We start from the raw sequence: 54,070 nt of genomic DNA, 5'->3' as shown, positions 1-54,070 counted from the left end.
GTTCAACATGCCAATACAGGCCCTAACTGCTTGTTTTTGCCTCGATCTGACGCGAAAGCCACTCCCGACTGTAGGCCAAAACACGGCTAGCCATGGTGGTCGGAAAATGGATAAAGCCATGGGCGGACGAGGGCAGTAGATGTACTTCAACCGGTGCTGATCGTTGCCAGCGCTCAGCCAATTCCAGCGTGTCATCGCGCAGCGGATCCAGTTCACCGGTGAACATCAACGCCGGTGGCAATCCGCTCAAGTCGCCGTACAGCGGAGACAGTGGCGCCTGCCGGCGTTCATCATCGCTCAATCCTGGAGTCAACAAACGTAGCGCCTCGACCATGCCCGGCCCGTCGAGCACCAGCGTTTCAGCGGGTGCTGCGTGCACGCTTGGGGTGCCGGCGAGATCGTAGACGCCGTAATAGAGCAGGGCGCCGCTGACCCGCCGTAGCAAATCAGCTGATGGCTTGAGCGCCAACAGGGTGGCGACGGCCAGATGCGCGCCTGCCGATTCGCCGACAACGATTACCGGCAGGCCGACGAACTCCGTGCAATCATCGCTCAACAGCCAACGTGCGGCGCACAGACAATCCTGCATGAGATCCTCAACTGGCGTATTGACTGCCAACCGATAGTCGACCGATACCACCGCCACGTTGCATGCCTTGACCATGGCGATATTGAGGTCGTCGTTCATCTGCGCATTGCCGATCACCCAGCCGCCACCGTGGTAATCCAGCACCACACCTTGAGCCTTTCCCCGCGGGCGGATGATCCGGACAGGCACTGACGCACCTTGCGAATACACCACAGTGTTTTGCGCATGCAGGTCATGTTTGAGCGGTTTGTCCGCGCTGACAATCTGACTGGCACGCAGCAATGCCTGGATCAAACGCGGCGTCAGCCGATTGCGGATGCGAAAACGCGGCAGCCAGGCGAGCTTGCGATTGAAGCGTTGCATCTGCGCCAGATCACTATCGCTGAACTCAAGCACATTCTTAGCCAAATCCTTCCTCCCTAGGTTGCAGCGCCGGCTCAATATTCCCCACCCGCGACAATGTCTCCGGCACCGCCAGCCACATCAGCACGAACGCGACCCCGGCAATCACCGCCAAGGTCAGAAACGCCGCGTTGTAACCGGCCTCTTGCAATACAATCCCCGCGACACTGCTGCTCAATGCCGCGCCCAGGCCGAACACGGTCGAGAGGGCGCCAAGGCTGATGTTGAAGTGTCCGGTGCCCAGCGTCAGGTCTTTCACTACCACCGGGAACAGCGCACCGAAGATCCCCGCGCCGACGCCGTCGAGCATCTGCACCGCTACCAGCCAGTAAGGATCAGCGGACAAGGTATAGAGCACGCCACGCAACGGCAGAATCAGGAAGCCTGCGAGCAGCAGCGGCTTGCGTCCCCATACATCGGCCTTGGCTCCGACCAGCAACGCGATCGGCACCATGACCAGTTGCGCGGCGACAATGCAGGCCGAGGTCAGTGGCGTCGCCATCTGCAGATTGACCTGCGCCAGTTTCTGGCTCACCAATGGCAGCATCGCCGCGTTGGCGAGGTGGAAGAGGGCGCAGCAGATGGCGAACATCAGCAGCGCCTTGTTGGTCAGCAGCACCGCGAATCCCGAAGGTGCCTTGGTGTGAGTGGCGTCGCTGGGGTCAAGTCCCCGCGCCAGATCATGGTTGATCGCGTTGGCATCGACGAAGCTCACGGCGATTACACTGCACAGCGCCATGACCGCCATCAGATAGAACACCGCCACCGGCCCGAACAGGTAAGCGAATCCACCGGCCAGCAGCGCCGCGCAGGCGTTGCCGGCATGGTTGAAGGTTTCGTTGCGTCCGGTGCGCCGGGTGAAGGCTCGCGGGCCGGTAATGCCGAGGGTGATCGCGGAAATGGCCGGGGCGAACACCGACGCTGCTGCGGCGCTCAGCGCTTGGGTGATCGCCACCAGACTGAAGGACGTGACGAAGGGCAATACCACGCAACTGCCGGTCACCAGTAACGCGGCAATAGCGATCACCGCGCGTTTACTGCGGGTGTTGTCGACCAGGGCTCCGGCGGGTGTCTGCGTGACAAGGGCGGCGATGCCGGCAAGGGTCATCACCAGTCCGATGCTGGCCGGCTCCCAGTGATGAACGGCCAGCAGGTAAATGGCCAGATACGGCCCGAGACCATCGCGCACATCGGCGAGGAAGAAATTGAGGCTGTCCAGCGAGAGATTGTTGCGACGATCGGAGAGAGTGTCCACGCTGGCACCTTCGGTATCGAGGTTGCGCAAAATGGCGCAACCTCGTTCAATTCAGTGAGTGGTCGTCTGCGGATTTAGTTGCACACGGCGCGTAGCTGGCCACTCGACTCCGTTTCGAGTGGCCACGCTGCATGCGACTTAATTGATCCGCGGATGCTGCTGCACCAACTCCTTACGCTTGGCTTCCAGCTCGGCGATTTCGGCGTCGATGTCTTCGATTTTCTGCTCGATGTTGTCGTGGTGTTCCTTGAGCAGTTCCTTGGCTTCCTCAAGGTCCGACGCCGCCGGTGCAGCACCGCGCAGCGGTTTGTTGGCGGTCTCTTTCATGGTCACGCCGGTGATCAGGCCGACCACGGCAATCACCATCAGGTAGTAAGCGGGCATGTACAGGTTGTTGGTGCTTTCTACCAGCCAGGCCACGGCAGTTGGGGTCAGGCCGGCAATCAGCACCGAGACGTTGAACGCGGCGGCCAGTGCGCTGTAGCGGATGTGTGTGGGGAACATCGCCGGCAGCGTCGAAGCCATGACGCCGATGAAGAAGTTGAGCAATACCGCGAGGATCAGCAAACCGGAAAAGATCAGGCCGATCTTGCCGCTGTTGATCAGCATGAACGCCGGAATCGCCAGCAGGAACAGGCCGATACTGCCGACCACAATGAAAGGCTTGCGGCCGATCTTGTCGCTGATAAAACCAATCGCCGGTTGCACGAACAGCATGCCGACCATGATCGCGATGATGATCAGCACGCCACGGTTTTCGCTGTAGTGCAGGTTGTGCGACAGGTAGCTCGGCATGTAGGTCAGCAGCATGTAGTAGGTGACGTTGGTCACCGCTACCACGCCAATGCAGGTCATCAGGCTGCGCCAGTGTTTGGTCGCGACTTCCTTGAACGAGACCTTCGGCCCGCCCGCCAATCCTTCACGGTCACCTTCTTCGAGTTTCTCGACATGTTGTTGAAACGCCGGCGTCTCTTCCAGCGCATGCCGCAGATAAAGGCCGATCATGCCCAGTGGCAGGGCGAGGAAGAACGGCAGACGCCAGCCCCATTCGAGGAATTTCTCTTCGCCGATGATCGTCGAGATCAGCACCACCACACCGGCGCCGAGGACGAAACCGGCAATCGAGCCGAAGTCCAGCCAACTGCCAAGGAAACCGCGCTTGCGGTCGGGCGCGTATTCGGCGACGAAAATCGAGGCGCCGGTGTACTCACCGCCGACCGAGAAACCCTGGGCCATTTTCGCCAACAACAGCAGGATCGGCGCCCAGATGCCGATCGACTCATACGACGGTATCAGGCCGATGGCGAAGGTACTCAGCGACATGATCACGATGGTCGCGGCCAGCACTTTCTGTCGCCCGTACTTGTCACCCAGCGCACCGAAGAACAGTCCGCCCAACGGACGGATCAGGAACGGCACCGAAAAGGTCGCCAGTGCAGCAATCATCTGCACGCCAGGATCGGCGCCGGGGAAGAAGATCTTGCCCAGTGCATAGGCGACGAAGCCATAGACCCCGAAGTCGAACCATTCCATGGCGTTGCCCAGTGCGGCGGCGGTGATCGCCTTGCGCATCTTGGCGTCGTCGACAATCGTGATGTCTTTCAATCCGATGGGATTGACCTTGTTTTTCCTTGATTTCATGCGGGTCACTCATAGCTGAACGGATTCGATGCCATTGTTTTGGTGGCATGGGTTCTTTCCGTCAGATACAAGAAGACACGAAAAAATTCACTGCTCAGGGCATTTTTGTCGTTTGCCTGTGCTGATTCACCACGCAAGCAGCGGCTCCCACCCAGCGGCGATTACGCAAAAGCACAAGACGTCAGGCTGAAAACCCGGATAATGGCCGCCAATTCGTTTCTGCTCTCTGGTAAACCCGCATGGAAATCAAGGTCAACTTTCTCGACAACCTTCGACTTGAAGCCAAGTTCGACGACTTCACGGTGATCGCCGATCAGCCCATTCGCTACAAGGGCGATGGCTCGGCACCGGGGCCGTTCGACTACTTCCTGGCGTCGTCGGCCTTGTGCGCGGCTTACTTCGTGAAGCTGTACTGCGCAACCCGCAATATCCCGACCGAGAATATTCGCCTGTCGCAGAACAACATCGTCGATCCCGAAAACCGCTACAACCAGATCTTCAAGATCCAGGTCGAATTGCCAGCGGACATTTCCGAGAAGGATCGTCTGGGCATCCTGCGCTCGATCGATCGCTGCACGGTGAAGAAGGTTGTGCAGACCGGTCCCGAGTTTGTGATCGAGGAAGTCGAGAACCTCGACGCCGATGCGCAAGCGCTGCTGATGCCGCATTCGACCTCTGAAGCGGGAACCTACATCGCGGGTAAAGATCTGCCGCTGGAGCAGACCATCGCCAACATGTCGGGGATTCTCGCCGATCTGGGGATGAAGATCGAAATCGCCTCGTGGCGCAACATCGTGCCTAACGTCTGGTCGCTGCACATCCGTGATGCGCATTCGCCCATGTGTTTCACCAACGGCAAGGGCGCGACCAAAGAGGGCGCACTGGCCTCGGCGCTGGGTGAGTTCATCGAGCGCCTGAACTGCAACTTCTTCTACAACGACCAGTTCTGGGGCGAGGACATCGCCGCCGCCGAGTTCGTGCATTACCCGAACGAGCGCTGGTTCAAACCGGGCCCGAAAGACGAGCTGCCGGCAGAGATTCTCGACCAATACTGCCTGGACATTTACAACCGCGACGGCGAGCTCAAAGGCTCGCACCTGTACGACACCAACTCCGGCAACACCCAGCGCGGCATCTGCTCGCTGCCGTTCGTGCGCCAGTCGGATGGCGAGGTGGTGTACTTCCCGTCCAACCTGATCGAAAACCTGTTCCTGAGCAACGGCATGAGCGCCGGCAACACTTTGGCTGAAGCCCAGGTGCAGTGTCTGTCGGAGATCTTCGAGCGCGCGGTCAAACGCGAAATCCTCGAAGGCGAAATGGCCTTGCCCGACGTGCCGCAAGAAGTGCTGGAGAAGTACCCGAGCATTCTCGCCGGGATCAAGGGCCTGGAAGAGCAGGGCTTCCCGGTGCTGGTCAAGGACGCGTCGCTGGGCGGTGAATTCCCGGTGATGTGCGTAACCCTGATGAACCCGCGCACTGGCGGCGTGTTCGCCTCGTTCGGCGCGCACCCAAGCCTGGAAGTGGCGCTGGAACGCAGCCTGACCGAGCTGCTGCAAGGCCGCAGTTTCGAAGGCTTGAATGACTTGCCGCAACCGACTTTCTCCGGGCAGGCAGTGACCGAGCCGAACAACTTCGTCGAGCACTTCATCGACTCCAGCGGTGTGGTGTCGTGGCGCTTTTTCAGTGCCAAGTCTGATTTCGAATTCGTCGAGTGGGACTTCTCCGGGCAGGGCGAAAACTCCAACGCCGAAGAAGCCGCAACCCTGTTCGGCATCCTCGAAGCCATGGGCAAAGAAGCTTACATGGCGGTCTACGACGACCTCGGCGCCAACGCTTGCCGGATCCTGGTGCCGGATTACTCGGAAATCTACCCGGTGGATGACCTGATCTGGGACAACACCAACAAGGCCCTGCAATTCCGCGCCGACATCCTCAACCTGCACAGCCTGAGCAAGGTCGGTCTGCGCAATCTTGCCCAAGGCCTGGAAAACAGCGAGCTGGATGATTACACCGACATCACCACGCTGATCGGCATCGAGTTCGACGACAACACGCCGTGGGGCAAGCTGACCATTCTGGAACTGCGCCTGCTGATCTACCTCGCCCTGCAGAAATTCGAACAGGCCAAGGATCTGGTCGAAGCCTTCCTGCAATACAACGACAACACCGTCGAACGCGGCTTGTTCTACCAAGCGGTGAACGTGTGCCTGGAAATGGAACTGGACGAGGATCTGGAACTGGCCGATTACGAGGCCAACTTCCGCCGCATGTTCGGTGACGAACGCATGGACGCGGCGATTGGTTCGGTCAATGGCAGCGTGCGCTTCTACGGTCTGACGCCGACCAGCATGAAGCTCGAAGGGCTGGATCGTCACCTGCGTCTGATCGACAGTTATAAAAAGCTGCACACCGCGCGGGCTAATGCGGCGGCGTTGAAGCGCTAATAGCAGACGGTCACTTCTGCTGAGTAAACCTGTCGTGAGGGGATTTATCCCCGATGGCGCGCAAAGCGGGCCTGCTACGCAGTCCATCGGGGATAAATCACCTCACCACAAATAAGTATCGTGGGGACATGGAGATTCAAGGATGGAAGAGAAGGTCGTAAAGTCGAAGCTGGTCAACTTTCTGGTGGCGGACGTCGAGGTGGATTACGAAGGTGTCGGCGATTTCTACGATGTTGCCGGCAGTGGCAACGTCGGTGCATTGGCCGGCGTGCTGGAAGGTTTCAAGGAGGTTTACGGCGGGCTGTGGGTCGGCGGCAAAATGACCCTCACGAATACTGCTGTGTACCTGAATGCCAACGCCATGAATCGCATGGTTCAAGACGGCACACTGGACATCAGGGTGCCGCTCGGAATGATCCGCAAGGTCACGCTTGAAGGTGGCTTCATCACGAAAATCGTCTGTCTGGATACGGATGCTGGCAGCATTCTGTTCCGTTGTTATGGGGCGAAGGACATCGTCGCACTGATCGAAAAGTCGATCCAGCCACGGGTTTCGACGGCGGTGCTCAAGCGCGGAGCCTGATTCGATCGTCAGGCCGTTCGCCAATCTCACCTGCAGCGAAAAAACTGTGCGAGCCAGCCGCCAATCCTGAGTCCACCCAATAACCCTGTGGGAACTGGCTTGTCAGCGACTGGGCCGTGTCAGCCAACATCACTTTCGGCGCTCTCAGCGCTTGCACTGCGCCTGCACCACCTGGCAGGTGTTCGGCGTGCCTCCGGAGCGGCTCGCATAACGCATGCAGTTATTCATCGATTTCTTGCGCGCCATGCTCAAGGTGTCGCCCCAGGCCAGACCGCCTTCGCCGGAAGTGGGCACGGCTTTGGCGTAGCAGTTCGAGCCGTTGGTGGCGTAGCGCTTGCTCGAACAGCCGGCCGTCAGCGTCATGGCAGTGGCGAGCAGGGTAAGTAGCACCCAGAACGAGCAGTGGCGTGCGGTGATTGTGATCATCTGGGTTCCTCGTTGGGTCATGCGCCTCAATTGCCTCGCTGACAGGCGTTGGGCATTATCCAGCAATCGACATAAGGAAGCGTCCCCAATGCGTGCACCCACACTTCACCTGATGTGCGGCAAGATCGCCTCGGGCAAATCGACACTGGCCAAATCACTGGCTGAGGAACACCGCGCGCTGGTGCTCAGTGAGGATCAGTGGCTGTCGCGGCTGTATCCGACGCAGATCAAGTCCGTGGCGGATTACGTTCGATGTGCACGGCAGATTCGCGGTGTGCTGGGGCCGTTGGTGATCGATGTGCTGGCGGCCGGGGTGAGTGTGGTGCTGGATTTTCCAGCCAATACCGTGGCGGATCGGCAGTGGCTGCGAGGGCTGGCGGATAGCGCGCGAGTGCCGCACTGCCTGCATCACCTCGATGTGGATGACGACACCTGCCGCGTCCGGCTGCATGCACGCAACGCGCTGGCGGAGCATGAGTTTGCCGCTTCTGATGCAGAGTTTGATTTGATCACCCGCTACTTTCAGGTGCCGGAGGTGGGCGAGGGGCTGGAGATCGTCATGCAGCGCAATCGCCAGCAGGGCTGGTTCCCACAATGATCTCCGGCAGCTACTAATCCTGAGTTCACCACATGACCCCCTGTAGGAGTTGCCGCAGGCTGCGATCTTTTGATCTTCAAAGGCAAAAGATCGCAGCCTGCGGCAGCTCCTACAGGGGTTTTTGTTAACCCACGGACAAAAAACGCAGTCCACGGCCCAATCGCGCAGCCATTTCCTTGCGCAGTCGTTCTGTCATATTCGGTATCAGTTGATTGCAGATAGTAGCCAGCCCAACGCTAATTCCAATGAGGCTGCACTGTGTTTCAACGTCTAGTGTGTTCGCTGTCCGTTCTGAGCCTGTCCATCGCCGCAGCCCACGCCGCCGAGCCTGTGGTGCTCGACACGCCGCGTCTGCAAAGTATCGACAACTTCCGTGATGTCGCCGGCCTGACCTCTGCGTATTCCACCGCCCACGACGGCACCATGCGTGGCGGCGTGTTCTACCGCTCCAACGCGATCACGCCGTCGGCAGCTGATCTGGCCACTCTCAACAGCCTCGGCATCAAAGCCGTCTACGACCTGCGCACGCCGAGCGAAATCGCCGGCACGCCGGATACGATGCTGACCGGTGCGACCTACCAGAACATCGATATCATCGGCAGCACCACCTCGGGCGCGAACATCACCACCGTGTCGTTCAAAAGCGCCGCCGACGCCATTGCCATGATGGAGCAGACCAACCGTGCTTTCGTCAGCGACGCGGGTATGCGCGGTCAGTTCGGCAAGCTGTTCAACGAACTGGCTACCACCGACGGCGCACAATTGTTCCATTGCACCGCCGGCAAGGACCGCACCGGCTGGACCGCCGCTGTGCTGCAGAGCATCGCCGGGGTCGATAACGCGACTATCATGGCCAACTATCTGGCGACCAACGACTACACCGCCGCCCGCGTCGCCGCCACTCTTAAAGCAATGCCGCCAAGCATGGCCTCGGTCTACGCGCCGTTGCTCGGCGTGCAGGCCAGCTACTTGCAGGCCGGTCTGGATGAGGTCACCGCCGAATACGGCAGCATGGACAACTACCTCAAACAAGGCCTCGGCCTGTCGCAGGAAACCATCTACGTGTTGCGCGGCAAACTGGTCGAGTACAACAGCCTGCCGGGTCAGGCCGGGTTGATCGGCAACGCCGCCGCCGGTGCCGAATTGCTCCGTGAGCTGCAGAACACTCGTCTGTCCGGCACCTACAGCGCCTACAACTACTACCTGCAATCGGCGATCGACGCCGGCACCCTCGGCGGTGTCGAATCCCAGGTTGGCGGCCAGGTCCACGCCGACGCGGCCAGCTACCTGCTGCGCCAGAATGCGCTGATCGAACAAGCCGCCGCGCCTTACGCCAGCGGCACCGACCTGAAAGTCGGCCAATACCGCGTGTGGACCACCGCGCTCGCCGGCTACCTCGGCACCGACGGCTCGTCCCACGCCGAGAGCAGCAACGAGCACAGCCAAGGCCTGATGGTCGGCATCACCCAGCGCTTCTCCGAACAGCTCAGCACGCGCGGCGGTTTCGGCTACAGCAAAGGCACCGTCGGCGGCGCGGGCGGTGAGGCCGATACCGACTTTACCTTCTTCAACTTTGGCGCCCGCTACGGCTTCACCAGCCTGGAACGCGGCCTGTTCGTCGACGCCAACGCCAGCGCCGGCTACGTCGATTACGACAGCAAACGCGAACTCGGTGGCGGCCTCGGCACGGCCAAGGGCGACACCCACGGCAACCTCACTGGCGCCACCCTGGCGTTGGGTTACCGCGCCCCGGTCAACGGCATGATCCTCGAACCGAGCCTCGGCGTGCGCATCAGCCACCTCGACCTAAAAGGCTTCAAAGAGAAGGGCAGCGAACTGGCACTCGACGTCGACGACAACACCGCCACCCGCCGCAGTGCCGTCGCCAACCTCAACGTGGCGTTCGCCCCGATAGCGATGGGCGCCTGGCAACTGGTGCCGGGTGTGCAAGTCGGCTACGAACGCACGTTGGGCAACAACGACGTCAACAGCCAGGGCCACCTTCTGGGCCTCGACATCGAACAACGCGCCGCCTTCGACAACCGCGACCAGTTCAGCGGCGGCGTCAACCTGATGGCCAGTCTCGGCGCGGTCAGCGTCGGCGCAGAAGTCGGTGCCAGCGGTGGTGGAGACAGCCACGGTTTCAGTGGCAGCCTGAAGGCCAGTTACGCGTTCTGAAGCAGGGACAACCGCGCAAGGTCAAGGACGACCATCATTCACAAAGCACCAGCAAAAACTGGTGGAAGCAGAGGATTGGCAACCCTGATCCACCGCCTGACCCTGTGGGAGCGAGCCTGCTCGCGAAGGCGTCATGTCAGCCAACATCACCATCAACTGACCCACCAGCATCCCCGCCGATCAACCAATCAACCCTGCCCCCTCAGATGCGCCGGACTCACCCCATACGCCTGCTGAAAATACTGACAAAACCGCCCGACATTACTGAAGCCAAAGCGCAACGCCACCTCCGTCACCGACGCCGAATGCCGTTGCCTCAGCGCCTCGAAAGCCCGCTCCAGCCGCACCTGACGCTGATACGCCACAATCGACATACCGACAAACCGCCGAAACCCATCCTGCAATGCGCGCTGACTGACATTGCTCAACCGCGCCAACTCCACGCCACTCACCAGTTGCTCCGGATGCGCCTGAATAAACTCCATCGCCAACTTCACATGCCGCGGCGCCACCCTCGGCGCCGGCTGGCGCAACGCCTCGGTAAAATTGTGCGGCCACGCCTCCAGCACCGCATCAATCAACATCTCGCGCAACCGCGACGGCATCAGCGTGCCGCTATTGAGCAACAGATCAAACTCCGTCCCCGTCGCCAGATCAATCAACGCCTTGATCCCCTGAAACGCCACCGTGTGCAGATCCACCACCGGCTCAAACACAATCTTCTGCACAATCGGCCGCCCCAACAACGCCGCCAACCGCTCCGTGAGCTGCCCACGATTCACCGAAATCCCGTGCTGCGCGTGATTGTCGAGAAACCGCATCGAACGAATATCCGCCTTATCAATCGCCAACCCCACCTGCGCCACACCGACGGACTCGGTACGGTGGTTGAACACAATCTTGCCCGCCGTGGGAATCACGAAAGTGATCTCGTCCTGCGGGTCGGGAAAGGTGACGGTGAAATCGCCGTGGTAATGCATGCGACGGAAACTGACGCCGTCGTGCCGCCCGTAGACGCCGTCGATGATGATGTTGGAGGGGATTGGCGGGGTGTCGGCGTAGCGATTGCCGAAGAGCCGGGAGAAAAGGGCGCCGAAGTCATCGGAGTGGAGGTTTTCGGAGCGGAGGATGATTTTTTGGTGGGGTGGGGCGACGGAATACACCTTGGGGCACCTTTTGTTGGGGCTCTTGGGTAAGTGGGGGGAGGAGGCGCAGGGGAGGTTAGCAGGTTGGGGGTGACAGGTTTGTGACGGAAGATTGAGCCACTGGAGGCAGGTTTCCTTTCGACCAATAATCCCCAGGTATATCCAGCATCAGGCAGATACTTCAGGTTGTTCTTGCTTAGGTTTTATCTAAGGGTTTTTAAATATCTGTTCTGTCATTTTTGTGGTTGGAATGATCAATGATTTTGTGTAATAGGTTTTATATCCATACGCGGTAATGCGTACCTTGCAGGGTATGAAAGCCTTATTGGCTAGTAGCGGTCGGACGGCTTCGTAATCATTCAGATCGAGTTGCGTCCCATCGGGTCTTGTATTGTAAAAAACAAGTTCTGAAGTGAAGGTGTAATATGGTCTGGTTTGGCTGCTCGCGTTCACCAGGCCTTCAGCCTTTATATTGATTGAATGCTCGGACGAAAAATCCATATCTCCGTCCAACGAGCAGGTCAGCGTCGGTGTAAGCTGATTAGCGTTTTCGAAATCATTGAATGCGCTATACAAATCCACTGTTGAAGTAAATTTCACAGTGAAAAGATTATTCGGCCCTAATTCGAAAGACGACAAATTAAGGTCGGCGGGCGGGATGTTGGCTGTTTTTACACAGCCAGCGCAGAGAAGTAATGTCAGGTAGACGAAGCAGCGATACAGATTCATTGACCGAAAATACCATTGATGGAATCAAAAATCAGATCGAGCGCTGATTTTGTTTCCTGAACCGGCTGAATGAACATCCAATCTGCAGAGGCGTGGTGGATATCGATGGTTTTGTTCATGGTCGGACCGGATTTTATATTCCAGCGCTCGCCGAAATCAGCGACGCTGTCAGAAGAGTCGGGTTTGCTTGAGTTGGCTCGAATGTTAATCCAGGTCTCTGCGACAGGTTGCGGCTCTGACACGTAGATATCCGAGCCCAGCCATACCCAAAAACCTTCGCCGACAGGGTCAAGTGTCACCAGAAATTTAATGCTGTAACCCGCTTCAGATAAAATTTTAGAAAGATGTGCTCCGTTCCATCCCCCCAAGCTGTGACCCACGATATACACCGGGCTTGATTTGCTGGGTATTTTGTCGATGAAGTTGGTTTTGATGTCTCCGGAACCTTTGGCGTCGTTGTAACCTCTGGCCCAACTGGTGTATTTGGTTTTCAGTTTTGCGTTTGGGCTTATTCTGTTATCAAGCAGATTTTTTGCGGCATCGATGTTGTGATAGGCACCTTGGAAATAATACTTTTCCTGGTCTGCGGCGCCACCGATAAAGAAGACAATGGCTTTCTTTTCCGGAACTGGTACTGCTTTGACGGTTGAGTCATTTGCAGCGGTCAATGTTTTCGTTGCCGCAAGGCTTGCGGTGTTGCCGTTTGGAAGAACAATTTGCTCTGCGGCCATTACTTAGTCTTCCAGAAAGATTTTGATGGTTTCTGCCAAGTGCGAACTCACCATATGGGTGAAGCCCATCGAGTCGCTAACGCCATGTTCCAGGCTTCCATCCTCACGTTGGATGGCGTAACCGTGGTTAGGCATTGGCTCGCCAGTCGTGCCGTCGACCAGTTTAATCTTGTCGCTGAAGTGCACCGGCATTGGCAGTAAACCGCTGAAGGGCGCTGATACAAAGGTGTCGCCGATGATGACGGTGCCGGAGCCGCCAATGACAATGTTGCCGTGCCCCCCGGTGCTGTCTTTTGTCGCGGCGTTCAGGCCGTTGATGAATACGGTCGAACTGATACCCCCGGTGATCGGGCTGCCACAGGCGGATTTATCAGTCATGCGAGCAGCAGCGAGACCGTCGAAGAATACGTCCGGCGAGCCGCTTGCAATAGGATTGGTACCGTGTCCTGGAAGTGGGCAACTGGTGGGATCTGAGACGCGAGCAGCTGGTTTTCCACTCATGGGAAGTTCCGTTTCGAAATGTCAGTAGGCGAGCTCGTGATTCTCGAGCGAGCATGGGGACGCAATTTGGTTAGACGATTGGTGTTTTTACAAGCAACAGCTCGACGTAGCTGTCGCTCAAGCAGGGATGGCTTTCAGTTCTGAAATGCGGGGGCGTATCTGAGGAGTGGAGGCGCGGGGGCGCTTCCGTACGCGGGGCAGGCATAAAAGTGAATCGTCCTTGAAAAATCGTGATGAAGGATGCCCGAGGTGACGGTCTCGTTCAACGAGATTTTCAAGCGCTCTCGTACTTTTTGATGTCGCCCCCGAAACTTCTTTGCAAAACGCATAGTCCGCAGACATCACTGAATTCAAGCCGAGAGAAACTTCAGGCTGTCGAGGTCGATTTCGGCATAGATCCCGAGTTCGCCCTTGTAAAGGGATACTCTGGATATTCCCAGCTCACATTGTAGAAAACTAACGAGCACCCTGAGACTTGAGTGTTTGGACATGCTTTTTGGATACACCAACGTAGCCTTGCCGGGCTCATCGTCGTAGGTTCGGATCCTGTAAGTGTCTTCGCCGTTCTGGATGACGTAGTCGAAACCACGATATTCATATCCAGCGTCATGGTCGACATCATCGAAACGGATAGCGGTTTCTATTTTCAAAGTAGATTCCGTTCGGTTTGATTAGCGGTGGGCAGTTTTTGGAACCGTTCGTGTTGGTGTTCCTTAAGCAACATCCTCCGTGGCACCAGGCTAGCTAGCGGCCACAGAGGCCTTACGAGTTATTGCGTCGGCACAACATTATCCAACGCCTGATTCACCGCCAATTCCCCGAGCATCACCACCTGCGCAATGCCCAGCAGCGTCTTGCGAATCGGCCCCTCAACCAGCGCCGCGACATCCCCCAACATCACCGTCGCCGAACCCAGTGATTCACTGGCGTTCGCCAGCAATTCCTCGGTGGCGATTTTTGGGTTGGCTAGAAACATGGCGTTGGGTGTGTAGGGCGTGGCCATGATTGGGCTGGCGGGGTTGAGGTAGTGGTCGAGGGCGCGTTCGGCGGCTTCGCTGAGTTTTCGGGAATCCGGGGATTCGTAGGGGGAGACCGTTTCGGTTTCGGGCGGATTGGGCGTTACTTTGAACATAGGTGAAGCTCCAGGATGAATAAAGTGGAGCCATCACCTTCGCTACCAAACGAAGGGTGGTGGCCAAACGCAGGTTGGTAGACCGGTCACCTGGATACCCGGCGCATCCGAAGATGCCCTACGCATGGCCACCATAAAAACAGCGGACGAAACCGTCCCTGCAAATAGGATTGCTATGCGACAGGTAAGCCGGGCTACCAAACCCGATCGCTGCTTTTCAGCGACCGACCCACGATAGAACCCGCACCCTAGGCGCACAAGCCGGCGGATTCTGGCGTAGTCGTAGGCAAAGGCGCAAGGCGTTGTAGTTTGGGATGACGTAACGGCGAGTGTTTTTAAACGAATGCGGGGAAATGGTTAAACGCGAAGATTTTTTGAGCTGTTCTTTTTTGAACGGATGGTTTGGCGACGGGTGGAAGCAGAGCCGATTTGCAGTTCATCGGTGCGGTGCGACGTTTCGCTAAATCCTTTTACCACTGGAGTGGTTTTTGTCTGGGGACTGTCGACGCGGGCGGTGGGGTTGGTGGCTGCGCTAGGCCGAGTCTCTTCCTGACTGGGCTGACGCCATCGCGAGCAGGCTCACTCCTACAGTGGGTTTTGCGGTGTTTGCGAATTTTGCGGTGTTTGCGAATGTTGTGGCGGGCACTAAACCTGTAGGAGTGAGCCTGCTCGCGAATCGGATATCCACGGTACTCAGGTCTTATTCATCACCCTTCTGGACACAGTGTTTGTCCAACCGACCGATTTTTGCCCTGCGCTGCAACCCCTAACATCGTCTGCAACCCGTGACCCAACACGGTTCCCCACAAGACGGTGAACATCATGAAACTTGCAAAAATCGCTCTTCTTCTGGTCCTTGGCGGTATCGGCGCGCAGGCGTTTGCGGCGGATGAATCCGCGCAGGTCGAGGCCTACAACGCTGCCGTTCAACCGGACATCGCGCACGTGGTGTCGATCTCCGACGCGGCCAACCAGTGCGGCGCGGTGCCGGTGCAGATGACTTATGACGACTCGACCGGTGCACGGCATGTCGTGCAATATCAGGTGATGGGCAGCGGCTGCTCCAACGGTTGATGGTTGATGCCGGCGCTGGAGGGTCGACACTCCAGGTCTGCGGCACTAAGCGTTGGCGAGTGGTCTGGCGCCGGCCATGTCTTCATCGGACGCCAGCAATTGCGGGATGGCGGTTTTCAGGAACTCCACCCAGGTCTTGATTTTGGCGTCGACGAATTTGCGCGATGGGTAGATCGCGAACAGGTTGTATTCCTCCAGGCGGTACTCCGGCAGGACCCGCACCAGTGTGCCTCCGACCAATCCTTCGACGGCGGATGCCAGCGGCTGAATGCCGATGCCCATACCATTTCTGATCGCCGTGGCCATACCGTCGGCGGTGTTGATGTGGAAGGGTGAGTCGGGGATATTCTGCGTTTCCATGCCTTGGGGACCTTCGAACACCCAGTTTTCTGCAGGCATTACCGTGTTGACGATGCGCAGGCAGTCATGCGCGGCGAGGTCGGCGGGTGTGGCGGGGTGGCCGCGTTTGGCCAGGTACGCCGGTGAGGCGCAGAGGATGCTGTAAGTAGTGCCCAGGCGTTGCGCGACGAAGCCGGAATCCGGCAGGTCGCGGGCGAGGACGATCGACATGTCGTAGCTTTCTTCGAGCAGATCGGGCAGGCGATTGCTCAGGGTCAGATCGAACATCACCGTGGGGTGAATCTCGCGGTAACGGGCGATTGCATTGATCACGTAGTGGTTGCCGATGGCGGCCATGGCGTGGATCTTCAGACGCCCGACCGGCAAGGTCTGGGCGGTGCCGGCTTCTTCATCGGCTTCGCGCAGGTCATCGAGGATTTTTTCGGCGCGCTGCAAATAACGCACGCCGGCTTCGGTCAGGGCGAGGCGGCGAGTGGTGCGGTTGATCAGGCGCGTGTGCAACCGGGCTTCGAGGCTGGAGACGGCTTTGGAGACGTTGGTCGTGGTGGTGTCGAGCACGTCGGCCGCAGCGGTGAAGCTGCCGCTCTGGGCCACGGCGACGAAGCAGCGCAGGGTCTGAATAACGTCCATCGTTGTGCTTGGCTCTTTGGATGGGGTTGCCATTCTAGGGTTTGCCGTGGGTGGTGTTGCAAATGTTTGCGAATGAGGGGCGGGCGCATGGCGGGTGAATGGCTTGAGGACATTCTGGCGCCGGGGCTTTCGGTGGTGTTCTGCGGGATCAATCCGGGGCTGCTCGCGGCGGCGCAGGGGCATCATTTTGCCGGGCGCGGCAATCGCTTCTGGCGCACCCTGCACCTCGCCGGGTTCACGCCGTATGAAGTGCGGGCGGAGGATGATCGAAGCATCCTGCAATTCGGCTGCGGACTGACGGCGGTGGTCGAGCGGCCGACGGCGCGGGCGGATCAGTTGGCGGCTGAGGAGTTCGCCACTGCGGCCCTGGGCTTTGAACAGAAGATCACCCGCTGTGCGCCGCGTTATGTGGCGTTTCTGGGCAAGGCTGCGTATGCGGCGTTGTCGGGGCAGAAAGTCGTGGCGTGGGGGTTGCAGGCAAAGACCTTTGGTGGCGCGCACGTGTGGGTGTTACCCAATCCCAGTGGGCGCAATCGGGCGTCCTCCCTTGAGCAATTGGTCGCGGCATATCGGGAATTGCATGAGGCATTGATCGCTAGCGGGTAAAGCAGGCATCCAGCGTTTTTCGGTTGGCCAGCTACGATTGATGCAGTCAAACCGCCGAGGAGGACGCCCGCCATGAAACCCGAAAAAACCGACACAGACGCCTCGGCACTCATCGACGCAAAAATCGCTGAACTGGCCGATTGGCGCGGAGCGATCCTCGGCGAGATTCGCAAGGTCATGCACCAGGCCGATCCCGAGGTGGTGGAGGAGTGGAAGTGGCGCGGCGTTCCGGTGTGGTCGCGGGGCGGGATCATTTGTACCGGGGAGACCTACAAGGCGGCAGTCAAAATGACCTTCGCCAAGGGCGCGGCGTTGGCCGATCCGGCGCGGTTGTTCAACGCCAGCCTTGAGGGCAACACCCGCCGGGCGATAGATTTTCATGAGGGCGATCCGGTCGATGAGCAGGCCTTGAAAGGGCTGATTCGCGAGGCGATTGCGCTGAATTTGTCGAAGTGAATCGTTGCGCTTGCCTTGGGTCAGAAATAACTGGCTGTTTTAAAACAAATTTTTTTGCACTCAGGGCTTCCCAGATCAAAAAAAGGTTGGTAAATTGCGGCCCATTCTCGCAGAGCTTGTTACAGAGCTTGAGATACAGGGGCGTCGCCAAGCGGTAAGGCAGCAGGTTTTGATCCTGCCATGCGTTGGTTCGAATCCAGCCGCCCCTGCCATATTCAGAAAAAACGCCAGTCCGAAAGGGCTGGCGTTTTTTTATGCGCGCGATTTGTGGCTGGGGGCTGACAGTTGCCTGAGCCGGAGCGGGGGACTGATGTAAACTGCCCGCGCGAAAGTCCCGGTGCGTTGTTGGCCGGCGACCCTCAATCTCTCCAGACAAGAGACTTTCATGGCTAATCAAGACCTCAGCTTCACCCCTGATCCGGATGCAGATTCGATTTCCTCCGACGTCGTCGGTTTCAACGGCATTCTGGTTTCGACCCAGATCCCGACCCGCGCCGACGGCAGCCTGGAGCTGGGCGACATCACCCTGCAAAGCGAATGCACCCTGCAGGCGTTGAAAGTGGCGCTGGAACGGGCGGGCAGTTCGATGGATCGCGTCATGCACCTGACCATCTACCTCACCGACATGGCTGATCGTGCGGCGTTCAACGAAGTCTACCAGCGCTTCTTCGCCAAGCCGTGGCCGGTGCGCGCCGCTGTGGGCGTGGCGTCGCTGGCGGTGGAAGGCATGCGCGTGGAAGTCACCGCGATGGCTGCCAAGGCCTGATGCAATGCCATATCCAACTGTAGGAGCTGACGAGTGCAACGAGGCTGCGATCTTTTGCTCTTGAAAATCCAAGTCAAAAGATCGCAGCGTGCCGCAGCTCCTACAGAGTCGTGTAAGTTGCCACTTGGCAGCACAGGCGTGCCGCTCGGGCGTTTCGCGGCTACAATGCGCGCCTTAACCGTGACAGCCTGACTAAAAAAACTATGTCCTTGCCCAAGCATCATCTGGAACTGCTCAGCCCCGCCCGTGACGTGGCGATTGCCCGCGAGGCGATCCTGCACGGCGCCGACGCCGTGTACATCGGTGGCCCGAGCTTCGGCGCGCGCCACAACGCCTGCAACGAGGTGAGCGAAATCGCCGAGCTGGTGGAGTTTGCCCGCCGTTATCACGCGCGCATTTTCACCACCATCAACACCATCCTGCACGACAACGAACTGGAGCCGGCGCGCAAGCTGATCCACCAGTTGTACGACGCCGGTGTCGACGCGCTGATCGTCCAGGATCTGGGCGTGATGGAACTGGACATTCCGCCGATCGAGCTGCATGCCAGTACCCAGACTGACATCCGCACGCTGGAGCGGGCGAAATTCCTCGATCAGGCCGGTTTCTCGCAACTGGTGCTCGCCCGCGAGCTGAACCTGAAAGAAATTCGTGCCATCGCCGACGAAACCGATGCCGCCATCGAATTCTTCATCCACGGCGCGCTGTGCGTGGCGTTCTCCGGGCAGTGCAACATTTCCCACGCGCAGACCGGGCGCAGCGCCAACCGTGGCGACTGCTCGCAGGCCTGCCGTTTGCCGTACACCCTCAAAGACGAAAAGGGTGGGGTGATCGCCTACGAAAAACACTTGCTGTCGATGAAGGACAACAACCAGAGCGCCAACATCCGCGCGCTGGTCGAGGCCGGTGTGCGCTCGTTCAAGATCGAAGGTCGCTACAAGGACATGGGCTATGTGAAGAACATCACCGCCTATTACCGCCAGCGCCTCGACGACGTGCTCGAAGACCGCCCGGACCTGGCCCGCGCTTCCAGCGGCCGCACCGCGCACTTCTTCCTGCCTGACCCGGAAAAGACCTTCCACCGTGGCAGCACCGACTACTTTGTCACCGATCGCAAGATCGACATCGGCGCGTTCGACTCGCCGACCTTCACCGGCCTGCCAGTGGGCACCGTCGAGAAAGTCGGCAAGCGTGACATGCAGGTGGTGACGCAGGAGCCGCTGTCCAACGGCGACGGCCTCAACGTGCTGGTCAAGCGTGAAGTCGTGGGTTTCCGCGCCAACATCGCCGAGCCAAAGGGCGAGTTCGAAGAAGACGGCGAGAAGCGCTATCGCTACCGCGTCGAGCCGAACGAAATGCCCGAAGGCCTGTACAAGCTGCGGCCGAACCATCCGCTCAATCGCAACCTCGACCACAACTGGCAACAGGCGCTGCAGAAGACCTCTGCCGAGCGTCGTGTCGCATTGAGCTGGGTCGCACGCCTGCGTGAAGAACAGCTGGAAGTGACCGCGACCAGTGAAGAGGGCATCAGCGCCAGCGTGACTCTGAACGGCCCGTTCGGTGTGGCCAACAAGCCGGAGCAGGCGCTGGAGCAATTGCAGGATCTGCTCGGCCAGCTCGGTACCACCCAGTACCACGCCACCGACATCAAGCTCGACGCGCCGCAGGCGTTCTTCATTCCGAACTCGCAGCTCAAGGCCCTGCGCCGCGAAGTGATCGAAGCCCTGACCGCCGCCCGTGTCGCAGCGCACCCGCGTGGCAGCCGCAAGGCCGAAACCACGCCGCCGCCGGTGTACCCGGAGTCTCACCTGTCGTTCCTGGCCAACGTCTACAACCAGAAGGCCCGCGACTTCTATCACCGTCACGGCGTGAAACTGATCGATGCGGCCTACGAGGCCCACGAAGAGGCCGGTGAAGTGCCGGTGATGATCACCAAGCACTGCCTGCGCTTCTCGTTCAACCTGTGCCCGAAACAGGCCAAAGGCGTGACCGGCGTGCGCACCAAGGTCGCGCCGATGCAGCTGATTCACGGCGACGAAGTGCTGACCCTGAAGTTCGACTGCAAGCCGTGCGAGATGCACATCATCGGCAAGATGAAAGGCCACATCCTCAACATGCCGCAACCGGGCAGTGTGGTCGGCCACATCAGCCCGGAAGACCTGCTGAAAACCATCCCGCGCGCGCCACACTGAGTGACGGGCGGGCGTGGCGCTACGGTGTCACGCCTGCTCGGGCTCGCGCTCCGCGAGGTCTTCGAGCAAGTCGGCTGACGGCACAAAGAACAACCCCCCGGTGACCGCGGTGCTGAAGTCCAGCAAACGGTCGTAGTTGCCGACGGGTTTGCCGACAAACATGTTCTCCAGCATCTGCTCGATCGGTTCCGGCGAGCGCGCGTAGCCGATGAAATAGGTGCCGAACTCGCCAGCCCCCGGACGACCGAACGGCATGTTGTCGCGCAGGATCTTCTGCTCCTGGCCGTCCTTGGTGATGGTGGTCAGGGCGCTGTGGGAATTGCTCGGCTTGACCTCTTCACCGAGTTCGATGTCGGCCAGCTTGGTACGGCCGATCACCTTCTCCTGAGCCTCGACGCTCAATGCATTCCACGCCTCCATCTTGTGCAGGTACTTCTGCACCAGCACATAACTGCCGGATTCGAACGCCGGGTCTTCGTTGCCGATCAGGGTGAAGTGGTCTGCCTTGCGGCCCACCGGGTTCTCGGTGCCATCGACGAAACCGATGATGCTGCGCATGTCGAAGTAGCGGAAACCCTGTACCTCATCCACCACGGTGATCGCGCCATTGAGAGCGCTGCATAGCTGGGTCGCCAGTTCGAAACACAGGTCCATCTGATCGGCGCGGATGTGCAGCAGGATGTCGGCCGGGGTCGCCACCGCACGGCGGCCCTCGACGCCGAATTCGCGGAACGGATGCAGCGAGGCCGGGCGCGGGCTGCCGAACAGCGCGTCCCAGGCGTTGGCGCTGAAACCGCAGACACACGACAGATTGCCGTCGGGCACCCGTTTGCCGACCGAACGGGTGAGGGCGGCGATGTCGCCGCACCAGCCGCGCACCTGGCTGGCGGCGTCACTGCCGGGCAGCAGCGTGGCGACGATGAAGATCGCGCTGCTGGTGATCGGGTTGCAGATCGCTTGCGGCTCGGGGGTATCCATTGATGAGGTCATAGTCGGTTCCATATGCGCGGGGCCAAGGTCGGCGCTCAGTATGAAACCAAAAACGTTTCATCGGTATCTCAGAAGCGACCCAGTCGATAGGCATCCATCGTCGGCACGCCGGCATTGGTCGAGGGAGACGCCAACTGAGCAATCATCTCGGCAGTCACCGCCGCCTGCGTCAGCCCCAAATGCTGATGCCCGAACGCGAGCAGCACCTTGCCTTCACAAACCTGGTCGATGACCGGCAGCGAGTCCGGCAGCGACGGACGAAAGCCCATCCACGGTGTCGCGTCTTCAGCGTTCAAATCATGGCGGAACAAACCTTTGCTCAAACGGTGCAGTTGCCAGGCGCGCTCCATGAACGGCGGGCGCTGCAGGCCGGCGAACTCCACCGTACCGGCCAAGCGCAGGCCGCCGGCCATTGGCGTCATGATGAACTTGCGCTCCAGCGACGTGACGGCGAACGGCAGGCGCCCTTGCTCATGCGGCAACATCAGGTGATAGCCGCGTTCGGTGTCCAGCGGCACGCGTTTACCGGTCAGTGCAGTGGTGAGCTTCGCCGAATGCGCGCCACAGGCGATCAGCACCTGCCGCGCGGTGAAACGTCCCTGATCGGTGAGCAACGACACGCCATGCGCCTGCAACTGGCCGCCCTGAACTTCCTGCCGGAAAAACTGCACGCCGGCCGATTTGGCGGCACTCACCAGTTCACACACCACCTGATACGGGTCGAGAAAATGCCCGGTGCGCGGGTAGAACAATCCGCCTTGAATCTGTTCGCTGAGCTGCGGCGCGCTTTCTCGCACGGCGCTGGCCGACCAGAAATCCACCGGCACCTGTTGCTGACGCATGCGCGCCTGCAAGGCTTCGACGGCTTGTCGCGATTCGGCGCGCTCGAACACCAGCAGCGAGCCGTCCTCCTTGAGCAGGTCAGGGCGGGCGATGCTGTGCAGCAGGCGCTGCCACGCGTCGAGGCTGCTTTCGTTAAGCGCGCGCAAACCGGCCACGGTGCGCTGAAACGGCGCCGGGCGCAGGTTCAGCAGCAGGCGGCTGAACCACGGCACGGCGCGTGGCAGGTACTTCCAGTCCAGGCGCAGCGGCCCCATCGGGTCCATCAGCATCGCCGGCAGGCGCTTGAGGATCGACGCGTCGGCAATCGGAAACACCTGCTCGGTGGCCAGGTGCCCGGCGTTGCCGAACGAGGCGCCATGACCGGGCGGTTGCTTGTCGATGACCACCACCCGTTTACCCTGACGTGCCAGTTGCAGGGCGCAGGTGACACCGATGATGCCGGCGCCGATCACCGCGATATCGGCGTTGTCCGCTGTGAGGTTGTCGGGCATGTTCAGGCTTCCCTCTGGCCGTCGAGCAAGCGTCGTAGCTGCAGCGGATTTGCCTGTTTCAGCGGCGGCGGCAGCAGGCTGTCGGGGAAATCCTGATAACACACCGGCCGCAGGAAACGCAGGATCGCCGCCGTGCCGACCGAGGTGCTGCGCGAGTCCGACGTGGCCGGGAACGGCCCGCCATGCACCATCGCATCGCACACTTCGACCCCGGTCGGCCAGCCGTTGACCAGCAGACGTCCAGCCTTGCGTTCCAGTGTCGGCAACAAGGCCCGGGCGCGATCCAGATCGGCGTCATCCAGCAGCAGGGTGGCGGTCAACTGGCCTTCGAGGTGTTCGCAGACCTGACGGATTTCATCGTCGTTGGCGCACTGTACGATCAGCGACGCGGCGCCGAAGATTTCACCTTGCAGGCGTGCGTCAGCGAGGAAGTCCTGCGCCTGAGTGACGAACAATTGCGCCTGGCACTGGTTCGGGCCTTCAGTCGCGAGACCGATGGCCACGCGTTGCGCTTGCGGATGTTCGGCCAGCGCGGCGACGGCGCTTGCATAGGCGCGGAAAATCCCCGGCGTGAGCATGGTCTGCGCCGGGCTACGCTGGACCCCTTCGGCGGCGGTGGCGATGAAACTGTCCAGCGCCGTCCCCTGGCGAGCGATGACCAGCCCGGGATTGGTGCAGAACTGCCCGGCGCCCTGAGTCAGCGAGGCGACAAAACCCTGCGCCAACGCCTCACCGCGAGCGGCAAGCGCTGCGGGAAACAGCAGCACCGGATTGATCGAACTCATTTCCGCATACACCGGGATCGGCTCCGGCCGTGCCTGCGCCGCTTGGCTCAGGGCGAGGCCGCCGCTGCGCGAGCCGGTGAAGCCCACGGCCTTGATGCGCCAATCGCTGACCAACGCAATGCCCACTTCATTGCCGGAGCCGAACAGCAGCGAAAACACGCCTTCAGGCAAACCGCATTTTTTCACTGCGCGAGTCAGCGCCTGGCCGACCAGTTCACCGGTGCCGGGATGCGCGCTGTGCGCCTTGACGATCACCGGGCAACCGGCGGCCAGTGCAGACGCGGTGTCGCCGCCCGACACGGAGAACGCCAGCGGAAAGTTGCTGGCGCCGAACACCGCCACTGGCCCCAGCGCGATCTGCCGCTGGCGCAGATCCGCACGCGCAGCGGGTTGGCGCTCAGGCTGAGCGTGATCGATGCGCACATCCAGCCATTCGCCGGCCCTCACGGTGCGGGCGAAGGTGCGCAATTGCCCGCAGGTGCGCCCGCGTTCGCCTTGAATCCGTGCGCGTGGCAGGCCGCTTTCGGCCACCGCACGATCAATCAGTGCATCGCCAAGGGCTTCGATCTCATTGGCGATGGTTTCGAGAAAATCGGCGCGAGCCTCTAGGGACGTCTCGCGATAACGATCAAACGCTTGCCACGCCAGTGCGCAGGCCTGTTCGACATGCTCGCTGCTGCCCCCGGCGTAGGCCGGTTGCAGCACCGCGTCGGTGGCGGGATTGATCGCATGGATCGCTTCACGGCTGCCGGCAATGGCTTGGCCGCCGATCAGCATGTGGCCTGTCAGAGTCATGACGCTTCCTTTATAAAAGAGGTGAAGCCCCGGTATCACACCGGGGCAGGGGCTGCGGTCAGACGAGGTTCTGTTCGGCGGACCAGTTTTTGTACCACTGGCGGAACAGCGCGTACTGGGTCTCGGCGTAACGACGCTGGGCATCGCTGAGGGCGTCGGTTTCGTTGAAGTGCAGGGCGTATTCGCGGTCGCCGTTGAGCACCATCAGATGCTTGTAATACAGCACCAGGTCGCAGCCTTCGTCGAACGACGACAGCACCGCCAGCGCCGCTTCCAGTTCGCGAGCAAGACGTCGGGCCTTGGCGTCGCCCTTGGCCGCTTGCTTGCTCAGCGCCACCAGTTGCAGCACTTCGCGGGGCAGGGCGTTGCCGATACCGGTGATCGCGCCGGTGGCGTTGCAGTTGACGAAACCGTGCACCACTTGGGTATCGACACCGACCATCAGGGTCACGGCATCGTCCTGCGAGGTGATGTTTTCGGCGGCGTAGCGCAAGTCGGCGCCACCGCCGAACTCCTTGAAGCCGATCAGGTTCGGGTGTTCACGGCGCAGTTCGAAGAACAGGTCGGCGCGGGTGGCGAAGCCGTAGTAGGGACTGTTGTAGATCACCGCCGGCAGGTTCGGCGCGGCGTTGAGGATCGCGGCGAAGTGGGCTTTTTGCGCGGTGGCCGAAGCACCACGGGACAAGACACGCGGAATCACCATCAGGCCATGGGCGCCGACTTTCGCGGCATGTGCAGCGTGGGACACCGCTTCACGGCTGTTGACCGCGCCAGTGCCGACGATGATCGGTACGCCGGCGGCCACCAGACGCGCTACGCCTTCCTGACGCTCGGCCTCGGTCAGCAGCGGCCAGTCGCCCATCGAGCCGCAGTAAACCACCGCGCTCATGCCGATATCGATCAGCTCGCGACCCTTGGCCACCAGTGCGTCGAAGTCAGGTTTGCGCGCGGCGGTGCACGGAGTCATCAGCGCGGGAATGCAGCCAGTGAAGATGTTATCGCTCATTGTTGTAGCTCCTCGGGACACTCATTCAGATCGGTAGAAAGCGGGGCACTCAGATGCCCCAGGCGAAAGGATCCTGCTCGTCGATCAGCAGGGTGGCGTCGGCGCTCATGTAGGCGCGGCCGGTAATGAATGGGCGCACGCGCTCGCCGTGCCATTCGAAGCGGCCTTCGAACTGGCTGCCGGTGATGCTCGCTTGCGTCCAGACCTGGCCTTCGGCGAGTTTGCCGTCAGCGGCCAGGCAGGCGAGTTTGGCGCTGGTGCCGGTGCCGCAGGGCGAGCGGTCGTAGGCTTTTCCGGGGCACATGACGAAGTTGCGGCTGTCGGCGTGGGCGTCGTCGGCAAACAGTTCGACGTGGTCGATCAGCGCGCCGTCCTCGCCGTGGATGCCATGGGCTTCGAGGGCCTTGAGCATCGCCCAGGTGTAATCGGTGAGGGCTTCGACGTTGCTCATCTGCAGGTTCTGGCCGTGTTCGGAAACCAGGAAAAACCAGTTGCCGCCCCAGGCGATATCGCCGAACACGCAACCGTAGCCGGGCACGTCCACCGGCACCTGTTTGCGGTAGCGCCAGGCGGGGACGTTGCCCAGGGTCACCGCGCCGTCCTCGTGCAGGGTGGCGCTGACCGGGCCGACCGGGGTATCGATCTTGTGCACGCCCGGTTCGATCTGTCCCAGGTAATGCAGCGAGTTGACCAGGCCGATGGTGCCGTGGCCGCACATGCCGAGGTAGCCGGCGTTGTTGAAGAAGATCACCCCGCAAGTGGCATCCGGCGAGACCGGCGCGCAGTACAGCGCGCCGACCAGCACGTCGTTGCCACGCGGTTCGAGCAGGCAGGCGCGGCGCCATTGATCGTGGCCTTCGCGCAAGGCATCGCGCTTCTCGGCGATGCTGTTGCCGGGCAGCTCGGGGAAGCCTTTCATCACCAGACGTGTGGGTTCGCCGCCGGTATGGGAATCGATGATGTGCAGTCGTTTCATGGGTTCGTCCCTTGAGTGAAAGTCAGGCGTGAGCCGGGCGTTGGCCCGTTGCCGAATGGGTGGAGGACTCAGCGGCTTCGCTTTCGTCGTCCTCGTTTTCCAGACGAATCAGGCGTGCCGGCACGCCGGTGGCGGCTCCCCAGTAGTAGATGCCCAGCGCGCAGACCGCGACGATCACCGTGTCGAACGGATGACTGAGCACGCCGATACCACCGAAACTGCCGAGCTTGGAGAGGACGATGGTCACGGCGTAGAAGCCGATCAGCCACGCCGACGAGCGCACTTGCTGGCCGAGGTTGAGGTGCGCGGTCGGCACCATGCGCCCGCACAGCAGGTAGATGACAAACATCAGGATTTGCAGGCCGAGCAACCACGACACGGTGCCCCAGCCCGACCAGTAGACGATCAGCGCGGCGATGATGAACGACAGCGGCCCGAGGACGCTCATGCCCTTGACCCGGAACGGACGCGGCATGTCCGGCGCGTTGCGGCGCAGTGCGGCCACCGTCACCGGAGCCACCGCATAGCTCAATACCAGCGCGGCAGAGACAACGTTGATCAGCGCTTCCCAAGACGGGAACGGCAGGGTCCAGAACACCGACAGGCCAAAGGTCAGCCACAGCGCCGGGCGCGGGATGCCGGATTTTTCGTCGATGCGGGTGAAAATCTTGAAGAAGGTCCCGGTCTGCGCCCAGCCATAGATCACCCGTGGCGTGGCGTTCATGTAGATGTTGCCGCAGCCGCTGGGCGAGATCACCGCATCGGCCACCACCAGATACGCCAGCCAGCCGACACCCAGTGCCAGAGCGATGTCGCGGTACGGCAGGGCCAGTTCCTTGGCGACGCCGGCCCAGCCATTGGCGAGCATTTCGGTCGGGATGCCGCCGAGGAAAGCGGTTTGCAGCAACACGTAAATCGCGGTGGACAGCAGCACCGACAGGATCAGCGCAATCGGGATCGTGCGTTGCGGGTTCTTCACTTCACTGGCCACGGAAATGATCGGCGTCAGGCCCAGATAAGCGAAGATCACCCCGCCGGCCGACACGGCCATTTCGATGCCGGACAGACCGAACGGCGCAAAGCCATGCACTGCGAAATTCGCTGGTTTGAAGAAGGTGAACAGCACGCCGATCACCAGCAGCGGCACGATGAACTTGAACACGCTGACCAGATTGTTGGCCATGGCGAAGGTCTTCACGCTGCGGTAATTGAGCAGGAAAAACAGGCACAACAACCCGAACTGCACGAACCAGCCGAGCACGGTCGGGTCGCTGGAACCGGCCTTGGTCAATTCGGGAAACCACGCCGCCGCATATTGCCGCGAGGCGACTACTTCGATCGCCACCAGGCTGGAAAACGCGATCAGCGTGATGAAGCCCATCAGGTAACCGAGCAGTGGCCCGTGGGAGTAAACCGGATAACGCACCACACCGCCGGCACGGGGCAGCGCGGCGCCCAATTCGCAGTAGACGATGCCCAGCAGCAATACGGCGAAACCACCGAGCAGCCAGGAAAAGATCCCCGCCGGACCGGCGATGGCGGACACGTGACTGGCCGCGAACAACCAGCCCGAACCGAAGATCGCCCCCAGTCCGATGAACGTGAGGTCTATCAATGAAAGTTGTTTCTTGAACTTGCCTTGGCCTGTCATAGCGTCGCCTTCTTGTTGGTTGTTGGAGGGGCGTGCAGTGGCGCTACAGTGAACTCATCGGGCGATGGGCGATTGATGTTTTTTGCCGGTGACGATGACGAAATCAGCACAGTGGCCAAAGGCAAAGGCCCGGCTCGACAGGCTGTCAGCCATGGGGCAATCTGCGTGCAAGTGATAAAACCGAGTGGGGAGTGAGAGGCATGCCGCAGAACGCATTTGCGATCCTGAACCAGCACAACGAAGCGAGCCGACCGCAAAGCCTCGACGATCTGCTCGCCAGCATGGCGCTGCTGTTGCCGATGCTCGACGTGATTCCCAACGCGGCGATCTTCATCAAGGATCTGCAGGCGCGCTATGTCATGGCCAACCAGACGCTGGTGCAGCGCTGCGGTTTGAAAGACCTGCGACCGTTACTGGGCAAGACCAGCGCCGAGGTGTTTCCGGCGCAATTGGGCCCGGGCTACACCGAGCAGGATCGGCGCGTACTGGAAGAGGGATTTGTGCTAGAGGATCAGCTGGAGTTGCATCTGTACGGCAGCCGCGAACCGGGCTGGTGCCTGACCCACAAGCGTCCGCTGTACAACCGGGATAATCGGATCATTGGCCTGGCGGGAATTTCCGTCGACCTGCAAACCGCCAGCGAAACCCATCCGGCGTATCAGCGACTGGCGGCGGTGGACGAGTACATCCGGGCGAACTTCAATCAGCGCGTCAGCCTGAGCGAACTGACGCGCATCGCCGGGATTTCAGTGGCGCAACTGGAGCGTTACTGCAAGCGCGTGTTCCACCTGACGCCGCGGCAGATGATCCAGAAAGTCCGTCTTGAGCATGCGCATCGCTTGTTGCACGGCGACTTGCCGATCACCGAAGTGGCGCTGCAGTGCGGTTATACCGACCACAGCGCGTTCACCCGGCAGTTCAAGGCTTCCACCGGATTCACCCCGCGCCAGTATCGCTTGGCGACAGCGCCCTGAGGCTTGCCCGTCAGGCCTTGACCCAACGCTGCCGGCTCCAGGCACTCAGCGAATCCACGCCCAGCACCAGAATCAGCATCGCCAGAATCACCGTGCTCGCCTGCGCTTCCTGAAACAGGCTGAGGCTGACATACAACATCTGCCCCAAACCGCCGGCACCGACAAAGCCCAGCACGCTGGCCATGCGAATGTTGTTTTCCCAGCGATACAGGCAATACGCGAGCAATTGCGGGGCAAGGTTGGGCAGGGTGCCGTAGCAGAACGCGAGCACCGGGTTGCCACCCTGCAAGCGGATCGCTTCGGCCGGTTCCGGCGGGGTATTTTCCAGCGCTTCGGCGAACAACCGGCCGAGCACGCCGGTGGTGTGCAGGGCCAGCGCCAGGGTGCCGGCATTCGGGCCGAGGCCGGCGGCGAGCACCATCAGCGCCGCCCACACCAGTTCCGGAATCGCTCGCAGACCGTTAAGCAGCAGGCGCGAAGCACTTTGCAGTGGCCAGCCGAAACGTCCGGCGGCGGGCAGCGCGAGGAGGATGCCGAACACCGCTGCGAGCAGGGTGCCAAGGGCCGACATGGCCAGGGTTTCCAGCGCGCCCTTGAGGATCGCCTGCAAATGCGTGGCGCTCAGGTCCGGGCTGAGAAAGCGCTGCGCGTAGGCACCCATCTGCTTGAGGCTGGTGGCGCTGCCGAGTTCACCGAGGTCGAGTTCGAGGTAACCGAACGAGGCGATAACCGCGACGCCAATCGCGACGATCAGCAACAGATTGATCAGGCGATTCATGTCAGCCTCCAGCGCAGCAGGCGGCTGAGTTGGTCGGCGCCGAGCACCAGAATCAAGAAAGTCAGCAACATGCTCGCCACTTCACCGCTGGCGAACATGCGCAGCGACAGATCGATCTGCTGGCCGAGGCCACCGGCGCCGACAAACCCCATCACCACCGAGGCACGAATCGCGCACTCCCAGCGATACACCGTGTACGACAGCAGCTCCGCCGCGACATTCGGCAGAATCCCATAGGCGAAACCGGCGAGCCGTCCGCTGCCGGCCTGCATCAAGGCATGCGCCGGGCGTTGGTCGGTGGATTCGAAAATTTCCGCGTAGACCTTCCCGAGCATGCCGCTGTAGGTGATCGCGATCGCCAGCACACCGGCCGCCGGGCCGAGGCCCACAGCGCGCACAAACAGCAGCGCCCAGACGATCTCTGGCACGCTGCGCAAGAAGATCAGCAGCCCGCGTACCGGCCAGCGCAGCAAGCGCCCGAGCCGACTGGGAATGCCGCTCCGGGATGCCGCCGACAACGACAGCGCGCGGCTGGCAATCAGGCTGGCCGGCACCGCCAGCAGCAACGCCAACGCCATGCCGGCGGTGGCGATGGCCAGGGTTTGCAGGGTCGCCTTGAGCAGCAACTGGAGAAAGTCGTGGTCATGCGCCGGTGGCCAGAACCCGGAGATGAAACGGCCCATTTCAGTCTGGCTGTCGCTGTGCAGCAGCACGCCAAGGTCCAGTTCGCTGAGCTGGATGCCCGGCCACAGCAGGGCAAGTGCCAGCAGGGTCAGCAGCAGTCGCGGCGCGGCGGCCGGGTCGCGTGAATCGGCCCTCAGCATCGCGGGATCTGCACAATCAGCGGCGCAGTGGGCGTCGTCGGGCTTTGCAATTGCTCGTTGGCGTACAGCGTATCGAGCATCTCGCGGCTGACCTGTCCGGCAGGGCTGTCGAACAGGATCTGGCCGTCGCGTAAACCGATGATGCGCGGAAAGTGCGCCAGCGCCAGTTCCACTGCATGCAGGCTCGCCACCAGCGTGACGTTATGCGCCCGCGCGTGCTGCGAGAGGATCGACAGGGTGTGCCCGGCCAGCACCGGGTCCATCGCCGACACCGGTTCGTCCGCCAGCAGAATCTCCGGTGCCTGATACAGCACCCGGGCAATGCCCACGCGCTGCAATTGGCCGCCGGACAATTGCTGGCAGTAAGCGAAGAGTTTGTCGCCCAGATCCAGGCGGGCGAGGGCCGCACGGGCGCCGGGGATGTCCGTGGGATGCAGCAGATTCAGCAGGCTCTTGCCCAAACTCCACTGGCCGAGTTTACCGGCCAGCACCGCCGTTACCACGCGCTGGCGCGGTGGCAGCGGTGGGGCCTGATGCACCAGGCCGATGCGCGCACGCAGGCGTTGCCGTTGATGGGCGGATAGGTGCCAGGGACGCTCGCCCAGCACCTCGATTTCGCCGCTGCTGGGGCGCAACGCGGTGGCCAGCAAGTTCAGCAGACTGGATTTTCCGGCGCCGGACGGGCCGATGATCGCCACCTGTTCGCCCGCGCCAATCTGCAGGTCGACGCCGCGTAGCGCATCGACCCCGTTGGCGTGGTGCAGGCGGGCGTGTTTGAGGCTCAGGGTCATTTCAACAGATCGGCAGCGCGAGCGGCTTCCTCGATACCCTTGTAGTTTTCGGGCTTGGTGTCGATGAAGCGGCTGGCCGCCTGCAGATCAAGAATCTTCTTTTGCTCGGGGTTGGCCGGGTCGAGGTCAAGGAAAGCTTTCTTGATCTTCGCCGCCAGCGCCGGGTCGAGGGTGCCACGCACGGTCCAGTTGTAATCGAAGTAGGCCGGGGTGGTGGCGAACACGTGGACCTTGCTGGTGTCGACCTTGCCGGCGTCTACCAGTTTCTGCCAGACGCTGGCGTTCAGCACACCGGCATCGACCTTGCCCGTCTGAACCCAAGCCACGGTGGCGTCGTGCGCGCCAGAGTAGGCAACGCGGCTGAAATAGGCTTCCGGTTTGATGTTGTCGTTCTTCAGCATGAAGTAACGCGGCATCAGGCTGCCGGACGTCGACGATACGGAGCCGAAAGCAAAGGTCTTGCCCTTGAGGTCGGCCAGGCTCTTCACGTTCGGGTCGGCGCTGATGAATTTGCTGGTGAACTGCGCATCCTGCTCGCGCTGCACCAGCGGGATCACCGGGGTGGTGGCGTCGGTCTTCAGGCGTGCCTGAACAAAGGTGAAACCGCCCAGCCAGGCCATGTCGAGACGGTCGGTCGCCAGCGCTTCAACCACCGCCGGATAGTCCGCCACGGGTACGAACTGCACCTTCATGCCCAACTGCTGCTCCAGGTACGCACCCAGCGGCTCGAACTTGCGCAGCAATTCGGTCGGGGCTTCGTCGGGGATCGCGCTGACCCGCAACACATCGGCGGCATGCGCCACCAGAGCAGAAAAAGACAGGGCCAGACCAGCAGTCAGTGCCAGGGTTCGTTTGAGCATGGAAATCTCCGTTTCATGAGCGTCGCATTCTAAGCGCCGCCGGGCGCGGTGTCGCGCGCGGGCGCTCAATCAGGTTAGACGAAACGGCGAGGTTATACGCAGCCGGTAGGTTACTCCACGTTTCATTCCAGTGGCTTGCGCGGATCAGTAGTCTCTGCCGTTGTGATCACGAAAAACCCTGTAGGAGCTGTCGAGTGAAACGAGGCTGCGATCTTTGCGTTTCGATTGAAGATCAAAAGATCGCAGCGTGCCGCAGCTCCTACAGGCTGGCGACACAGGACCGCTCACTGCCGCTGTGACCCCGCAAAACCCTGTAGGAGCTGTCGAGTGAAACGAGGCTGCGATCTTTGCGTTTCGATTGACGATCAAAAGATCGCAGCATGCCGCAGCACCTACACGGGGATTTTGGCAATCACCTTGATCTCGAACTGAAATCCGGCCAGCCAGGTCACGCCGACCGCAGTAATCGTCGGATACGGTGCGCTGCCCCAGAACTCCGGCACCACTTCCCAGATGGTTTCGAAGGTCGATTGCGGATCGATCATGAACACCGTGACGTCCACCGCGTCGGCGAAGCTGCAACCGGCGGCATCTAGAATTGCATTGAGGTTGTTGAAGGCCAGGCGCACCTGGTCCTGCAGATCCGGCTCGGGCGAACCATCTTCACGGCTGCCGACTTGCCCCGAGACGAACAGAAAACCGTTGGAACGAATCGCCGGCGAATAACGATGGCGCTCGTAAAGCGCATGGCGGGCTGGCGGGAAAACGACGTCGCGCTGGGTCATGGATGTCTCCATCATTGTTTGGTGGTTGTTGATGGAGTGACTGTAGGGACTTGCGCAGTGGTGATAAACGCGCAACCTTGGCGTTCACTGTTTGCAGATTCCAAACAATCCGAGGGCGCAAAGTGGACCGTTTCGATGCAATGCAGGCGTTCGCCCGGGTGGTTGAGGCGGGCAGTTTCACCAAGGCTGCCGAGACCTTGCACATGAGCAAGACTACGGTGACCCAACTCATCCAGCAGATGGAAGCACGGCTGCGGGTCAGGTTGCTCAATCGCACCACACGCAAGGTCAACGTCACTGCCGATGGCGCGATCTATTACGAGCGGGTCATCAAGCTGTTGGCCGATATGGACGACGCCGAAACCAGTCTGTCCGGCGCGTCGGCATTGCCCAGAGGACGCTTGCGCGTAGATGTGCCGAGCCCGCTGGCGAGGCTGATCCTGATGCCGGCATTGCCTGAGTTTCATGCGCGTTATCCGGATATTCAGATCGACATGGGTGTCAGCGACCGCATCGTCGACATCATCGATGAGAACGTTGACTGCGTGGTGCGCGGCGGCGAATTGCTTGATCAGTCACTGATGGCGCGGCGGGTGGCCGACCTTCAGCTCGGGGTCTTCGCCGCGCCGAGTTACCTGGCCCGCGCCGGTACGCCGCAGCATCCACGCGAGCTGGAGGACTCGCATCATCGGGTGGTCGGTTTTCTCTGGGCCCGCACCGGCAAACCCGTGCCTTACGCCTTGCACAATGGCAGCGAACACCTGCAGATCAAGGGCCGCCACGTGCTCGCCGTCGATGACGGCAACGCCTACCTTGCGGCAGGTCTGGCCGGCATGGGCGTGCTGTGGTTGCCCAGGTACATGTCGCACGCGCATCAGGCTCGGGGCGAGTTGGTGCCGCTGTTCGAGGACTGGCAACTCGAGCCGATGCCGCTCTATGTGGCGTACCCGCCGAACCGGCATGTGAGCCTGAAACTGCGGGTGTTCATTGACTGGATCGTGGAGCTGATGGCTCAGCATGCGCCGGTCATTGAGCAGCGAGGTTATTGATCAGCCACTCGCAGAAACTGCGCGCCATCGGATCATTCTCGCTGTCGCGATGGGTCAACAACGCCCAGTTCGGCCCACGAATGGTTTGCTCCACCAAGGGCTGCAACAGCCCGCTTTCCTGCGCATGACGGCTGAGCAACTGGCTGACCAGCGCAATGCCAAGCCCTCCCGCAGCGGCATCGAGCAACAGGCCCGGATCGGAAAAATTCAGCCCCTGATCCTGCTGTCCGACATCGACGCCGGCCTCCACCGCCCAGTGGCTCCAGTCCATTTCCCGTTCGCCGTGCAGGGTCGTGCGTTGCGCGGCAGGTTGCGCCAACACGCTGGGATGACACGCCGGAAACAGGCGGTCGGCATGCAGCACCTTGAAGTTGCATTCAGCCTGGGAGCTGATGTCGTCGCGCACCGCCAGATCGATGGTTTGCGTGGCCATGTCCGGTACTTCATCGGTGCTGAAAATCCACAAATCGACTTGCGGATGCTGGCGCCGAAAATCCGCCAGACGCGGCAGCAACCAGTGCCGGGCGAACGCCGGCGTGGTGTTGAGCACCAGTTGATTGGGTTTCTGATATTGGCCCAGCCGGCGGATGCCGACCGCCAGTTGCTGGAGCATCGCCTGCGTGGTGCTGAGCAGATCGTGGCCGGCATCGGTCAGCGACACGCTGCGACCGCTGCGAAAGAACAGCGGTTGTTCGAGATACGCCTCAAGGCTGCGGATCTGCTGGCTGATCGCCGATTGGGTGAGGCTCAGCTCATCGGCGGCCTTGTGAAAACTGCCGAGGCGCGCAGCCGCTTCGAAGCCGCGCAGGGAGCTGAGCGGCGGCCAGTGCTTGAGCATATCGATAAGTTCCTCTAATCAGTTGTGCGCTAAATCCATCGTTTGTTGCTGCGATTTCAGCGCCGTAGCATTCACCTCACGCCGAATCACGGCAATTTCCATTGAACACAATGGCTTAATCGAGAGGTGCTTGTCATGCCGCGCAACGAGAATAACAACAACGCTTGGATAATGCCTGCCGAATGGGTGACGCACGCGGCGACGTGGATGGTCTGGCCGCATAACCAGGCGCTGTGGGAGTCGGGCTGGCGCGTGACATTGCCACAGGTGCAAGAGGACTTCGCTCGGGTCGCCAACGCCATCGCGCGATTCGAGCCGGTGAAAATGGTCGTTGATCCCTCGGCGGTAGCGAGCGCCAAAGCCCTGTGCGGGCCGAACATCGAGCTGATCCCGCTGGCGGTCAACGACAGCTGGTGCCGCGACTCTGGCCCGAGCTTTGTCTGCCACCCGCAACAAGGGCTGGCCGGTGTCAGCTGGCGCTTCAATGCCTGGGGCGGCAAGTCGGCGCATGAGCTGGACGAAAGCCTCGCGCGGCGCGCACTCAATCATCTGGGGCTGGAATGCTTCGGCACGCCGTTGAGCAACGAGGGCGGGGCGATTCATGTCGACGGCGAGGGCACGCTGATCACCACCGAGTCGGTGCTGCTCAACCCCAATCGCAACCCGGGCATTGGCAAGGCCGAAATGGAGGAGATTTTCAGCCGTTTGCTCGGCGTGAAGAAAACCATCTGGCTGCCGGGCGACCCGGACTACGTCACCGGCGACATGACTGACGGTCACGTTGATGGCGTATGCGCCTTCGCCCGTCCCGGCGTGTTGCTGGTGGATGCGACCCACGACCAAAGCTCGGTGTACGCCGAAGTGGTCCGCGAAAACCGTCGTGCGCTGGAGTTGGCGACCGACGCCCAAGGCCGCCGGTTCGAGTTGATCGAACTGTTCGAAGCCAGCGAAGCGGTGGACAGCGACGCCGAAGTGTTCTGCGCCTCGTACACCAATTTCTACATCGCCAACGGCGCGATCATCATGCCGGCCTACGGCATCGAGGCCGACGAGGTGGCGGCCAAAGTGCTGGCGCAGGCGTTCCCCGGACGCGAAGTGGTGCCGGTGCGCATCAATCATCTGGCCCATGGCGGCGGAGGGGTGCATTGCATCACCCAGCAGCAACCCGCCTGGCCAGTGGAGGGTTGAGCGATGAGCCATCTGACCATCGCCACCACCCAGATGTCGTGCACCTGGGATCTGCCGCGCAACCTCGATCAGGCCGAGCAACTGGTCCGCGACGCGGCCGCGAAGGGCGCGCAGGTGATCCTGTTGCAGGAGCTGTTCGCCACGCCATATTTCTGCATCGAACAGAGCCACAAACATCTGGCGCTGGCCGAGGAGTATCGCGACAGCCGTGTGCTGCAGCGTTTCGCCGCGCTGGCCAAAGAGCTGGGCGTGGTGCTGCCGCTGAGCTGGTTCGAGAGGGCCGGCAATGCCTACTTCAATTCGTTGAGCGTGGCCGATGCCGACGGGCGCCTGTCGGGGGTGTACCGCAAAACCCACATTCCCAACGCCATCGGCTATCAGGAGAAGGAATATTTCAGCCCCGGCGATAGCGGTTTCCGCGTCTGGGACACCGCGTTCGGTCGCCTCGGGGGGGGTATCTGTTGGGATCAGTGGTTTCCCGAAACCGCGCGTTGCCTGGCGTTGATGGGCGCTGAAGTGTTGCTGTTCCCCACGGCCATTGGCTCCGAGCCGGGATGCACGGCGCTGGATTCCCGCGATCACTGGCAGATGACCATGCGCGGTCATGCTGCCGCCAATCTGCTGCCAGTGGTGGCGGCGAACCGGGTCGGGCGAGAGGTAGCGACCACTGATCCATCGCTGCAAATGCGCTTCTACGGCTCGTCGTTCATCAGCGATCACAAGGGCCAGTTGCTCGCCGAAGCCGACCGCGACAGCAGCGGCGTATGGGTGCACAGCCTCGATCTCGACACGATGCGCGAAGAGCGCTTGAGTTGGGGCATCTACCGCGACCGGCGGCCGGACATGTACGGCGCGCTGCTCAGTCAGGACGGCCGCAATCTTCATGCACGCTGGAACGCTCAAGGGGTTTGATATGGCTAAGCATCACAAACGACTGCTCGGCGTTCTGGGCCTGGCGCTGACCTGCGTGATTCCGTCGCTGCATGCCGAGGACAAGACCCTGCGGCTATACAACTGGGCCGATTACTTTGCCGAAGACACGCTGAGCCGCTTCACCGCCGAAACCGGGATCAAGGTGATTTACGACGTCATGGACGGCAGTGAAACCCTCGAAGCGAAGATGCTCTCTGGCGGCAGCGGCTATGACCTGATCTTCCCCGGCGACACTGTGGCCGAGCGCCTGATGCGCGCCGGCAGCCTGTTGCCGCTGGATCAATCGAAGCTGACGGCGCTGGCCGACATCGAACCCGGTTTGCAGAAATTGCGCAGCCATTACGAACACTCCAGCCAGGCCACCGTGCCCTACACCTGGGGCACCATCGGCCTGACGTACAACGCGGCGCAGATCCAGCAGCGCATGGCCGACGCACCGGTCAACAGCCTGGACATGCTGTTCAAACCGGAGCTGGCGGCGAAGTTTGCCGACTGTGGCATTTCGCTGATCGACTCGCCGGATGAAGTGCTGGCGGTGGTGCTCAATTATCTGGGCCGCGATCCGCGCAGCGCGAAACCGGCGGATCTGGCGGCGGCCAGTGAGGTGCTGATGAAGTTGCGGCCTTATGTGCGCAAGTTCCAGTCGCAACCGGTGACCGATCTGGTCAACGGCAACCTGTGCCTGTCGCTGGGTTACAGCGGCGACATGACCCAGGCCCAGCGCACCTCGGACAGCGCTGGCAAGACCACGAAATTTGAGTACCGCATCCCCCGCGAAGGCACCACGGTATGGATGGACACCATGGCGATTCCGGTCGATGCGAAACACCCGGAGTACGCCTACGCGTTCATCAATTTCGTGATGCGCCCGCAGAACATGGCCGCAATCAGTAACTTCACCGGTTACCCGACTTCCAACGCCAAGGCGCGGGCCGGCGTCGATGCCGCGATGCGCAATAACCCGGACATCTACCTCGACGAGGCGACCTATGCTCGATTGATCCCGGGCAAGGACATCCCCCAGGCCGACATGCGCGCACGGATGCGCACCTGGACCAAATTCAAAACCGCCACCCACCCATGATTCAACGGCCGGCGCCCGGTCGCCGGCCCTTTTCAGGAAAACCAGAGATGTCGACGCGTCGTGAATTCATCAAACAGGTATCGGTCGCTGCAGGTGTCGGTGCTGCGTTCGTGGGGCTGGGCCTGGCACCCGGCAGACTTCTGGCGGCCAGTGCGGGGGATTGGTTCATGCCCGACGAGGGTGACAGGCACGAACGCGCCTTCATTGCTTTCGGCGCACAGGATGCGATCTGGGAAGATTTCACCGCCGATGTGCAGGCAGCACTGGGTCGCATCGCCCGCACCATCGCCCGTTATGAACCGCTCACGGTGTTCTGTCGCAGCGGCGAACGCAGCCTCGCCGAAGAGTATTGCGGCACCCGCAACGTCACCTACGTGACCGCCGCGCTCGACGACATCTGGATGCGCGATATCGGCGCCAATTTTGTCATCGATGACAAAGGCGGGCTTGGCGCGGTGGACTTCAATTTCAACGGTTGGGGCAACAAGCAGCGGCACAGCAAGGATGCGAAAATCGCTGCGCGAGTGGCCGCCGATGCACAGGCGACGTACCTGCGCAGTGAACTGGTGGGCGAGGGGGGTGGCATCGAAGTCGACGGCCACGGTACCGGGATCATGACCGAAAGCAGCTGGATCAACAGCAACCGCAATCCCGGCTGGAGCAAGGCCGATGTCGAGGCCGAACTGAAGGAGCGTCTGGGCCTGCGCAAAATCATCTGGCTGCCGGGGATCAAGGGCAAGGACATCACCGACGCCCACGTTGATTTCTATGCACGGTTCATCAAGCCCGGTGTGGTGATCGCCAACCTCGACAGCGACCCTGAATCCTACGATCACCAGGTCACGCTGGCGCACCTGGAGATTCTCAGGAAAGCCACCGACGCTGATGGTCGCAAACTGCAGATTCACACGATTTCGCCGCCGCTCAAGCCCCGCAAGAGCAAGTTCAACCAGAACAACCCGGATTTCGCCGCCGGTTACATCAACTACTTCGTGATCAACGGCGCGATCATCGCCCCGGAATTCGGCGACAAGGCAGCCGACCAGAAGGCTTACGACCTGCTGTCGAAGCTGTATCCGGAGCGCAAAGTCGAGTTGCTGAACATCGATGCGATCGCTGCCGGTGGCGGCGGGATTCACTGCGTGACCAGTCATCAGCCGCAAGCGTGATTGACTCTTTGGCCCATCGAGCCAACTATCGGCGCATAACAACATGACCGATGGGCCAGACCTTGATCGAACGACGTCAATTCAGCGGAGGCATGAAGGGTAAAAACCTCCGCTATCTGAATGAGCAAGCCGCCGAGACCCGCATCACCCGCACCGGTTTCCTGTTGCTGGAGCACTTTTCACTGCCGGCCTTCACTCAGGCTCTGGACACGATTATCACCGCCAACTTGTTGCGCGCCGGACTGTTCAGCTCGCGCACGTTCGGGCTGGGCGAGGGTGAGGTGATCAGCGATTTGGGGCTGGTGATTCGCCCGGACGCGCGGATTGATATGGCCAGTCTTGCGCAGTTGGATCTGCTAGTGGTGTGCGGCGGCTACCGCACTGAGCTGAAGGCCAGCGAGGAGTTGATCAGCCTGCTGCGCTCGGCGGCGGAGCGCGGTGTCAGTCTGGCCGGTTTGTGGAACGGTGCGTGGTTTCTCGGCCGCGCCGGACTGCTCGATGGTTATCGTTGCGCGATCCACCCGGAACACCGTCCCGCACTCACGGAAATTGCCAAGGCCACCCAGGTCAGCAGTGAACCTTATGTGATCGATCGCGACCGGCTCACGGCATCGAGCCCGTCCGGGGCTTTCCATATGGCGCTGGACTGGATCAAGAGCCTGCACGGCAAGGCGCTGGTCGAAGGCATCGAGGACATTCTGGCGTTCGAGGAGTCGCGGTACCGGCGGATCAAACCGGATGAAAACCTCTGCGTCAGCGCACCGTTGCGCGAGGTGGTCAAACTGATGGATGCCAACCTCGAAGAGCCGTTGGAGATGGAACAACTGGCAGTGTATGCCGGTCGCTCGCGGCGGCAGCTGGAGCGTTTGTTCAAGGAGCAATTGGGCACCACGCCGCAGCGCTATTACCTGGAATTGCGCATCACCGAAGCCCGGCGCCTGTTGCAGCACACCGAGCTGTCGCAGATGGAAGTGCTGGTGGCCTGCGGTTTCGTTTCACCGAGCCATTTCAGCAAATGCTACAGCGCGTTTTTCGGCTATCGACCGTCCAGGGAAAAACGCCTGGTCAAGTAGACCGAGGCGTTTCTGCCTTCGACCTCAGAGGTGATCGGCGTCGATCACTGCCTGAGCAAACGCCTGCGGATCTTCCTGCGGCAGGTTGTGGCCGATGCCGCCGTTGATCAGGCGGAACTGGTACTTGCCGGTGAAATGCTTGGCGTAATCCTCGGGCGCCGGGTGCGGCGCGCCGTTGGCATCGCCCTCGAGGGTGATGGTCGGCACGCTGATGGATGGGGCGCTGGCGAGTTTCTGTTCCAGCGCCGCGTATTGCGGTTCGCCCTGCACCAGGCCCAGACGCCAGCGGTAGTTGAACACGGTGATCGCGACGTGATCGGGGTTCTCCAGAGCCTTGGCGCTGCGGTCGAACGTGGCGTCATCGAAGGCCCATTTCGGTGAGGCGAGCTGCCAGATCAGCTTGGCGAAGTCGTGGGTGTTTTTACGGTAACCGTCCCGGCCACGGTCGGTGGCGAAGTAGAACTGATACCACCACTGCAATTCGGCCTTGGGCGGCAACGGATTTTGCCCGGCAGCCTGATTGCCGATCAGGTAGCCGCTGACCGAGACCAATGCCTTGACCCGTTCCGGCCACAGCGCCGAGACGATGTCTGCCGAGCGCGCGCCCCAGTCGTAACCACCGAGCACCGCTTGCTTGATGTTCAGGGCATCCATGAAGTCGATCACGTCGCTGGCCAGCGCCGCAGGCTGGCCGTTGCGCAGTGTCTGGTCCGAGAGGAAATGCGTGTCGCCATACCCCCGCGCATACGGCATCAGCACCCGATACCCCTTGGCGGCGAGCACCGGCGCGACCTCGTCATAGCTGTGAATGTCGTACGGCCAGCCGTGCAGCAGAATCACTACCGGCCCCTGCGCCGGACCGGTTTCGGCGTAGGCCACATCCAGCAAGCCGGCCTTCACATGCTTGAGCGGGCCGAACGGCGAGGGCGCGGAATAGCTGATGTTGTGGTCGCCGGGTGCCGGCTGCGCGGCGGCGGCCGTTGGCATTTGCGTCGCCGCCAGCGCGCCGAACAGCGCCACGGCGAGGATGTTCGTGCGGTTGAATGCAGCGTTTTTCATGCTGAAGTCTCCTTGGCAAGCCTGTTGGGGGCAGGTGCGGGGTGATCCCTGCAAACCTTGCAGGCATTTGAACGCCGGGACGTATCTGGTCCATGTCGAAAAAGCGCGGTGATTCAAGTTCATGTATCGCCGGGGCATCTGTACACACTGTGATACACAGCCGGTGTGCTTTGTATGGCCGTGTATCCAGCATTGCGCGCGATACACGGCGAGACCAAACCCGGGTTTTTCCACACATCGCCGCTACACCCGGCAGTCACAGTGCAGGCCTTCACACCATGACTGTCGAGAGGGCAATTGCATGCAACGCACACAGATTATGGCCACTGTGGCCGCACTGGTTTCATTCACCGGCCTGGCGCAGGCGGCAGACGCTCAGGCCATGAGCTGGCAGCAGGGCTTGAGCCGTACCGACCTGATTCGTCAGGACCTGGGCGCCGCGGATCGCGAGGTCATACAGGCACGTATCGATTTCGAACCGGGTGTCACCGCGCCGCGGCATGCACATCCGGGCGTCGAAGTGGCGCACGTGCTCAGCGGCACGCTGGAGTATCAACTGGAGGGGCGGCCGGCGGTCACGCTAAAGGCCGGTGACTCGCTGTTCATCCCGGCAGGCGTGGCCCATGTGGCGAAGAACGTCGGCCAGGACCAAGGCGTTGAACTGGCGACCTATGTGGTGAAAAAGGGTCAGCCGCTGTTGGAGCTGAAGCCGTGATCGGGCTTATCTGGCGCGCAGCAACTTGCGGTAATCCACCGGCGAAATCCCGCGGGCCTGACGGAAGGAATGGCTGAAAGAACTGGCCTGCGAGTAACCCAGCATCAGGGCAATGTTCATGATGCTGGTCTCGGTGCGGCGCAGGTAATGGTCGGCCAGTTCCATGCGCATGGTTTCCAGCACCTGATTGAAGTTTTCCCCTTCGGCCGCCAGTTTGCGCTGCAAGGTGCGCGGCGAAATCGCCAGCTGCCGGGCCAGGCTTTTCAAGCTGAAATCGCCGGTCGGCAATTGTTCGGTGAGCAGCGCGCGCAAGCGGTCAGTCACGGAAAATGCCGGGTACGTCAGACACAGCTGCCAGTCGGCTTCCAGCAGCATGTTGCGATGCATGCGCGGGTCGGCGCCCTGGATTCGTGTAGAGAGTGTCGACTCGGCAAACACCAGCGCATTGCAACCGGCCTCGAACTGCACCGGACAGCCAAAGAAGTGTTCATACAGCGCCGGTTCGCCCACCGCCGGATGCATCATCCGCACTTCCAGCATTGGCTGATTGCTCGCGATCAACCAGCGGCCGAACGCGGCCCAGCCAACCATCAGCGCTTCCTGATGCAGGGCGCAGTAAGGCTCCAGCTCACTGATGCGTTGATCTTCGAGGGTCACGCGGCCGTCGCCGATGACGATCCGGGTCTGGCTGGAAGGGCTGTCGTAAACGATCTTGCCGAATCGCAGGATCATGTTCAGCGACTCGCCGAGTGTCGCGCTGGTCATCAGCACATAACCCAGCACGCCATAGGTGCCCGGGCGCACGGCGGCGCCGACCAACAGGCCGAAATGCGGCAGGTTGCTGCTGAGCGCCGCCAGTTCCAGCAAGGCACGCAGTTGGCGCATGGGAATGCGCACGATCGAGTCGGACAACTGCTCGCGTGAGAGTCCGGTCTGCTGCAACAGCCAATCGCCATCGCAGCCATATTGTTCGGCGACATCAAGGACGTGGTTAACGAAGGCAGCGCTGGAAGTGGCGGGTCGCATGGGGGGAGGGGAAGTCCGGTAATCCGGTGATCTTGCTTTTCCGAAAGGTGAAGAAAGCGACGTCGCCAAGGCGCGCGGCGTCAATAGACCCTACATGCGCCCGATTACCGGAATGCCGGTACCGGTGACCGCCGACGCTTGCTCCGAAATCAGAAACATAATGACCGCCGCCAGCTGCGCCGGTGTCACCCAGCGCTGATGCTCGGCGTCGGGCATGGCCTCACGGTTTTGCGGGGTGTCGAGAATGCTCGGCAGCACGGCATTGACCGTGATGCTCATGTCCTTGAGTTCTTCGGCGAGGCTTTCGGTCAGGCGCAGTACGCTGGATTTCGACGCAGCGTAAGCGCCCATCCCCATGCCGGCCTTGGCCGCCATGCTCGCGCCGATATTGACGATGCGCCCGGCCGAGGATTGCAGCAGTAATGGCAGCAGGGCTTTGCTGGCGTTCAATGCGGTTCGAAGGTTCAGCGAATAGAGCCGATCCCAGGCCTCTAGCGCACCGCCCAACAACGGTTCCCACGCATAGCCGCCGGCGCCGTTGACCAGCGCATCGAGGCGACCGAAATAGCGGTTGATCTGGTGGGCGACTGCCTGGCAATCGGCAAGGGAGGTCAGATCGATGCCGGACAGGACCAGCCGATTGTGGGAGCTGGGCAGCGTAATCATCGCCCGATCGATCAGCACCAGATCCGCGCCCTGGGCTGCGGCCATGTCCGCCAGGGTCTCGCCGAGATTCCCCAGGGCGCCGGTAATCGCCACAACGCGCCGTGAGAGTGACTGAGTCATCAAGAGTCCTTTCCTTTTTAAGGGCGCATACTCTAATGATATCGGTGACCCGTGGCATGCTTTTGGATGTCAACTTGTTGCGCAAAAGTGCCAAAATTTTATGCCTGGCAAAACATAGGGAAGGGGTCGTGAAACAGGCGTCAGAAAGTTGGCTTCAGGCGTGTGGCGCCAAGCGGATACTGAAAGCCTGGCGATGGTTTGGTCTGGCATTCTTGTCGTTGTTTCGCCAAGCGCAAATTCTTTCCTGAAGTCTGCAGCACGCTTTTTCGGGACAAGCGGCGCAAATCGGAAGTACGTTTTTTTACGCGACATAATCTGTTGCTGCAGCAAGCCAGTGCTACTTGTATCCTTGCGCGCGACAAGGACACGCGGCTGCAGTCATCGAGTCGGTCGACCCGCCGCAGGAACGGAAACCGGACTTTCCCAAAGGTAGTAATGTGAAGCGTGATACCCGCCTGGTTGTGCTTTTGTTGTTGGTGATCGGTTGTTCCCTCGGGTCACTGACGGTGTGGAAAGTATTGGCCTCTCGAGAGCGCGCACTGGAGGAAGTCAACGTTCATGGCTTGAACCTGACCCAGGCGCTGGCGACTTATTCCGAAGGGATCGTTCGCCAGAGTTCGTTGCTCTTGCTCGGGATCGTCGAACGTTTGGAAACCGAAGGCAGTGGCCCCGCGCAGATCCAGCGTCTGAGCGCACTGGTCAATCGTCAGGAACCGCTGATGCCGCAGCTCAGCGGCATCACCATCTACGACAACCAGGGCCGTTGGCTGATGTCGTCCAACCGACCGATCCCGGCCGGGGCCAACAGCAGTGATCGCGTCTACTTCACCCATCATCGTGACGACCCGAGCCGCGAGACCTTTATCGGTCCGCCGATCCAGAGCCGCTCCAATCAGGAGTGGGTGATCACCGTCAGTCGCCGTTTCAATGATGCGCACGGCGAGTTTGCCGGTGTGGTGGCGGTGACCCTGGGAATCGAAAACTTCCTGCGTCTGTTCGGCAAGATCGATGTGGGCCAGGAGGGCGCTATCGGCTTGTCCTATACCGACGGTACGTTGCTGGTGCGCTATCCGTTCCGCGAGCAGGACATGGGCCGCAATTTTTCCAAGTCGCCCATCTATGCGAAGTATCTGGTCGATCGATCGGTCGGTACCGCGTCGTTTACCTCCAGCCTCGATGGCGTCGAGCGGCTCTACGCCTTCCGCAAGAGTGACCGGCTGCCGCTGATCACCACCGTCGCGCTCGGCAAGCGCGAAGCCCTTGCTGCGTGGCGCATGGAAGCCTGGCTGTCGGCAGTGGTGGTCGCGGGGTTGCTGGGGCTCACCGGGCTCATCGGCTGGCTCCTGATTCTCGATATTCGCAGGCGTACCAGGGCTGAAGATCAATTGCGCGGGACGCAGCAGCAGTTGCTCTCATCCAATCGGCAGCTTGAGTTACTGGCGATGAAGGACGCCCTGACCGGCCTGGCCAACCGGCGCTGCTTCGATGAGAGCCTCGCCATGGAAGCCCGGCGCGCACAACGTGACGGCACGACACTGGCGTTGCTGATGATCGATATCGACTACTTCAAGCTGTTCAACGACTCATTCGGGCATGTCGCCGGCGATGCCTGCCTGCAGAAGGTCGGCACAATCCTCGAAGATTGTGTACGGCGCCCCTCGGATCTGGTGGCGCGTTACGGCGGCGAGGAGCTGAGCGTGATCATGCCGGCCACCGACAGTGACGGTGCTGCGGTGGTCGCGCAACTGATCCTCGAACGTTTGGAGCAAGCGAACATCGCACACCCGTCCAGCCCATTCGGCCGGCTGAGTGTGAGTATCGGCATCGCTACGGCCTCGGGGGCGCAACTGCAATCCTTGCAAGGGTTGATCGAGGTCGCCGATCAGGCGCTGTATAACGCCAAGACGCTGGGGCGTAACCGGTTTGTGAAGTGATCGGTAGGCCTTAATCCGATAGATCGCCGTCAGGCTGACTTTCATGCCGGGCGGGAACCCGCTGGGTGTCTTTTGATGGCGGACACCCAAACTGGCGACTGAATTGCGACGGGCTTTCGTAGCCCACTCGATAGCAGGCACTCGCCCCATCCAGCCCTTCGCCGAGTACGCAGCCCGCGCTATCTCGGATGATTTGCGCCAGAAAACGGACAAGATCCGCGTCACGGTAGTGTGCCCGGGCGTCGTCGAGTCCGACTGACTGCTTCATTTATCGAGGCCGCAACGAAAACCATCCGTCGCGCCATCAGTCGCCGCCGCTGAACACTCCAGAACCGCAGCCCTCTACCGGCTTACAAGTCACCCGGGGTAATGACCATGAGCGACGTTCGGAAAGAGCAGGCGTTGGCCGCCTGGCGAAAATTGCTGGAAGAGCCGGAGATCCGTATGGACGCCGAGGATCAATACGACGAGTTGCTGAAAATGGCCGATAGCATGGAACAGCAAAGGCTGATTACAGCAACTGAATGGCGCCAGTTGGTGCGCAAGGCCGGGGCGAGGTTCGTCCAGGCCACCGAGGGGCTTTCGGGCGGAACATAAACATTCGCGGGGCAGGGTGCAGAGCGACGGTGTCTCCCTTACCAGGGATAACGCCGTTAATGGGAATCTGTATTAATTGCGAATAATTTTGTATAGCATGCGCGGGAGTTTTTTGGCGGATTCACCCCCTGCATTGGCCTATTCGTAAAGGTTTCCCTCTCCATGCGTCGAACCCTGCTTTCCATTTGTGTGCTGCAAGCATTGTCGCCTGCCTCATGGGCTGATCAAACGGGGGCATCACCCTCAACGCTGGAGCTGGACGCAACCGATGTCATCGGTACTGCGAATTACGAAAGGGCGGACGGCCCGGTGCAGGGTTATCGCGCGACGCGCTCGGCCAGCGCCACGCGCACCGACACCTCGATCCACGAAACTGCGCAATCGATCAGCGTGGTCTCGAAGGATGCGGTCGAAGATCTGGGCGCCACCCGATTGCAGGACGCGCTGGACTACGCCGGCGGCGTGGGGCGGGCGAACAATTTTGGTGGTCAGGGCCTGACCACGTTTACCGTGCGTGGCTTCACCACCGGCGAGTTCTATCGCAACGGTTTTCCGATCAATCGCGGCTATCCGAACATGCCGGATGCCAACACAATCGAACGCCTCGAAGTGCTGCGCGGCCCGGCCACCATGCTCTACGGTCGGGGTGATCCTGGCGGCACCTTCAACGTGGTGTCCAAGCAGCCGTTGCCTGAAAGCAGCGTCACCCTGGGCAGCCAACTCAACGATCAGGGCATGAAACGCGGCACGCTGGACGCTTCCGGCCCGCTCGACGAAGAAGGGCGTCTGGCCTATCGCTTGAACGTTGTGGGCGAGGGCGGCGACACCTTTCGCGATCATGTCGAAACCGAGCGCTACGGCATCGCACCGGTGCTCACCTGGCAGGCAACCGACGCGACCAAGCTGATTTTCGAAGGCGATTTCATGCGCAACAACGCGCCTCTGGATCGCGGCCTTACCCGTTACGCAAAACAGACGGGAACCGCTTCGCGCGACAGTTTTTTCGGCGAAAAAGACGCTGGCAAACTGCATAACGACAACAACATGGCGCAAATGCGTTTCGAGCACATGCTCAATGAAGACTGGACCCTCGGCGGCGGTTTCCAGTGGCTCGACGGTTCGCTCAAGGGCAACGCAATCGAGGCCAATGGCATTGCCGATGACGGCCGCACCCTCGGGCGCAATTTCAACTATCGCAAGCTGGAGTGGACCGACAAGGATACCCAGCTCAACCTGACCGGGCATTTCGATACTGCGGGTTTGCAGCACACGTTGTTCACCGGTATCGAGTACGAGGATTACGACTACAAGTCGATCATCCAGCGCTCCAGCGGCGCTGTCGGTGCGTACCCGATCGACATCTTCGATCCGGTCTACGGGCAGCCGCGCCCGGCACTCACCCGCACGCCGACGCACGACAAGGAAAACCTCAAGACGTATGCCGCGTTCGTGCAGGACCAGGTGGCATTGACCGATAAGCTGAAGGTGCTGGCCGGGGCGCGTTTCGAGCGCTTCGAACATGACTACGAAACATACGTGCCCGGTGGCAAGAGCTGGCAGGCCAGTGACAACGCGGTGACTCCGCGCATCGGCGTGACCTATGACCTGACCGAGACATTGGCGATCTATGCCGACACGGCGCGCTCCTTCAAGCCGAACACCGGCGCCAGTCGCCAGGGCGGAGGGTTCGAGCCAGAGAAGGGCAAGTCCTATGAAATGGGACTCAAGTGGGAAGCGCTGGATCAGCAGTTGAGCGTCGACGCGGCGATCTATCAGATCGAAAAACGTAACGTGCTGACCACCGACCCGGTTGACTCGACCTTCAGCGTTGCGGCCGGCGAAGTGCGTAGCCGCGGTTTCGACGTCAACGTTGCCGGCAACCTGACTCCCGAATGGCGGGTGATTGGCGGCTACGCCTATGTCGATGCCGAAGTGACCAAGGACAATGTGCTGCGCTCTGGCACGCGGCTGATGAACATCCCGAAGAACAGCTTCAGCCTGCTGAACATGTATGAATTCCAGGACGGCACCTTCAAGGGACTGGGCCTGGGCACTGGCCTCAAGTACGTCGACGAGCGCGCTGGTCAAACTGCCAACACCGCGTTTTCGATGGGCAGCTATACCGTTGTCGACTTGCTCAGCTTCTACAAGATCAATGACAAGGTGCGGCTTAATCTCGACGTGAAAAACCTCTTTGACCGAGATTATGAAGAGGGCGCATTCGGCAACGTCTATGCCTACCCGGGGGCGCCGCGAACCGTGCAGGTCGGCGTTTCCTACACCTTGTAGCAGGGTGGAGCAAAATTCTCACAGGCCACAAATGAAACAGCCCTGAATATTCAGGGCTGTTTCTTGATTATCCGATAACGCTTGAAACGTTTTTGCTGTAGCCGCTGCCGGCCTCCGTCAGATTCGCGTAAAAGATACAGCCGATCAGTCTCGCGAACAGGCCTAACGTGTCTGCCAGATCCGGGTCATCGAAAATCACCGCCCTGGAGTCCAACGCACACAGCGCGCCCCAAAGTTGTCCGTCAGGAAGGAAAATGGGCGCGCCTGCGTAGCTTTCAATCAAATATTGCTTAACCACGGGACGTGTGGAAAACCTGCCGTCGCGACTTATCTGCGGCACGAAAAGCACCTGAGGGTCTCTGCGAAACTCACTGCACAGCGTGGTTTCCAATTCCAGCGTGTCGCCGGAGTTGATCCCAAGCTCGATCGGATCGTAGGCGGAACAGACGATCCAGTCAGTCTCGGTGAATTTCGCGATCGCCGCGAACCGCGTCCCGGTCATGCGTGTAACAAGCTGCAGAATATTGGTTGTAGCTTCAATTTCAGCGATAGAGGAACGTTCCTCTGCGCTTAGCAACGCTCTGTCAATGGTGTCACTGAGGGGCATGCATTGTTCTCCGGTCATGATTTTTTAAGTTGGCGACTGCTAAACGCTTTTGAAACTGCCCATTTTGATACTAAACAAAATGGATTCGTTCACATGAAAGGTTCCTGATGGCTGCAATAGCGAAGCGTCATTGGCGTGCGGCTTGAGGCGCCGTTATCGGCGGCGTAGCCTTGATCTCATAAATGTTGGATATCGCATTGAATGAAAGGTGAGGAAAGTGGAAGGCGTAGTGTTGAGCGAAAAGATGCAACGTGAAGCTGATCGGCTCCTGGCGCAGATTGTCCGGGCAGACTCGATGATCATCGCCGTGAAGGCGGGGGCTCGTGCGGATGGCTTCGTGCTTGGGCTGGAAACCAGCGAGGTTCTGCGTGCCGGCGATGCTGAAAAGCTGTACGTCATTTTTGAAGCGGCTTTGGTCGAGCGGCTGAAAACGCTTTCTCGCAGTTGAGCAGCAGAACATTTATCCGCTTGAACTAACGATTGACCGGTAAGTCAGGGTAGTTGTCTGCCACTCTGATTTTGAGGTTATCAATGCGCAACTACACCATCGAGTATCTGTTCAACGGCGAGTCCCGTACGCATCAACTCGCGTTGCAGCAGTCGAAGCTCTCCATTCACGACGCTGCCATGCATCTGCTGGAACTGCATTTTGGGGATGCTGAGAACAGTCTGATCATGCCAACAGCTGACTCGACTGCTGAAGAGATACTGGAGCAGGCCAGCCTGGTGGGTATTACGCAAATCGACGTGAAGGATGCAGGCGCTGACTGATTTCTTCTTCGCTCGCCCCCGACCCCTGCGCGATGCCCAACCCTGCATTGACGATACTCACGTATCGCCTCAGGCGAGTTGACACGCAGTCGTTCGGAAATCGGGACATCAGCATCCTTGAATCGCCAGTTGGTTCCAGTGGACAGGAGGGTATAACTGAGGCAGGCGGCGAAGGCGTCCCAGGCCATGGCCGCGCTGTTGAAGGAGATCGCTATTGGTTTGATTGCTACAAAAAAGCGAGTTTGCTTGTGAGTGGCGGCTAGTGGCCGATCTGTGGGGTTCGTGGAGGGCAGAAAACGGCCAAGAGCTGCCCATCAGTTGCGTCGACTGCTACTCTCTGCGGTCTCTGGACTCAGTGCTGCTTATAACGTGAGACTTTATGAATAACCAACTCGCCATTTTGATCAGCGACTACCAAGCAAGTGTTGGCACCGCTGTGGACATGATGCATCGGTCTGGTATTCCGCGGCCCTTGACCAATATGGATTGGGTGGGCACTGACATTCCTCAGCGCGGAGAGTTAGAAGGCGGAGTTCGTTACTTCAAGCACGGCTATGGCTGCGCGGTTAGTCTCCCCACAGGTACAGTAGACTTTGACTTTGGGGCTCATGGTGAGATCGGTGGCTTCGACGCGTGGCGACTTGCTAGTTTCGCAGGTGACAAGTTGTCGGAATACGGTTTTGCTGATGAGGATGCACTCACAGAGTGCTTCAAAGCGGAAGTTGCTGCCGGTTCTCTAGTGTATTCCGGGTACATTCTCTACTACGTAGCGGACGACACCTCACAATTTCTGTCGAAATAGTCCGTTCTATCCGTGCATTAAGTTCTCACTACAGGGCGCCTGCCTGGATCGGCCATTTTCGGCCACCTACCACCGCCAGGTTTGGCCGATTAATCCCGTTCCGACAGGCAAAAATCGACCCAAAGCGGACAATACGGAGAACCTATGTACACAGTGACCGTCGTTAGCGAACGGCCCGACTTCAGATGTTTTCTGGATTTGCTCTATGGCCCTGGGCGAAACGTAGACACGGATGGTGATTCATACCCTGTGAACAGCCGCTCTTGGACATACCTGTATGTGAAGGACAGAGAGAGCGATGACCCTTACATCGAAATCCATGCGAGCGAGGTAGATGTCTCAAGGTTTACCGTGCAGTCCGACTCGTCGAGGCTGGACGCCCTGGCTGCGTTGTACTTGTACCTGACCTGTGGTGGGTCAATCTCCTCTTCAGATCAGGCACTTGATAAAGCCGCCATCGAAATGTTGTGCGACAGATATTCCGTTGAGCTCTGCCGAGCCCATGGATCTATTTGGCATCAGTCGGCAGATAACGCGCCTTACTCACAGTGGTGAACGACGACTTTCGACCCAAAGCTGACGGTGGCGACAGACAAAAATCGGCCAGAAGCGGACATCGGCAAGCGACCGCTGTTGGCCAATAGCGGACATACTGACGTTCCTAGGGAAAAACGACAGCGAGAAAGGGTCATGGACTTCATCATCGATTTGATAGCTCATCGTATTGGAGTTTTTGTACTGGGCTTGCTGAGTGGCGGCCGTTTCAAGGGAGATAGTGGTTTTGCTTGGGGATGGGCCGTTGTCGTCGGAGGGCTGATTTTGCTCTCGCCATTCGCAGTGTTCATAGCCTGGTTTATCCAGACCAGTGGTTCATGATTTTATGTCTGCCGTGGGTTGTATTCTGCCCCTCGCGAGAGGCAGGAAACGGCCAAAAACAGTCATTGCGACGATGCCGTACGATACACGCCTGCCGTTAGATCATTAGGGCTTACCCATGCAATTTCATGGTTTCGAATTCGGGCATATTGAGGTTGAGATTCAAAACCGTGCGTATGACCTTCATAACTTCTACCACGCCAGCACCATTAATTACGACATCATGGATAGGTCGGCTGTACTCATCTTTACTCGACGGACTGAAGCCTGGGTGCCGACCGAAGAAGCACACAAGATTACTATCAGCTTCCATGAGGTCGATTACTTTTCATCAAGTGGGCGGAATGATTACCCAATCGATGGCGACGATAGTGTTATTCATTCGATCGGAGCCGTGGAGTCCAACGCAGAGACACAGGCCTTTTACCTGACAGATCACATCCAACCAGATCATCATCTTGTCATGTGCTTCGAGTCTGGTCTTACATTACGAATACAGGCCGCTGAAGCACGATGCAAAATCGATTTTTAAACGGCAAAAATTTAGAAAAGGGGACAGAAAAGGGGACGGATTTATTTTCCAGAATGGGAAGTTCAGCTCGATCACCCGCTCTTGGGTCACGCTCTACCCATTTCCTCATACGAAGCATCGACGAACATGATGTGTTCATCGCAAGCCGCTTCAGTTACATCCCGGATTATTTCAGCAAGAGTATCAACATCCAACCCCTGAGCTTCGATGCAGGCCAGGCGTCCGGGTGACCAATCTATGACAGAGGACTGTGGATACTTCCCTAGCAGTGCGGACAGGGCCTTCTGAGGCGGCTCTTTGCAGGTGTACATGAAATCAAAGTACGGGGCGCTGGTGTCCTGAAGCGAGTACACCAGAGCCCAAGCATTTGATGGACCGGAAAAGTACATCGTGACGTAACGATGTGCCCATTCTGGCCCGCCATGTTTGATGAGGCGAAGTACTTCGACGATTGAATGACAATCGGGGATTCGGATCATGCGATCAGGGTCAAACGTTCGGCCAGGCACAGGTTGGGCTGCTACTTTACTGAGCAGAAATGCAGTCATTCTTGCTTTCTTATTCATCGTATTGTCTCGAGTTCGAATGTCCGCTTTTGGCCGGTAGCGGTCGCCTACCAACGTCCGCTTTTGACAAAAAGCGGCCGTCCGTCAGCGGCAGCTTTCGGCCAGAAGCGGACGCTCATGAGTGACCGCTTCCGACCCATTGCAGCCGTTCGCTAAAGACTGAAAATGGTGGATTTCTGCCTGTTATGATTGACCGACATCGACTCCTTCGGGCCAGTCGTTACAGTTAGTAATCGGCCCATACCCAACACCCCAGCCATGAGAGTGCGAACTATATGGCACCTCAATCTTTGGAGAAAATCGCCATGCGAGTAAGGAAGGAGCAAAGCATTTGTGAATGGCAGGGAGTTACCCCAGATCGACCACAATCGGGGTCAAAAATCGGAATAGCGTTGGGGACCCTGGGGCTTCAGCCCATAAATGGGTTAAGGGTTAATCCGGAAAACGGTACGAATGGTTGGTACCTGTGGTGCGGTATGGAGTGGTCTGAGGCTGACGATTTTTTTTCACCCCTTCATGTAGCGCACATCACGGACTATCTACCGGAAGTTGTCGGATATCTCGATTTGCCGCCAGGCTATCGTTTTTACATCGACGGCAATAATTTTGAAGACGTTTGGTTTGACGCAGAGTTGATACGCACCTGACTCGCTTGATGAATTGCCCTGAGTTTTCATAGATACATCGAATGACTACTTCTGGCCGGTTGCTGCCTGTCGCGACCGGCCGAAAACGACCCTCCATAGACGTTGTCAGTGCACTGAGCATCTAGTAAAAAGGTCATCTCCAGTTCCAGGGACTGAAACGAATTTATGATTACTGGCTATGGTCAACGCGTTTGTAATCGATGCGGCGAGTCAATTACTGCTTACTGTCCATCAATTGAAACGCTAGCGATCATCGGGGTATTCCACGAAAAGGGTCATCAGGCAGTAGTAGATGAAATAGTCCGCCGAGAAAATATTGATCCGGATGTTGTCTGGGAGTATTTCCACCATCGGATGAAACCCCTGTGCGAGCAAAAGCTTGCCCACTGCTCATTCTGCGGAGGGCAGTTGAGGACTTGGCGTGCGCGTCAATGCATGCACTGTTTTAGAGACTGGCACTGACGCACAGCGATTATCGAGCTGAGTCTTCATGTTCTGAACCGCATTCTGACGATTTCTGACTGACCGCTTCTGGCCAACAA

General features: G+C 60.0%; 54 protein-coding genes, 1 tRNA gene and 2 pseudogenes. 28 read left to right on the top strand and 29 right to left on the bottom strand.

Features of this window, described 5'->3' with window-relative positions:
• Positions 1 to 22: 22 nt before the first annotated feature.
• The 3 genes from JN524_RS26885 to proP all read right to left on the bottom strand — a co-directional run bounded on the left by JN524_RS26885 (position 23) and on the right by proP (position 3,887).
• Positions 23 to 952 (bottom strand): alpha/beta hydrolase, encoded by a 930-nt coding sequence (locus JN524_RS26885; protein ID WP_202371290.1) that lies wholly within the window; start codon positions 950 to 952, stop codon positions 23 to 25.
• 37 nt (positions 953 to 989) lie between these two features.
• The gene (locus JN524_RS26880; RefSeq protein WP_202371288.1) at positions 990 to 2,246 is read right to left on the bottom strand and encodes an MFS transporter; all 1,257 of its coding nucleotides are present in this window, start codon (positions 2,244 to 2,246) and stop codon (positions 990 to 992) included.
• A 138-nt stretch (positions 2,247 to 2,384) separates the two neighbouring features.
• The gene (gene proP, locus JN524_RS26875; RefSeq protein ID WP_027613786.1) at positions 2,385 to 3,887 is read right to left on the bottom strand and encodes a glycine betaine/L-proline transporter ProP; all 1,503 of its coding nucleotides are present in this window, start codon (positions 3,885 to 3,887) and stop codon (positions 2,385 to 2,387) included.
• A 239-nt stretch (positions 3,888 to 4,126) separates the two neighbouring features.
• On the opposite strand from proP, the gene JN524_RS26870 reads away from it, so the two are divergent.
• Together JN524_RS26870 and JN524_RS26865 are read left to right on the top strand one after the other, a co-directional pair.
• Positions 4,127 to 6,331 carry an OsmC domain/YcaO domain-containing protein gene (locus JN524_RS26870; RefSeq protein ID WP_202371287.1) on the top strand — a complete coding sequence of 735 codons (2,205 nt, stop codon included), beginning with the start codon at positions 4,127 to 4,129 and terminating at the stop codon, positions 6,329 to 6,331.
• A 142-nt stretch (positions 6,332 to 6,473) separates the two neighbouring features.
• On the top strand, positions 6,474 to 6,914 hold the full coding sequence (locus JN524_RS26865) for a hypothetical protein (RefSeq protein ID WP_202371286.1): 441 nt from the start codon (positions 6,474 to 6,476) through the stop codon (positions 6,912 to 6,914).
• A 144-nt stretch (positions 6,915 to 7,058) separates the two neighbouring features.
• Here JN524_RS26865 and JN524_RS26860 read toward each other — a convergent pair whose 3' ends face one another.
• Entirely contained in the window at positions 7,059 to 7,340 is a 282-nt protein-coding gene (locus tag JN524_RS26860; protein WP_202371285.1) for a hypothetical protein, read from the bottom strand.
• Between the two features lie 88 nt (positions 7,341 to 7,428).
• Here JN524_RS26860 and JN524_RS26855 point away from each other — a divergent pair, with 88 nt between their 5' ends.
• Both JN524_RS26855 and JN524_RS26850 read left to right on the top strand, forming a co-directional pair.
• On the top strand, positions 7,429 to 7,938 hold the full coding sequence (locus JN524_RS26855; protein ID WP_202371284.1) for an AAA family ATPase: 510 nt from the start codon (positions 7,429 to 7,431) through the stop codon (positions 7,936 to 7,938).
• Positions 7,939 to 8,196: 258 nt separating this feature from the next.
• Positions 8,197 to 10,116: a tyrosine-protein phosphatase gene (locus tag JN524_RS26850; RefSeq protein ID WP_202371283.1), complete on the top strand. Its 1,920-nt coding sequence runs from the start codon at positions 8,197 to 8,199 to the stop codon at positions 10,114 to 10,116.
• 188 nt (positions 10,117 to 10,304) lie between these two features.
• Here JN524_RS26850 and JN524_RS26845 read toward each other — a convergent pair whose 3' ends face one another.
• The 6 genes from JN524_RS26845 to JN524_RS26820 all read right to left on the bottom strand — a co-directional run bounded on the left by JN524_RS26845 (position 10,305) and on the right by JN524_RS26820 (position 14,354).
• Positions 10,305 to 11,279, bottom strand: a complete 975-nt coding sequence (locus JN524_RS26845) for an AraC family transcriptional regulator (protein WP_202371282.1) — start codon at positions 11,277 to 11,279, stop codon at positions 10,305 to 10,307.
• Between the two features lie 189 nt (positions 11,280 to 11,468).
• Positions 11,469 to 11,990 (bottom strand): hypothetical protein, encoded by a 522-nt coding sequence (locus JN524_RS26840; RefSeq protein ID WP_202371281.1) that lies wholly within the window; start codon positions 11,988 to 11,990, stop codon positions 11,469 to 11,471.
• Complete coding sequence (locus JN524_RS26835; protein ID WP_202371280.1) at positions 11,987 to 12,721, bottom strand: alpha/beta hydrolase; 735 nt, start codon at positions 12,719 to 12,721, stop codon at positions 11,987 to 11,989. Before JN524_RS26835 ends, JN524_RS26840 begins: the two co-directional genes overlap by 4 nt.
• Positions 12,722 to 12,724: 3 nt before the next feature.
• Entirely contained in the window at positions 12,725 to 13,222 is a 498-nt protein-coding gene (locus JN524_RS26830) for a PAAR domain-containing protein (RefSeq protein WP_145598413.1), read from the bottom strand.
• 350 nt (positions 13,223 to 13,572) lie between these two features.
• Positions 13,573 to 13,872: a hypothetical protein gene (locus JN524_RS26825; RefSeq protein WP_202371279.1), complete on the bottom strand. Its 300-nt coding sequence runs from the start codon at positions 13,870 to 13,872 to the stop codon at positions 13,573 to 13,575.
• Between the two features lie 119 nt (positions 13,873 to 13,991).
• A complete protein-coding gene (locus JN524_RS26820; RefSeq protein WP_202371278.1) occupies positions 13,992 to 14,354 on the bottom strand; it encodes a DUF6124 family protein in 363 nt (120 codons plus the stop codon).
• Positions 14,355 to 15,176: 822 nt separating this feature from the next.
• On the opposite strand from JN524_RS26820, the gene JN524_RS26815 reads away from it, so the two are divergent.
• Entirely contained in the window at positions 15,177 to 15,428 is a 252-nt protein-coding gene (locus tag JN524_RS26815; protein WP_202371277.1) for a DUF2790 domain-containing protein, read from the top strand.
• A 45-nt stretch (positions 15,429 to 15,473) separates the two neighbouring features.
• On the opposite strand, the gene JN524_RS26810 is transcribed toward JN524_RS26815, so the two are convergent.
• A complete protein-coding gene (locus JN524_RS26810; RefSeq protein WP_202371276.1) occupies positions 15,474 to 16,418 on the bottom strand; it encodes a LysR family transcriptional regulator in 945 nt (314 codons plus the stop codon).
• 87 nt (positions 16,419 to 16,505) lie between these two features.
• On the opposite strand from JN524_RS26810, the gene mug reads away from it, so the two are divergent.
• From mug to JN524_RS26785, 5 genes are all read left to right on the top strand, one after another.
• Positions 16,506 to 17,024: a G/U mismatch-specific DNA glycosylase gene (mug, locus tag JN524_RS26805; protein WP_202371275.1), complete on the top strand. Its 519-nt coding sequence runs from the start codon at positions 16,506 to 16,508 to the stop codon at positions 17,022 to 17,024.
• A gap of 72 nt (positions 17,025 to 17,096) precedes the next feature.
• Entirely contained in the window at positions 17,097 to 17,480 is a 384-nt protein-coding gene (locus JN524_RS26800; protein ID WP_202371274.1) for a DUF1801 domain-containing protein, read from the top strand.
• 137 nt (positions 17,481 to 17,617) lie between these two features.
• Positions 17,618 to 17,692, top strand: a tRNA-Gln gene (locus JN524_RS26795).
• A 173-nt stretch (positions 17,693 to 17,865) separates the two neighbouring features.
• Positions 17,866 to 18,246 (top strand): RidA family protein, encoded by a 381-nt coding sequence (locus tag JN524_RS26790; protein ID WP_202371273.1) that lies wholly within the window; start codon positions 17,866 to 17,868, stop codon positions 18,244 to 18,246.
• A gap of 203 nt (positions 18,247 to 18,449) precedes the next feature.
• On the top strand, positions 18,450 to 20,438 hold the full coding sequence (locus JN524_RS26785) for a peptidase U32 family protein (protein WP_003224378.1): 1,989 nt from the start codon (positions 18,450 to 18,452) through the stop codon (positions 20,436 to 20,438).
• A gap of 27 nt (positions 20,439 to 20,465) precedes the next feature.
• On the opposite strand, the gene JN524_RS26780 is transcribed toward JN524_RS26785, so the two are convergent.
• The 6 genes from JN524_RS26780 to JN524_RS26755 form a co-directional block, all read right to left on the bottom strand.
• Positions 20,466 to 21,428 (bottom strand): Dyp-type peroxidase, encoded by a 963-nt coding sequence (locus tag JN524_RS26780; protein ID WP_202371272.1) that lies wholly within the window; start codon positions 21,426 to 21,428, stop codon positions 20,466 to 20,468.
• A gap of 68 nt (positions 21,429 to 21,496) precedes the next feature.
• Complete coding sequence (locus JN524_RS26775) at positions 21,497 to 22,762, bottom strand: NAD(P)/FAD-dependent oxidoreductase (RefSeq protein WP_202371271.1); 1,266 nt, start codon at positions 22,760 to 22,762, stop codon at positions 21,497 to 21,499.
• Positions 22,763 to 22,764: 2 nt separating this feature from the next.
• Positions 22,765 to 24,342 (bottom strand): aldehyde dehydrogenase (NADP(+)), encoded by a 1,578-nt coding sequence (locus JN524_RS26770; RefSeq protein ID WP_202371270.1) that lies wholly within the window; start codon positions 24,340 to 24,342, stop codon positions 22,765 to 22,767.
• Between the two features lie 58 nt (positions 24,343 to 24,400).
• Positions 24,401 to 25,348: a dihydrodipicolinate synthase family protein gene (locus JN524_RS26765; protein WP_202371269.1), complete on the bottom strand. Its 948-nt coding sequence runs from the start codon at positions 25,346 to 25,348 to the stop codon at positions 24,401 to 24,403.
• A gap of 49 nt (positions 25,349 to 25,397) precedes the next feature.
• On the bottom strand, positions 25,398 to 26,324 hold the full coding sequence (locus JN524_RS26760; RefSeq protein ID WP_202371268.1) for a 4-hydroxyproline epimerase: 927 nt from the start codon (positions 26,322 to 26,324) through the stop codon (positions 25,398 to 25,400).
• A gap of 22 nt (positions 26,325 to 26,346) precedes the next feature.
• Entirely contained in the window at positions 26,347 to 27,975 is a 1,629-nt protein-coding gene (locus tag JN524_RS26755) for an APC family permease (RefSeq protein ID WP_202371267.1), read from the bottom strand.
• A gap of 200 nt (positions 27,976 to 28,175) precedes the next feature.
• On the opposite strand from JN524_RS26755, the gene JN524_RS26750 reads away from it, so the two are divergent.
• The gene (locus JN524_RS26750) at positions 28,176 to 28,949 is read left to right on the top strand and encodes an AraC family transcriptional regulator (protein WP_202371266.1); all 774 of its coding nucleotides are present in this window, start codon (positions 28,176 to 28,178) and stop codon (positions 28,947 to 28,949) included.
• Positions 28,950 to 28,959: 10 nt separating this feature from the next.
• On the opposite strand, the gene phnE is transcribed toward JN524_RS26750, so the two are convergent.
• The 5 genes from phnE to JN524_RS26725 all read right to left on the bottom strand — a co-directional run bounded on the left by phnE (position 28,960) and on the right by JN524_RS26725 (position 32,987).
• Positions 28,960 to 29,727, bottom strand: coding sequence for a phosphonate ABC transporter, permease protein PhnE (gene phnE / locus JN524_RS26745; protein WP_115987551.1), 768 nt, complete (start codon positions 29,725 to 29,727; stop codon positions 28,960 to 28,962).
• The gene (locus tag JN524_RS26740) at positions 29,724 to 30,551 is read right to left on the bottom strand and encodes a PhnE/PtxC family ABC transporter permease (RefSeq protein WP_047602101.1); all 828 of its coding nucleotides are present in this window, start codon (positions 30,549 to 30,551) and stop codon (positions 29,724 to 29,726) included. The genes phnE and JN524_RS26740 overlap by 4 nt, the downstream gene beginning before the upstream one ends.
• Positions 30,545 to 31,342, bottom strand: coding sequence for a phosphonate ABC transporter ATP-binding protein (locus JN524_RS26735; protein WP_202371265.1), 798 nt, complete (start codon positions 31,340 to 31,342; stop codon positions 30,545 to 30,547). Before JN524_RS26735 ends, JN524_RS26740 begins: the two co-directional genes overlap by 7 nt.
• Positions 31,339 to 32,202, bottom strand: a complete 864-nt coding sequence (locus JN524_RS26730; protein ID WP_202371264.1) for a putative selenate ABC transporter substrate-binding protein — start codon at positions 32,200 to 32,202, stop codon at positions 31,339 to 31,341. Before JN524_RS26730 ends, JN524_RS26735 begins: the two co-directional genes overlap by 4 nt.
• Before the next feature lie 392 nt (positions 32,203 to 32,594).
• A complete protein-coding gene (locus JN524_RS26725; RefSeq protein WP_047602105.1) occupies positions 32,595 to 32,987 on the bottom strand; it encodes a RidA family protein in 393 nt (130 codons plus the stop codon).
• Between the two features lie 122 nt (positions 32,988 to 33,109).
• Between JN524_RS26725 and JN524_RS26720 the strand changes: the two genes are divergently transcribed.
• Entirely contained in the window at positions 33,110 to 34,036 is a 927-nt protein-coding gene (locus JN524_RS26720) for a LysR substrate-binding domain-containing protein (protein WP_202371263.1), read from the top strand.
• Here JN524_RS26720 and JN524_RS26715 read toward each other — a convergent pair.
• Entirely contained in the window at positions 34,014 to 34,874 is an 861-nt protein-coding gene (locus JN524_RS26715) for a LysR substrate-binding domain-containing protein (protein ID WP_202371262.1), read from the bottom strand. The genes JN524_RS26720 and JN524_RS26715 overlap by 23 nt on opposite strands.
• Positions 34,875 to 35,009: 135 nt before the next feature.
• Between JN524_RS26715 and JN524_RS26710 the strand changes: the two genes are divergently transcribed.
• From JN524_RS26710 to JN524_RS26690, 5 genes are read left to right on the top strand one after another with little or no spacing between them, the layout of a single operon-like run.
• The gene (locus tag JN524_RS26710) at positions 35,010 to 36,062 is read left to right on the top strand and encodes an agmatine deiminase family protein (protein ID WP_202371261.1); all 1,053 of its coding nucleotides are present in this window, start codon (positions 35,010 to 35,012) and stop codon (positions 36,060 to 36,062) included.
• Positions 36,063 to 36,065: 3 nt separating this feature from the next.
• On the top strand, positions 36,066 to 36,974 hold the full coding sequence (gene aguB / locus JN524_RS26705) for an N-carbamoylputrescine amidase (protein ID WP_202371260.1): 909 nt from the start codon (positions 36,066 to 36,068) through the stop codon (positions 36,972 to 36,974).
• Position 36,975: 1 nt separating this feature from the next.
• Positions 36,976 to 38,079 carry an extracellular solute-binding protein gene (locus JN524_RS26700; protein WP_202371259.1) on the top strand — a complete coding sequence of 368 codons (1,104 nt, stop codon included), beginning with the start codon at positions 36,976 to 36,978 and terminating at the stop codon, positions 38,077 to 38,079.
• A 47-nt stretch (positions 38,080 to 38,126) separates the two neighbouring features.
• Positions 38,127 to 39,248 carry an agmatine deiminase family protein gene (locus JN524_RS26695; protein ID WP_202371258.1) on the top strand — a complete coding sequence of 374 codons (1,122 nt, stop codon included), beginning with the start codon at positions 38,127 to 38,129 and terminating at the stop codon, positions 39,246 to 39,248.
• Between the two features lie 50 nt (positions 39,249 to 39,298).
• Positions 39,299 to 40,321, top strand: a complete 1,023-nt coding sequence (locus JN524_RS26690; protein ID WP_202371257.1) for a GlxA family transcriptional regulator — start codon at positions 39,299 to 39,301, stop codon at positions 40,319 to 40,321.
• A gap of 24 nt (positions 40,322 to 40,345) precedes the next feature.
• Here the strand turns inward: JN524_RS26690 and JN524_RS26685 are convergent, their stop codons facing one another.
• Positions 40,346 to 41,380: an alpha/beta fold hydrolase gene (locus JN524_RS26685; protein WP_202371256.1), complete on the bottom strand. Its 1,035-nt coding sequence runs from the start codon at positions 41,378 to 41,380 to the stop codon at positions 40,346 to 40,348.
• A gap of 301 nt (positions 41,381 to 41,681) precedes the next feature.
• Here JN524_RS26685 and JN524_RS26680 point away from each other — a divergent pair, with 301 nt between their 5' ends.
• A complete protein-coding gene (locus JN524_RS26680) occupies positions 41,682 to 42,095 on the top strand; it encodes a cupin domain-containing protein (protein WP_202371255.1) in 414 nt (137 codons plus the stop codon).
• A gap of 6 nt (positions 42,096 to 42,101) precedes the next feature.
• Here JN524_RS26680 and JN524_RS26675 read toward each other — a convergent pair whose 3' ends face one another.
• Positions 42,102 to 43,121 (bottom strand): AraC family transcriptional regulator, encoded by a 1,020-nt coding sequence (locus JN524_RS26675; protein WP_202371254.1) that lies wholly within the window; start codon positions 43,119 to 43,121, stop codon positions 42,102 to 42,104.
• Between the two features lie 90 nt (positions 43,122 to 43,211).
• Positions 43,212 to 43,907 (bottom strand): SDR family NAD(P)-dependent oxidoreductase, encoded by a 696-nt coding sequence (locus JN524_RS26670; protein ID WP_202371253.1) that lies wholly within the window; start codon positions 43,905 to 43,907, stop codon positions 43,212 to 43,214.
• Positions 43,908 to 44,344: 437 nt separating this feature from the next.
• Here JN524_RS26670 and JN524_RS26665 point away from each other — a divergent pair, with 437 nt between their 5' ends.
• The 4 genes and pseudogenes from JN524_RS26665 (at position 44,345) to JN524_RS26655 (ending at position 48,727) form a co-directional block, all read left to right on the top strand.
• Positions 44,345 to 45,841 (top strand): diguanylate cyclase, encoded by a 1,497-nt coding sequence (locus JN524_RS26665; protein ID WP_202371252.1) that lies wholly within the window; start codon positions 44,345 to 44,347, stop codon positions 45,839 to 45,841.
• Positions 45,842 to 46,010: 169 nt separating this feature from the next.
• A pseudogene (locus JN524_RS27410) lies at positions 46,011 to 46,097 on the top strand (oxidoreductase); the annotation flags it as partial.
• Positions 46,098 to 46,216: 119 nt separating this feature from the next.
• Positions 46,217 to 46,438 carry a hypothetical protein gene (locus JN524_RS26660; protein WP_202371251.1) on the top strand — a complete coding sequence of 74 codons (222 nt, stop codon included), beginning with the start codon at positions 46,217 to 46,219 and terminating at the stop codon, positions 46,436 to 46,438.
• A gap of 162 nt (positions 46,439 to 46,600) precedes the next feature.
• Positions 46,601 to 48,727, top strand: coding sequence for a TonB-dependent siderophore receptor (locus JN524_RS26655; protein ID WP_202371250.1), 2,127 nt, complete (start codon positions 46,601 to 46,603; stop codon positions 48,725 to 48,727).
• A 67-nt stretch (positions 48,728 to 48,794) separates the two neighbouring features.
• On the opposite strand, the gene JN524_RS26650 is transcribed toward JN524_RS26655, so the two are convergent.
• Complete coding sequence (locus JN524_RS26650) at positions 48,795 to 49,334, bottom strand: GAF domain-containing protein (protein WP_027613840.1); 540 nt, start codon at positions 49,332 to 49,334, stop codon at positions 48,795 to 48,797.
• A gap of 217 nt (positions 49,335 to 49,551) precedes the next feature.
• Between JN524_RS26650 and JN524_RS26645 the strand changes: the two genes are divergently transcribed.
• Both JN524_RS26645 and JN524_RS26640 read left to right on the top strand, forming a co-directional pair.
• Entirely contained in the window at positions 49,552 to 49,782 is a 231-nt protein-coding gene (locus JN524_RS26645) for a hypothetical protein (RefSeq protein WP_027613841.1), read from the top strand.
• 83 nt (positions 49,783 to 49,865) lie between these two features.
• On the top strand, positions 49,866 to 50,105 hold the full coding sequence (locus JN524_RS26640) for a hypothetical protein (RefSeq protein ID WP_027613842.1): 240 nt from the start codon (positions 49,866 to 49,868) through the stop codon (positions 50,103 to 50,105).
• Positions 50,106 to 50,127: 22 nt separating this feature from the next.
• Here the strand turns inward: JN524_RS26640 and JN524_RS27405 are convergent.
• Positions 50,128 to 50,269, bottom strand: a pseudogene (locus JN524_RS27405) (LysR family transcriptional regulator); the annotation flags it as partial.
• Positions 50,270 to 50,484: 215 nt separating this feature from the next.
• Here JN524_RS27405 and JN524_RS26635 point away from each other — a divergent pair.
• The 3 genes from JN524_RS26635 (at position 50,485) to JN524_RS26625 (ending at position 52,315) form a co-directional block, all read left to right on the top strand.
• Positions 50,485 to 50,907 (top strand): DUF6896 domain-containing protein, encoded by a 423-nt coding sequence (locus JN524_RS26635; RefSeq protein ID WP_046488807.1) that lies wholly within the window; start codon positions 50,485 to 50,487, stop codon positions 50,905 to 50,907.
• Between the two features lie 690 nt (positions 50,908 to 51,597).
• The gene (locus tag JN524_RS26630; protein WP_202371249.1) at positions 51,598 to 51,783 is read left to right on the top strand and encodes a hypothetical protein; all 186 of its coding nucleotides are present in this window, start codon (positions 51,598 to 51,600) and stop codon (positions 51,781 to 51,783) included.
• A gap of 118 nt (positions 51,784 to 51,901) precedes the next feature.
• Entirely contained in the window at positions 51,902 to 52,315 is a 414-nt protein-coding gene (locus tag JN524_RS26625) for a hypothetical protein (protein ID WP_027613844.1), read from the top strand.
• A gap of 86 nt (positions 52,316 to 52,401) precedes the next feature.
• On the opposite strand, the gene JN524_RS26620 is transcribed toward JN524_RS26625, so the two are convergent.
• On the bottom strand, positions 52,402 to 52,881 hold the full coding sequence (locus JN524_RS26620) for a hypothetical protein (protein WP_202371248.1): 480 nt from the start codon (positions 52,879 to 52,881) through the stop codon (positions 52,402 to 52,404).
• Between the two features lie 275 nt (positions 52,882 to 53,156).
• Between JN524_RS26620 and JN524_RS26615 the strand changes: the two genes are divergently transcribed.
• Positions 53,157 to 53,528 (top strand): immunity protein Imm33 domain-containing protein, encoded by a 372-nt coding sequence (locus tag JN524_RS26615; RefSeq protein WP_237403186.1) that lies wholly within the window; start codon positions 53,157 to 53,159, stop codon positions 53,526 to 53,528.
• The last annotated feature ends 542 nt before the right edge of the window (positions 53,529 to 54,070 follow it).

Source organism: Pseudomonas sp. MWU318, from assembly GCF_016756945.1.
In the GTDB taxonomy this organism is placed as follows: domain Bacteria; phylum Pseudomonadota; class Gammaproteobacteria; order Pseudomonadales; family Pseudomonadaceae; genus Aquipseudomonas; species Aquipseudomonas putida_A.
Note: the sequence above shows the minus strand (reverse complement) of the source record. Positions and strands in the feature narration are given on the sequence as shown.

Excerpts from the sequence above, each read along its gene's own strand:
- JN524_RS26885 (WP_202371290.1), bottom strand. The coding sequence starts at position 952 with ATGCAACGCTTCAATCGCAAGCTCGCCTGGCTGCCGCGTTTTCGCATC.
- proP (WP_027613786.1), bottom strand. The coding sequence starts at position 3,887 with ATGAAATCAAGGAAAAACAAGGTCAATCCCATCGGATTGAAAGACATC.
- JN524_RS26870 (WP_202371287.1), top strand. The coding sequence starts at position 4,127 with ATGGAAATCAAGGTCAACTTTCTCGACAACCTTCGACTTGAAGCCAAG.
- JN524_RS26865 (WP_202371286.1), top strand. The coding sequence starts at position 6,474 with ATGGAAGAGAAGGTCGTAAAGTCGAAGCTGGTCAACTTTCTGGTGGCG.
- JN524_RS26860 (WP_202371285.1), bottom strand. The coding sequence starts at position 7,340 with ATGATCACAATCACCGCACGCCACTGCTCGTTCTGGGTGCTACTTACC.
- JN524_RS26855 (WP_202371284.1), top strand. The coding sequence starts at position 7,429 with ATGCGTGCACCCACACTTCACCTGATGTGCGGCAAGATCGCCTCGGGC.
- JN524_RS26840 (WP_202371281.1), bottom strand. The coding sequence starts at position 11,990 with ATGAATCTGTATCGCTGCTTCGTCTACCTGACATTACTTCTCTGCGCT.
- JN524_RS26835 (WP_202371280.1), bottom strand. The coding sequence starts at position 12,721 with ATGGCCGCAGAGCAAATTGTTCTTCCAAACGGCAACACCGCAAGCCTT.
- JN524_RS26830 (WP_145598413.1), bottom strand. The coding sequence starts at position 13,222 with ATGAGTGGAAAACCAGCTGCTCGCGTCTCAGATCCCACCAGTTGCCCA.
- JN524_RS26820 (WP_202371278.1), bottom strand. The coding sequence starts at position 14,354 with ATGTTCAAAGTAACGCCCAATCCGCCCGAAACCGAAACGGTCTCCCCC.
- JN524_RS26815 (WP_202371277.1), top strand. The coding sequence starts at position 15,177 with ATGAAACTTGCAAAAATCGCTCTTCTTCTGGTCCTTGGCGGTATCGGC.
- JN524_RS26810 (WP_202371276.1), bottom strand. The coding sequence starts at position 16,418 with ATGGACGTTATTCAGACCCTGCGCTGCTTCGTCGCCGTGGCCCAGAGC.
- mug (WP_202371275.1), top strand. The coding sequence starts at position 16,506 with ATGGCGGGTGAATGGCTTGAGGACATTCTGGCGCCGGGGCTTTCGGTG.
- JN524_RS26800 (WP_202371274.1), top strand. The coding sequence starts at position 17,097 with ATGAAACCCGAAAAAACCGACACAGACGCCTCGGCACTCATCGACGCA.
- JN524_RS26790 (WP_202371273.1), top strand. The coding sequence starts at position 17,866 with ATGGCTAATCAAGACCTCAGCTTCACCCCTGATCCGGATGCAGATTCG.
- JN524_RS26785 (WP_003224378.1), top strand. The coding sequence starts at position 18,450 with ATGTCCTTGCCCAAGCATCATCTGGAACTGCTCAGCCCCGCCCGTGAC.
- JN524_RS26780 (WP_202371272.1), bottom strand. The coding sequence starts at position 21,428 with ATGACCTCATCAATGGATACCCCCGAGCCGCAAGCGATCTGCAACCCG.
- JN524_RS26775 (WP_202371271.1), bottom strand. The coding sequence starts at position 22,762 with ATGCCCGACAACCTCACAGCGGACAACGCCGATATCGCGGTGATCGGC.
- JN524_RS26770 (WP_202371270.1), bottom strand. The coding sequence starts at position 24,342 with ATGACTCTGACAGGCCACATGCTGATCGGCGGCCAAGCCATTGCCGGC.
- JN524_RS26765 (WP_202371269.1), bottom strand. The coding sequence starts at position 25,348 with ATGAGCGATAACATCTTCACTGGCTGCATTCCCGCGCTGATGACTCCG.
- JN524_RS26760 (WP_202371268.1), bottom strand. The coding sequence starts at position 26,324 with ATGAAACGACTGCACATCATCGATTCCCATACCGGCGGCGAACCCACA.
- JN524_RS26755 (WP_202371267.1), bottom strand. The coding sequence starts at position 27,975 with ATGACAGGCCAAGGCAAGTTCAAGAAACAACTTTCATTGATAGACCTC.
- JN524_RS26750 (WP_202371266.1), top strand. The coding sequence starts at position 28,176 with ATGCCGCAGAACGCATTTGCGATCCTGAACCAGCACAACGAAGCGAGC.
- phnE (WP_115987551.1), bottom strand. The coding sequence starts at position 29,727 with ATGAATCGCCTGATCAATCTGTTGCTGATCGTCGCGATTGGCGTCGCG.
- JN524_RS26740 (WP_047602101.1), bottom strand. The coding sequence starts at position 30,551 with ATGCTGAGGGCCGATTCACGCGACCCGGCCGCCGCGCCGCGACTGCTG.
- JN524_RS26735 (WP_202371265.1), bottom strand. The coding sequence starts at position 31,342 with ATGACCCTGAGCCTCAAACACGCCCGCCTGCACCACGCCAACGGGGTC.
- JN524_RS26730 (WP_202371264.1), bottom strand. The coding sequence starts at position 32,202 with ATGCTCAAACGAACCCTGGCACTGACTGCTGGTCTGGCCCTGTCTTTT.
- JN524_RS26725 (WP_047602105.1), bottom strand. The coding sequence starts at position 32,987 with ATGACCCAGCGCGACGTCGTTTTCCCGCCAGCCCGCCATGCGCTTTAC.
- JN524_RS26715 (WP_202371262.1), bottom strand. The coding sequence starts at position 34,874 with ATGCTCAAGCACTGGCCGCCGCTCAGCTCCCTGCGCGGCTTCGAAGCG.
- JN524_RS26710 (WP_202371261.1), top strand. The coding sequence starts at position 35,010 with ATGCCGCGCAACGAGAATAACAACAACGCTTGGATAATGCCTGCCGAA.
- aguB (WP_202371260.1), top strand. The coding sequence starts at position 36,066 with ATGAGCCATCTGACCATCGCCACCACCCAGATGTCGTGCACCTGGGAT.
- JN524_RS26700 (WP_202371259.1), top strand. The coding sequence starts at position 36,976 with ATGGCTAAGCATCACAAACGACTGCTCGGCGTTCTGGGCCTGGCGCTG.
- JN524_RS26695 (WP_202371258.1), top strand. The coding sequence starts at position 38,127 with ATGTCGACGCGTCGTGAATTCATCAAACAGGTATCGGTCGCTGCAGGT.
- JN524_RS26690 (WP_202371257.1), top strand. The coding sequence starts at position 39,299 with ATGGGCCAGACCTTGATCGAACGACGTCAATTCAGCGGAGGCATGAAG.
- JN524_RS26685 (WP_202371256.1), bottom strand. The coding sequence starts at position 41,380 with ATGAAAAACGCTGCATTCAACCGCACGAACATCCTCGCCGTGGCGCTG.
- JN524_RS26680 (WP_202371255.1), top strand. The coding sequence starts at position 41,682 with ATGCAACGCACACAGATTATGGCCACTGTGGCCGCACTGGTTTCATTC.
- JN524_RS26675 (WP_202371254.1), bottom strand. The coding sequence starts at position 43,121 with ATGCGACCCGCCACTTCCAGCGCTGCCTTCGTTAACCACGTCCTTGAT.
- JN524_RS26670 (WP_202371253.1), bottom strand. The coding sequence starts at position 43,907 with ATGACTCAGTCACTCTCACGGCGCGTTGTGGCGATTACCGGCGCCCTG.
- JN524_RS26660 (WP_202371251.1), top strand. The coding sequence starts at position 46,217 with ATGAGCGACGTTCGGAAAGAGCAGGCGTTGGCCGCCTGGCGAAAATTG.
- JN524_RS26655 (WP_202371250.1), top strand. The coding sequence starts at position 46,601 with ATGCGTCGAACCCTGCTTTCCATTTGTGTGCTGCAAGCATTGTCGCCT.
- JN524_RS26650 (WP_027613840.1), bottom strand. The coding sequence starts at position 49,334 with ATGCCCCTCAGTGACACCATTGACAGAGCGTTGCTAAGCGCAGAGGAA.
- JN524_RS26640 (WP_027613842.1), top strand. The coding sequence starts at position 49,866 with ATGCGCAACTACACCATCGAGTATCTGTTCAACGGCGAGTCCCGTACG.
- JN524_RS26635 (WP_046488807.1), top strand. The coding sequence starts at position 50,485 with ATGAATAACCAACTCGCCATTTTGATCAGCGACTACCAAGCAAGTGTT.
- JN524_RS26630 (WP_202371249.1), top strand. The coding sequence starts at position 51,598 with ATGGACTTCATCATCGATTTGATAGCTCATCGTATTGGAGTTTTTGTA.
- JN524_RS26625 (WP_027613844.1), top strand. The coding sequence starts at position 51,902 with ATGCAATTTCATGGTTTCGAATTCGGGCATATTGAGGTTGAGATTCAA.
- JN524_RS26620 (WP_202371248.1), bottom strand. The coding sequence starts at position 52,881 with ATGAATAAGAAAGCAAGAATGACTGCATTTCTGCTCAGTAAAGTAGCA.
- JN524_RS26615 (WP_237403186.1), top strand. The coding sequence starts at position 53,157 with ATGGCACCTCAATCTTTGGAGAAAATCGCCATGCGAGTAAGGAAGGAG.